The organism is Bartonella sp. TT67HLJMS (assembly GCF_042193375.1).
GTDB lineage: Bacteria > Pseudomonadota > Alphaproteobacteria > Rhizobiales > Rhizobiaceae > Bartonella > Bartonella grahamii.
The window spans coordinates 1-57,671 of record NZ_JBHILP010000010.1; the positions used below are offsets into that span (position 1 = coordinate 1).

Genomic DNA, 57,671 nt, shown 5'->3' on the forward strand with positions numbered 1-57,671 from the left:
GATCAATTTTATTGAAAAGTTGCGTGAACACTGTAAAGTTCATGGAATTCCTCTTTAACGAATTTTCAACTTTTTATATGATTTTTAAGCATTTTTCGTTGAGTTTTTTAGGATAAAATTAAAGTTCGTAGATCTTTTCAGTCTATGAGAGAGAACTGAATATTACGCACTAACCTTTGCTTTTTACGAGCATACAGGAAAAATAATACACGAAATATTGTTATAAAAAGCCTTATTTAATAAATCTTATGGTAGGCATTTTCGTGTTTTTACTATTCAAAATTTTTATGTTATGTTTATCCTTCTGCTGTCTGATAAGTGTATATTCAGCATTGCGTAAATGTGTGACCATTTGTAGTTTTGCTGTTTCATTTTGTAGCATAGCGAGCATTCCAATTATATGTGCTTGTAACTCAGCAATACTTTTTAGATCTTTTGTTGTCTTGATTTCGTTTAATAGTTCTTCAATTTGCTGAAAACGATTGTCTGCTTCTTCAAAAGTCTTTAGACTTATGGCTTTATCAGTGATGGCTGCATATTGGCTACGCTTGTTGATAAAACTGTTAGATTCATGGACAGAGATAGGAATTTCTTCTTCTTTTAAAATATTTTCAAGTGATGTAGCTAGAGCAGAAGATTTATTTCTATTGTAGAGCGTCTCCGGATTTTTGAGAAAAAAACTGCTGTGATCTGTTTGTGCATTTTTAAGTTTTTTAGTGTCGAACTTTTGGTTTCCCGTTATAGACTCGTGTATCTTTTTTACTTCCTCAAGTTGTTTTTTTAGTGTTTCGAGAAGTGGGTCAGGTGGCGCTTCCTTTTGTTGTGGAGGTTTTTTAGGCGTTGCTTTACGTGACTTTCCAAAAAAATTGGGCAATGTCGTTGGAACGGATGATGACAAATCCGCCGCTCCAGCGCCAAAAACCCAGGCCATTGCTGGGTTTGAAATCCCTAAAGTTATTACAACTACTATTGGAATGACCTTTTTTTTCATGTTTCCCTCCTGTCATTTTTTGCGTGCTGTAAGAAAATTGGTAACCATATTGCCGGATCATCACCAACTTCCGCGATAATGCTTTCGGCTAATTCTGCGTTATCAGGTGTACCTGATAACACCAAGAGCTCGTCACTAAAGTCGTGTTCGATGGTTTTTCCACCGCTTGTCAGATGGAATTTACCAAGATTCAGTTCTGCAAGCGCAGATTGATCACCTTGCTTAATGAGGAATTGGCGACTAAACTCACCAAGTCCTTTAACGAGTTCAAATTCGGTATCTGTTAGTTTAAAACCTTTTGTATAATCTTCATAGTTTGCTTTGGGATTGGCTAGAAAAATGTAAGTCGCACATTGTTGAATGAGTGTTTTGGCAATATTACTTTCTAAGGCATCGCTAGGCTCTTGTGTTGCGTAAACAAAAATACCATTTTGTTTACGGATAGTCTTTTGCTTATTTTTCGCCAAATCTTCAAAGTACGGATCTTGCAAAGGCTTCCAAAACTCATCAAAGATATACATAAATCGCTGTCCGCTAATCATGCCCTCTGTGCGGTAAAGCAAATACATCATCACTGGGGTGCGAGTTTCAAAATTATCTAAAAATTCCGTGATATCAAAGCCGTAAATTTGATGTGTTGAGAGATCAAGAACATCATGAGGATTATCAAATAACCATCCATAATCACCACCTTCACACCATTTTAGTAAGCGAGCATGAACAGATGGGTGAGCATTATAATCACTTAAACGTGGATTTGGTAAAAATTGTACCAGAAAGGACAAACGACGGAGTGATTGGTCAATGTTACTGCTCATAACAGACATAACCGCTTTGTTAATTTCCTCCTCGTCGTGATGCGTGACCTCACCACCAGCTTCTGCCAGTTTTTTAACAAATTGTTTCAGAAAAATCAGATTTTCTTGTGTGGGTGGGAGTTGGAAAGGATTGAAACCACTTTTCCTGCCTGGCTTGAATGTTAAATATTTTCCACCCATCGCTCGAATGGCAATTTCCATACCACGATCTTTATCAAAAACAACAGTTGTCGGCTTAAATTTTTGTGCTTGTGCTACCAAAAAGCCGAGTAACACGGTTTTACCGGAACCAGATTGTCCGATAAGTGCGGTATTACCGAGCAAACGTTTATCTGTTGAGTCCTCTTCAAGTTTGGAGGCATGAAAGTTGAAATAAAGCGGTGTTTTACTGGTTGTTTTGAGAATTGTGACGGCTGGACCCCATGGGTTGCCAGTGGGTTTTCCTGACATAAAATTATGAAAAGATGAAAATGATAAAAAGTTCAATGATGTAATCGGAGCAGGACGTGGTCTCCATTTCCAATTGCCAGGAAGTTGTGCCCAATAGCCAGCCTCTATCGCTAAGTCTACAGGTTTGGGGAGTAGCGCAACGTCTAGTAATGCTGCACTTGCTTTGGCCATATGGTCGCGAACTTGTTGAATTGTATCACCATAGATAGTCAATGTGCAGTGATGTTCTCCCATGACAAAATGTCCGCTGATAAGCTGATTTAATGCTTCATCAATTTGTTCAATTTGGCTCGTTGCCACATCTCGTGCATCAATAAGGTTACGCTGATGCCGTTGTAAATAGTCTTTAGCAGCATGTCGGGAGAGCACCGAAAAGCTCTGTGTCAATACGAACTCGAAGTCACTTTCCAACAAAACATTTAATTGTCCTGGTTTGGTTGTTGCATCATATTCTTTAATTTCCAGCATTCCAAATCGACGCATCCCACTGGTTGTTCGCAATTCACCAAGAGCACCCCATTTTGAGAAAAAAGGCCGATTGATAGACATATAGTCAGAAAAACGGTCCTGGCAAATTGGCATGGGGCGATATTCACCATTGACAAGCATTCCAAGGAACTCAAGTGCAGAAGAATAAGCATGCCCATTTTTTTCATAAGCACCAAGAAGTTCTGCACCGTAACGGCTTAAAGATTGGCCTAAAGTACGATTGATGTCATTGAGTTCTTTGATACATGAGTCTTGTCGCAGCTTTTTTTGATCAAGCGTTTCACGTTCATGTTGAGAAAAGAACGACATAATTTTATCCGCTATCGGTTGAAAAATGACAGTCAGATATAAATCATTGACCATCAAATTATAACCAGTAAAGCTTTGCCGATATTTTTCATCAAGTTGATAGCAAAACATTTGATCAAATGTTGAATCAGGATATTCATAAACACGGCGGCGTACAATATGCGTCCAAAATGATAAATTGGCCGATGCAATACCCCGTAGAGTATTGTTAAGCTCTTTTATCCATTGAAAAATATCATCTTCTGAAGCACTTTGATGCGAACGTCCGTCAATCTTCCAAATCGATAAATATTCCGCATTTTTAGTAGAGATAATCGTATCTGTAATGTGATGTGAATAAGGAAGGAACAGGCTTACAGGTGTTTCTGATATAAGACGCTTTCTGCTTTCAACAGCTGTCATGCTTATCTCCTTTTATTATAATTAGAGGGACTATAACTCGATGCGCCCCAAAAACCTTTATTGCGATTACGAAATTTGGTATCGATCCATAACCACCAGATACGAAACGCTTTATCATCGTTTTTGGTAATTTGCGCCATAATAAACCATAATGGTGGCGCCATAATCCACAAAAAGATATTTATTGTCATAGCAATAACAGCGACCATCATAAGCATAACAATAAACGGCATCATGGGTACCCCCCATATAGTTGGAACACGTGTTGCCCCCTTGAATAAGGGAAAAAATTTTTTTTCTTGCGGTTTCATGGGATGTTCTCGTCACTGGAGGTGAAATAATATGTGGCTAATATAGAAAGCTGCACCAGCAATAATGACACTGAATGCCCATCGCATAAATGTAGCTCTTGCGATGATGCGAAATATATAAATAAGCAGAAGTAATAAAAGAATGATAGCAGCAGCGATAGGAATAATTATACTTAATCCATATTGCATCCCTATGAAAACATCTAAACTTTTTGTTTCCGTCTGAGCATATGCAGATTGAGCTATTAGTAACATAACTGAAGTGATAACAATAGCACTAATCTCACACATCTTTGCTTGAAGCGTATTTAATTGTTTCATATCTTTTATCCCCTTTTAATTAAAGTTGCTATAAATAATATTCCTTTTTTCGTAGTATGAGCGACATTATTACTGGCACAAATCTATAATCGACGAGTATTAAAACATTACGTATTATACTAATTCACGCATTACCTGTAAATAACATTGCAGAAAGCTGGGTTGCTGAGCCAGCGATGACAACGCCAATTGCCCATCGTACAAAAGTATCTCTTCCGATGTATCGTCCTGCATAACCAATTGCTAAGCACAAAAGTATAACGGCAGCAGCAAGAGGGATAATATTGGTAGTAAGATCTGTTTGGAGACTTTCTAAAGCTGTTTTAGCATTATTTAACGCTGCATATGCAGGATTTGTTATAAAAAATGCGGTCATAACTGCAGAAAGTGTGGCGATTTTCTTATTATTTTTTGATTTAAGATTAATTAGTTTTTGCATATTTTACTCTTATTATTAGATAAGTTCTTACATTAAAAAACGTTTTGTATTATACTTATTCACGATTAACTTGTAAATAACATTGTAGAAAGTTGGGTTGCTGAGCCAGCGATGACAACGCCAATTGCCCATCGTACAAATGTGTCTTTTCCGATGTAGCGTCCCGCATAACCAATTGCTAAGCACAACAGTATAACGGCAGCAGCGATAGGGATAATCGCTTTCAAGTCTGTTTGGAGTGTCTCTAAAGCAGTTTTTGCATTTGTTAATTTTATTTGTTGAGCATACACAGGATTACTCATAAAAAATACAGTTAAAGCTGCAGAGATTTTTGTAGTTTTATTTCTAATTATTGTTTGAAGGGTATTTGATTGTTTCATATTGTTTATTCCAATTTAGATTACAGTTGGTATAAATAATTTTTTCTTTCTATATAGTTCTTTATTACACTAAATAAAAATACAGAAATCTAAGTTTCTTTAGCTCACTAAAGAAAAATTTCATTATTTTAATAGATTTATCAGTTAGATTTAAACAATAAACCAACAAGTTCAGCTGCTGAACCAGCGATAACGACACCAATTGCCCATCGTACAAAAGTATCTTTTCCGATATAGCGTCCTGCATAACCAATTGCTAAGCACAAAAGTATAACGGCAGCAGCAATAGGGATAATCACTTTCAAGTCTGTTTGGAGTGCTTCTAAAGCCTTTTTTGCAGGATCTAAACCTGCTGCTTGGACACATGCAGGATTGGTCATAAAAAATACAGTTAGAGCTGCAGAAAGTGCAGCAATTTTATTACGAGCTGTTGTGTGAAGAATATTTAATTGTTTCATGTTCTTTATCCTGATTAAGATTAAAACTCCCACAAATGACCCCTCGTTCATGAAGAAACTTAAAGAGATATTTTGGATCAGCCCAAGTTCTTAATTTTCCTCTTTGTGTAAGTAACGTATATTTATTTGGCTTTCCGGTGATTGGATCATCGGAAATAAACGTAAAATACCATTCTCTTTCTGAAAGCATCACGACTGTAATCTCACGTGCCGCTTTTTGACTAAATGCTATATCAACGCTGTTTTGTTCTATCATTTTCATTATCTTTGCCCTCAATTAGAAGAGATTTTGTCCAATCTTACTAATTAGAGCTTTAACATTTTCTTATCTACCTTTCATTATAATATCCTATCAAAATTCTAGAGTTTCGTGAAAATATCAGCTGTCACTCTAGCGAGCCTCTTGATGAAGAAGAATCTTCAACCGAAAAAGCATCGCTGGTACCACTTTCTTTATGTGTAAATGCATCTTCTTCTCCCTTTGAAGAGAGAGGAAGAGAATCTACGTTAGTTGTCTGTTCTGGTTCTTCTTTTTTAAGCTTTACAGGCTCCTGCAAATCTTCATTTTCCTGTACGGCAGCTTTTACTCCAATATATGAAGTAACTTTCTGTATAGAGGTGTGGTTTGAGTTTTCTGTTTTGTAAAAATTTAGCACAGATTGCAAAGTCGCTTTTTCAAAGATGCACTTTGATGTTGTTTGTTCATAGCAGTAAGTCAAAGCGCTTTGCACAGCTGTAAAATTTCCGCAAAAATCAAATGCATCAAAAAGAGAAAACAATTTCACATTTATAACATCAATTTGCCCTAAAATTATGTTAAAATTATGTTTATTCTGGCTAAACTGTTCAGTTATTGGGATTGTTTCCTTAAGCTGAGATGATTGATAGAAGAAGTTATCTTTATCATCTGTTACATAGACATTGTCCCGCGCTTCTTGTTCGGCGATAACTGAAAATGTTATGGGAGGCGTATTGGATATGTATGCAGCAGCAAAAAATGTGAAATCTGGAACAATCATTAGCAATACACCTTATTATGAAGAATTTTATTAATACAAATGCTAATTCTTTGTGGTGCATTTTCTCGTTGTTTTTTGATTTTATAAATTTGCAGAACAAGATTGTTTAGCTTAGAATATTCCCTGTGATTATTGTTTTGTTCTCTTCTAAAAATATTTCTAATACATGCGAATATCCAACCAACAAGATAAAAGTGTGTAATAAAATAGAGCATATTACGCCAACCAATATTATTGGAATCACGAAAAAAGGCGCTGCTTTTAAAAAATAATAATCTTTGATACTGTATTGAAGCTGCTTGTTTTATATAATTTTCTAGTTGCAAAAATCTTTTCAAAAAAAATTTATACGAAGTAAAAAGCCGTTGTGTATGAGGGGAGGTTTTATTGTCATAATGAACTACACTATCATTATACAGAGAGGGCTTGTTCTTTGTTGCGTATTGCCATAACTTATAGAGTGACGATTTATATTTACTTTTGACTACTGATTCATGAGAGTCAGAGAGGTGTGATGGCGTTTGAGTACTGCATTTAGTAGTTCCAGCGATTGAGCTGAAAAAAGATGCAGTGATGGTAGTTGATGTACCAATAAACAGTTCTTTGTGGTCCAAAGCACATCTCCGTCAAAGTGATATATGCATCGTAATTTTAATTTCGATAATAAATAGACAGAAATTGTCTATAATTGTGTTTAAAATATGGCAAGAAAAAATTCTTTTTTGCAAGGGGAGTAATTAAGGTGAATGATCTCAAAAATATGAATTTTGATGAACTACAAGAGATGCGTACACAAATCGATGTGGAATTAAAAAAACGGCAAGCAAAGGAAAAGCAAAATGCGCGACGAAAAATTCTTGAAATTGCTAATGCCCATGGAATTGATATCGCTGATCTTGTGAGCAAAGAGCGCCATTATAGAAATCCTAATAACCAATGGGAATTATGGAATGGGCGTGGACGTAGACCTAAGTGGATTAAAGAGTGGTTGGATAATGGGTATACACTTGATGAACTTGAAGTAACATAATACGTGTGCGATATTTACAAGATAAGGGAATACCAAGGAATGTAAATGCAAGAAGTATGCTCTTTTGGGTAATTTGATTGTATAAACATACTGAACGAATGTATTAAAGTATTGAGTGATCAAATAAAATGATAGGGGGCATGAACAGATGTATTTAAGTGAAAAAGGTTTTGTTGTTATAATCTGGCAAGCATAATGATGATGCCGGATTAAAATATTGTAATTGCTTTTGGCATTTGAGAGAGGGGGATATTTTACTTCTTTTTATAGTTTTATTGACTCTTTACAAAAGTGCTCGAAATGAGAACAATTTATTGCATAGGGATTTTCACTCAACATGTAAAATGATAATTTTATCAATTAATATGTTAATAAATTAGCATACTTATATTTTTGAAATATTGTTCTGTAGAATAAGCCTGATATTATAGATTTTGTTTGGTCTTTTTTCTATAAGATTATATATGAGGCATTTACTTTATTTATCGTTCGTTTTGTTGAGATGATAGAGTGTGTGGGAAATGAAAAATTTCTATGGCTGTTATGGGTTTTATAGAATTTATGACATATTTCTGAGCGCTTGTGATTAAAATTCATTTATGAGCATTTATGAATAATGAATAAAGAGCATATTTGAAAATAAAAGGATTGAGTCATTTCTATTGCGGTTTATCTTCTTTTATGGTGTGAAATAGGGGATGATATTCAAGTTTACAATTGTGTGTGATGGTATAGAGTACGGAACACTTTATTATATATTAGAATATTTTTTCTAAAATCGTGTGGCATTCCACAATAAGTTAAAGGGTTTGTCTGAGGAACAGAATACCTCAAACGGAATACGGTTGTGTTACCAATTTACGCGCTTTTTTTAAAAGAAAAATTTTTCAATGCAACGAAGCTTATTTTATGGTGCTTTTCGTGAATAGTATAACGTGAAAGTCCCTATGATTACATAAAATCCATTTTTGTACGCCAGCATTTTTATTTCAATAAAAAATATAAGCCGGCGCCATTATACACTTTACTCGCCTCCAATGTTACTAAAGCCCTTAGTACTTGAGAGGGTAAGGCTTTTTATTGCTGTTTTTATTTATACAACACTCCCGCTTGTGATGTGCAAGTGAATGATTTTGATTGCTTCACCATGAGAGAGATTTGAATTAAGGGTATTTTATGATCGTTAGATTTCTCACTCAATATGATAACAATGAATTTATTATTATAAATAAAATGTTGTGTGCTAAAAAGTCTTGTTTATTTCGTTATGACGTGAAATGGCTTCTTTTAAGGTGTGGTGATATAAGGCAACCTCTTTGAGACATTATTTTTCAGTGCGTAGTGAATATTCTTAGAATGTATCTCGCTTGTCGAGTCTTATGTTAAGTGAAATATGGGAGGAGGAAGTCAAGAGAAAATTACTCGACAGGAATCTGGTTTGTAAACAGATTGGATGAGATAGGAATTTTTTGTTCTTTGAAGGAGGGAGGCAAAGGTTGTAAAAAAGTGAAATAGGATGAATTTTTGCTTAAAGTGGGAAGCCGTGTAGAAGACGTGGAGCATTGGGAGTGAGACCAGAAGCTTCTTGAATGAAGTATTTTTTTATTTTTGGCGCTTGATTAACGATACCAAGGCCGGTATCGCGGAGCATCCGTAAAAGAAGGCTATCATTAGAAAAGAGTTTATTAAGCCAATCATTGCTTAAAGCCATACGGACAACTTCAAAACGTCTCCAGCTTTGATAGCGCTCTAAAGCAGTGAGGGAGCCAATGTCAAGACCTAGTCGCGCTGTTTCAATAATCACTTCAGCGAGGGCAGCGCTATCGCGTAATCCTAAATTGAGTCCTTGTCCTGCAATGGGGTGGATGGTATGGGCGGCATCGCCAACGAGAGCAAAACGTGGTTTAACGCATTGACGTGTTAAAGAAAGACTCAAAGGAAAAGCTTGACGTTCGCCATTCCAAGAGAGTTTGCCTAATCGATGGCCAATGCGTCTTTCGAGTTCTGTTTCAAAAATAAGGGCATTAGCTTTGAGATAATATTGCGCAGTTTTATGATCTTCATTCCACACAATGGCAGATCGGTTGCCTTTGAGAGGGAGAAGAGCAAAAGGACCGGCAGGTAAAAAATGTTGAATTGCTTGACCATTATGGGGTTTTTCATGTTCAACTGTACAGATGATTGCTGTTTGTTTATAGGGATGAGAAAAGTTTTTAAGACCTGCTTTTTGGCGTAATTTCGAATGGGCTCCGTCGGCTGCAATAAGCAATTTTGTTTGCCAAACCTCTTCATTATCTAAAGTGACGGTTTTATGTTGGTCTTCTTGATGAAAATCAATGACACGCGTGTTTGCAATAACAGGGATATTGAGATCTTTGACACGTTTTTTTAAAGTGTTGATGAGTTCTCTCTGCTCTACCATAGCAGCAAAGGGCTCACCAGGGTTAATGTCGCCTTCAAAGGTTAAAAGAGTGGGCTTGACAGGGTCACTTGTGCTTGTATCTGTGATGATCATTGAATGAATGGGTTGCGCATAGGGTTTTATAGGTTCCCAACATTGTAATTGTTTTAACATACGAATAGAAGCAGCAGCAAGGGCAATGGTTCGTATGTTAGAAGCAGGAGTATCTTCTTGTGGAGCAGCATCAACGATTTTTATTTTCAGATTAGGAGCTGTTTGCTTGAGTGCTATCGCTAAGGTTAAACCGACAGCCGCTCCCCCTGCAATGAGAAGATCACATTGTTTTGTTTTATGAGATTTAATTTTTTTATTGGGTTGTACGTCTTTATTGCGATTAGAACACACAATACTTCTTCCATTGTTTACAGTTTGCTTTCTTTTAAAAAGAATATCTTTTTAAATTGCCTAAAATATCTTAACGTTTACTTTTCTCTCTGCTTTACAAAAACGAGGTTTCTTTTTGGCGCCAATCTGATGACAGATTGGTTTTTCAGAGTTCTTCTGCTTCATCATTTATGTGATTCATTTTACAGATTTATCGGATAAGCTTTTTTGAATGTCCTCTTCAATTCTTTTTACACTTGGTTGATAAAAAAGAAAACTAAAAATAAACAAAGATGATCGTATATTTTTTAAGTTGTATGAATTACTTTAGTATGCCTGTCCTGAAGGGGGATATTTAGTTAGTATGATAGATAAAAAATTGTGTTCATTCGTGATGGTTAAAACAGTATTCATATTTTGCCGTTATCATGATGTAGCGTAAAAAACATTATCTGTTTAGGCAGGCGCCTATAGGACCCATGTCAAACTTTACACATGAGGTGTTTTTTGGTTGATCGTGTGATAAATATCCTAGGAGAGCTTTTTGTGCGCCTTAGGAAGGATAGTCTCTTAGGGTTGTGATATATGAGTGATATGAAGTGGTTAGAAGGTAGAACGCGCTAGATAAGACGTCGGATTGTTTACAGGCTATTTGTTTACAGATCGGTACAGAGTTTAAGCTTCATCCTTTTTTAAGAGAGAGTTATAACTCTTTAAAATATGAAAATTTTGTATTTGGAATTGATAGATGCACCGAAGTTCTTCTCCTTATGATTCATTAGAAGTGCGAAATTCTCAAGGTTCGCGTCTTATTGAGATGTTTTTACGTCAGATAGGGGTATTTATTGGGCTTGGGCTTTTGGGCTTTATTATTTTTTGTGTGTTTGCTTTGGCGACGTGGAATGTTGAGGATCCATCTTTAACCCATGCAAGTACAAATGAGGTTACAAATCTTATGGGGTGGATGGGGGCAATTTTTTCAGATTTTATTATGCAGTTTTTTGGCTTGGCAAGTCTTGCTGTTTTGTTGCCGCCATTATTTTGGTCTTTTCTCTTGTTGGCGCAAAAGAATATCTACAATTTGACTTTGCGCTTTTTTTTATGGGTGCTATCAACGATTTGTTTTTTAATTGCTTTTGCCCTTATGTCACCTGTTGCTTCTTTTACTTATTGGCCATTGCCAATGGGATTGGGAGGGGTTTTAGGAGATAAAGTTTTAAGTGTTGCTTCTTCAGTCTTTCCTCTTTTTCTTTCTCCTCTTTACACGGTGTTTTTCAGTGTTGTTTTTATTTTTTTAGGTTTTTTCACTGCTGCTTTTGCTGGCAATGTGATATGGCGGCGTCGAACAAAGAAAAGAAAAGAAAAAAGCATTCCAAAAGACGCAATCGTTAATCCAGTTTTTGAATTGGAAGAAGATACGGAATATGCTGCAGAGGATGATCGTGAAAATCATGGTTTTTTTGCGACAACTTTTGGCGCTCTTTTACATCTTTTTTATTTTTTACAAGCGCGTTTCTTTCGTTTGTTCTGTTTCAAAAGGCGTTTTCAGAGTAAGGGGCAAGGAAAGTCATTTGATCGGATTGAGCCAACTTTTTTGGGTGAAAAAGTAAAGTGTGAGGAAAATCAAAATAAAGCCTATGTTTCTCCTGTTAAAAATCGAAAGTCTTTAACAGCTTCTTCAAATGGTGGTTTTGTTCTTCCTCTTGTAGATTATCTTTCGGTTCCACCACCGTCTGTTAGGGATGCAAAACTTTCTCCTGCTGTTTTAAGAGCAAATTCTCAGGAACTTGAAGGGGTTTTGTTAGATTTTGGAGTCAAGGGGCAAATTATTGATGCTTGTCCTGGACCGGTGGTAACTTTGTATGAATTTGAACCGGCTGCCGGCATTAAGTCTTCCCGTATCATTGGTTTGGCAGATGATATTGCACGCTCGATGCGTGCGATTTCGGCGCGTGTTGCGGTGGTTCCAGGACGTAATGTGATTGGAATAGAATTGCCCAATGCAAAGCGTGAGATGGTTTATTTACGAGAAATGTTGCAGGCGCAGGAATTTATTGAAAGCAAAGCAAAATTAGGGCTTGCTTTGGGTAAGACAATCGGGGGGGAAGCTGTTATTGCAGATTTAGCAAAAATGCCCCATCTTTTGGTTGCTGGTACAACAGGGTCGGGAAAGTCTGTTGCTATCAATACAATGATTTTATCGCTTCTTTATCGGATGACACCTGAACAATGTCGTCTCATTATGGTGGACCCGAAAATGCTTGAGCTTTCGGTTTATGATGGCATTCCTCATTTATTAACGCCCGTGGTGACAGATCCTAAAAAAGCCGTGATTGCTTTAAAGTGGGCTGTTCGTGAAATGGAAGAGCGCTATAGTAAAATGTCAAAACTGGGCGTTCGTAATATTGATGGGTTTAATGCACGTCTCAAGGAGTCAGAAGGTCAAGGAGAGACAATGGTGCGTACAATTCAAGTGGGCTTTGATCATGAAACTGGTGAGCCTCTTTATGAAACGGAAACACTTGATTTTAGTCCTATGCCCTATATTGTTGTCATTATTGATGAAATGGCTGATTTGATGATGGTTGCTGGTAAAGATATTGAAGGCGCGGTTCAACGTTTGGCACAAATGGCACGTGCTGCCGGTATCCACGTGATTATGGCGACCCAGCGTCCTTCCGTCGATGTTATTACTGGGACGATCAAAGCCAATTTTCCTACACGTATTTCTTTTTCTGTGAGTTCAAAAATCGATAGCCGAACAATTTTGGGCGAACAGGGGGCTGAGCAATTATTGGGACAAGGAGATATGCTCTTTATGATGGGAGGAGGACGTGTTCAACGTGTGCATGGTCCTTTTGTTGCGGATGATGAAGTGGAGCAGGTTGTTGCGCATCTCAAAGCGCAAGCACGACCTGATTATTTGGAAACAATTACGCAAGAAGTTGAAGAGGATGGTGCTGATGTTTCTTTGGCTTCTCCCTCAGAAGATGATCCCTATAGTCAAGCTGTTGCTATTGTGCTTCGTGATCGTAAGGCTTCAACCTCTTATATTCAACGCCGTTTAGGCATTGGTTATAACCGTGCTGCGACATTGATTGAGAGGATGGAAGAAGAAGGTATCATTAGTCCAGCAAATCACGCAGGGAAACGAGAAATTTTAGTGCCTGCCGAAGAAGAACGCTTTTAAAAAATCTTTATAGTTGTTTTTTATAATATCTTATAAAACAAGTGTTTATCCTACGGTATCGTAGAAAGTCTGCATTTTCATAAACCAGCTCTCGACTTGCGATAGCTCCTTGGAACTTGGGACTCTTTATAAAGGATTCTTTATCTTATATAACTTTTATCCACACACCAACCTTGCTTGTAACGTGCAAGCAAATAATTTGAATTGATTCAATATGAGAGAGTATGTGATGAGAGAATCTTCCTGTCTTTGGCGTTATGATTTAAGTTAAAAAGATAATTTATTATAAATCAATATCTTGGTATAAAATAATGTCATTGCGAATGTAGGGATATAAAAGCATGTAAGGCTTGATATTTAAGTGTTTTTTTAAGTGCGCTCTAAATATTTAGGGCAAGGCTTATCTGTCGAGCCTTATATAAATGAATCATATGGGATGGGAAGCCAAGTGAAATCTGCTAAACTCCAAATTGTTTACAGGCTGGTTCGGGTGAAAATTTTTATTCTTTTGGATTGGAAGGAAGTCAAAAAAGCATTTTTGCCACTTAATAAAGAGTTTTCAGGTTCGCGAGCAATATATGTTTAGTACTTAATCCGTTATGTATTAATTATAATCTATGTTGCTTCACAGATTAGGGGTGGGAAAGAATATATTATGCGTTTAGAAAATCAACAGAAAAGCAGGAAATTTGGATGCTTTCGGAAACTTAAACGCAGACTGATTATTTGGAAACGATATCGCAAGAGATCGCAAGAAATAAAGAAGGATGTTTCTTTAGCTTTTTCTTTAGCAGATGATTCCTATTGTCAACCTATTGCTATTGTGCTTCGTGATCAGTAAGGCTTCGACCTCTTATATTCAACGCCGTTTAGGTATTGGTTATAATCGTGCCGCAACATTGATTGAAAGGATGGAAGGAGAAGGCATTATTAGTCCAGCAAATGATGTGGGTAAGCGGAAAGTTTTGGGGATGGTCGAAGAAGAATGCTTTTAAAAATCTTTTGATAGTTTTTTCAAACAATATCGTTATCTTATAAAGAAGGGTATTTATTCATCGTTGATTACTTAAGTTATAAATTATAAAGTCAATTAAGTATTGCTTGGGAGCATTTTTTTATGAAAACGTCTTTTTTGTCGCAAAGAAGAGTCTTTGGGTTGGTGGGAATTATTATCTTTTGGTGTTTAACTTTTCCTGTTTTTTCGCAAGCGTCTAATAAAGTGATAAAGGCGCAAAATGTTGTAAATCACTTTGCGGCAATCAAAACAATGACGGGTGATTTTATTCAGTTTAGTCCAAAGGGGAAAATGTCTCAGGGGACATTTTATTTAGAGCGCCCAGGGAAAATTCGTTTTATTTATAAGAAAATGCCTTTACAGATTATTGCAGATGGTCAATTTGTAGGTATTAACAATCGGGCTTTGAATACTTGGAACTTTTCACAACTTTCGCAAACGCCAATGAAGTTTCTGTTGGCTGATAAAATTGATGTATCTTCTGGGCGGTTATTGGCATTTCGCGAAGATCCAGGGGCTGTGACGATTGTTCTGCGTGATAAAACGATTGGGGCAGGGCAAATAAGGATGGTTTTTGATTCTAAAGGCTCTGCTTTGCGGCAGTGGACAATTGTTGACCAACAAAATTTGGAAACTACTGTGCAGATTATGAATGTGCGGACAGACGTCCGTTTCGCTAATGGAATGTTTGCACTTCCTTCGAAGAAATAGTGCGGTGTTGTTTCATTGGGATTGAAATGGATGTTATTTCGTATTGCAACTTGGAATATTAATTCTATTCGTTTGCGTCTTGCACAGGTTTTTCAGTATTTGGAACTCTTTTCCGCAGATGTTTTGTGTCTACAGGAAACAAAATGTCCAGATGCTTTATTTCCAGTGGGGGCTTTTGAAGCAGCGGGTTATAAGCATATCGCATTGAGTGGACAAAAATCTTATAACGGGGTGGCTATTGTTTCTCGTTTGCCTTTTAAAAAGGTAGAAAAGCGTTTCTTTTGCCAAAACCAAGATTGTCGCTATATCTCAGTTATTGTGGAAGCCCATGGGAGAAACTTGCGGATTCATAATTTTTATGTTCCTGCTGGGGGAGATATTCCAGATGCTGATGTGAATGAAAAATTTCGTCATAAGCTTGATTTTTTAGAAGAAATGTCTTCCATACGTGCGGATCAAGGAGATGGTCTTTCTTCTCTTTTGGTGGGCGATTTAAATATTGCTCCTTTGGCAGAGGATGTTTGGTCTCATCAGCAATTGTTGAAGGTTGTAAGCCATACTCCCATTGAAACCGAGCGTTTACAGGACTTGTGTTGTCAAGGTGGATGGGTTGATCTAATGCGGTTTCATATTCCTGCTCCTACCAAGCTTTATACATGGTGGAGTTATCGTGCACGCGATTGGGCATTTACCGATTATGGGCGGCGGCTTGATCATGTTTGGTCTTCTCCTGATTTAGCACCTTTTGTTGTAGATCTTTCGATTTTTCGTGATGCGCGCGGATGGGAACGCCCTTCAGATCATATTCCTGTGCAAACTGTATTTGATTTTTCACGTCAAGTTTGAAATAAGAGGTAAATAAAGTATTAATATTAAATAATGATTCTGAAAGAATGCGGGAGACTAGATGTATATCAGAAATCTCAAAAGGGGCGCTTCTCGTGGATTACTTTCTAGTGTCTTGTTGTGGTTGCTTTTGTCAGGATGTATGGTTGGTCCTAATTACCAGAAAACATCTTTTCGTGTTCCAGCAGTTTGGGGAGAAAAATCTGCACAGACTGCAGGACAGCCAGTTGCGCTTGCCGGATGGTGGCGGCGTTTGAATGACCCTGTTCTAGATGCATTAATGGATTATGCGATTTCTGGAAATAATAATGTTGCTGTTGCCAAAGCTCGGGTACGTGAGGCGCGTGCGAGTTTAGGACAGGTTGTGGGAACTCTTTTGCCAAATGTGTCCAATTCAATTTCAGGAACCCGTAGTCATTCTGCACAGTCTGATGCATTGTTAAATCAATACCGTAGTGGTTTTGATGCAAGCTGGGAGCTTGATTTTTTTGGTGGGCATAAACGAGCGGTTGAAGCAGCGCGTTATGGTCTTGATGCGGCTGTGGAAGATATGCGTGCTACCATGGTGACATTGTTAGGAGATGTGGCAACAAATTATGTACAAATGCGTGGTTGGCAACAGAAATTGTTGATTGTGCGTCAAATTGCTGTATCACAACGTAAAACCTATGAATTGATGCGTGCTAGATTAACAGCTGGGGATGTTTCTGAGCTCGATGTTTCAAATGCGCAAGCACAAATGGCAAATACAGAAGCAGATATATCACAGATGGAAGCGAATTTAGCAATGAGCGTTCATCGCCTTTCTGTCTTAACTGGTCGTGTGCCTACGGCATTGAAGGCTCTTTTACAAAAAAATACTAAGCATGCAAAGATTCCACAACCGCGCTGGCCGATACCAGCAGGAATTCCAGCCGATATTTTGCTAACACGTCCGGATTTACGACGGGCAGAACGTCAATATGCGCAAGCGACAGCGCGGATTGGTCAACGTGAAGCAGATCGCTATCCATCACTTACTTTAACAGGTAATATTTCGACAGCAGCAACGGCGATAGATCAGTTATGGAAAAATTCAACGATTGGCTGGTCTTTTGGACCTGGTCTGCGTTTTCCTTTTTTTAATGGAGGTCAGGTTGAGGCTTCTATTGCTGTTGCGCGTGCACAGCGTGATCAAGCTTTTATTACTTATCGGGCTGCTGTTTTGGGAGCTTTAGAAGATGTAGAAAATGCGTTGGTAAGATTAACTAAAGAACATCAACGCTTAGAAAAGCTAATCATTGCGAATAAAGCTTCTCTTCATTCCTTAAAACTTTCACGGAGTCTTTTTGAGAATGGAAATACCAGTTTTCTTGAATTGTTAAACGCTGATCGCTCTTATTATTCTGCACAAATGGCACTTAAAGATAGCCGTGTTTCTTTGGTTACGCAATATATCACGTTGATGAAAGCATTGGGGGGGGGCTGGGATGGCGTTGTTGATGTATCACGTCCGGAAGTCGTTGATGGTGCACCTCGTTCGCGTGCAAAGGTAGGAAAATGAAAAAAAGTCTACTCAAAAATTTCATTACAAAACACAAAAAACTTTCTTTCTTTTTAGCTGCTATATTCCTTCTTCTCTTGTTTTTATGGTTGCGTTCTGTTGTTTTTGGAACATCTAGCCCAACTTATATAACCGCGGTGGTGAAGCGTGGGGATATTGAGGAAAGTGTTTTAGCTTCTGGTCTTGTACGTCCTTATCGGTTGGTGGCTGTTGGTGCGCGTGCAACAGGGCGTGTGGTGTCAATGCGCGTTTCTCCTGGGAGTGTTGTGAAAGAAGGCGATCTCTTGGCAGAAATTGATCCTACAGATCAAGAAAATGATTTAAAAAGAAAAAAAGCAGCATTATCTCACTATTATGCGAGTTTGGTAGAACAAGAAGCCCATCTTTCTCTTGCGCAGAAAAATTTAGCACGTCAGAAAAAAATGATCGAGTCACGTGCGGTTTCACGGGCTAATCTGGATGATGCTGCGACACAAGTAAAAATACGTGAGGCGCAAATTGCTCAACTTCAACAGCAGATTGTGCAAGCACAAATTGATGTGGATAGTGCAGAGGTCAATTTAGGTTATACACGCATAACTGCCCCTTCAGCGGGAACGGTTTTGGCAACAGTTGTGGAAGAAGGGCAGAATGTGAATGCGGTTCAGTCGGCGCCAACAATTGTTATTTTGGGCGATTTGTCAAAGATGACGATCAAGGCGCAAATCTCAGAAGCTGATGTTCTTAAAGTTCAGGCTGGACAACCACTTTATTTTACAGTTTTAGGGAATGCGCAGCGTCGTTATGAGGGCGTTTTAGAAAAGATAGAGCCGGCTCCTGAAGCAATTCGTTCTGATGTGAGTATTAACCCTGGTATGGTAGGGGGGTCTAGTGCTTTAATCTCATCAGCTATTTATTATAACGGAATTTTACATGTTGATAATGCGGACAATTTTTTGCGAACCTATATGACTGCTCAAGTTCATATTATCTTAGGGCGTGCCCAAAATGTTTTGTTGGTTCCAAGCGATGCTTTACGCGATGAGACAAAAGAGCATAAGGCATGGGTTTCTGTTTTGGAGGGGGGGAACAAGGTGGTTACTAAACAGGTGAGCGTTGGGTTGAATAACAAGGTGATGGCAGAGATTGTTTCAGGACTTAATGAGGGTGATGTTGTTATCACCGGCTCGCCTGATGGGGTGATGCCAGAACCTTCTGACGTGCATAGTGAAGACGAGATTTAAATCATGAACACAAACCAAGCAGATGCTGTCCTTGTGTTGGAAAATATTGTACGTAAATTTCCAGCGGGCGAAACATTTGTTACTGTTTTGAAGGATATCAATCTTACCATTAAGCGTGGTGAAATGGTAGCGATTGTGGGAGCTTCTGGTTCAGGAAAATCTACATTGATGAATATCTTAGGCTGTCTTGATCGGGCAACTTCTGGTCGTTATTGGATTGCAGGGAAAGAAACAGCCTCTCTTTCAGCTGATGAATTGTCGGCTTTGCGGCGCAATCATTTTGGTTTTATTTTCCAGCGCTATCATTTGTTGAATGAATTGACAGCTCTTGGGAATGTTGAAATTCCGGCTATTTATGCAGGATGTGCTGTGGAAGCAAGGAAAAAGCGTGCACAAGATCTTTTAACGCGCTTGGGCATGGGTGATCGGGTGAATCATCGTCCAAATCAACTCTCAGGTGGTCAGCAACAACGGGTGTCTATTGCTCGAGCGTTGATGAATAATGCGGAGGTTATTCTTGCCGATGAGCCAACTGGTGCACTGGATAAGCAGAGTGGACAGGAAGTGTTGCGTATTTTGGATGAGCTTCATCAAGAAGGTCGTACTATTATCATTGTAACCCACGATATGCAGGTGGCCAAAAGAGCAGAGCGTATTATCGAAATCAGTGATGGAGAAATTATTGCTGACAGTATGACAAAGGTTGCAAAGAAAAGAGCAGCAGGGGCAAAAATAAAAACGGATAGTCAATCTTTTTATGAAAAACAGAAACTAAAAGTTAAACAACAGCTTGGCTCTTTTCGGTCTTTTGTTGAGCGGTTTCGTGAGGCATTTATTATGGCTTTGTTGGCAATGAATGCACATCGAATGCGAACTTTTTTAACAATGCTTGGGGTGATTATCGGTATTGGGGCGATTATTGCTATGGTGGCTTTGGGAAATGGTACACGAGAGAAAATTTTGGAAAATTTTAAAAGCTTGGGTGCTAATACATTAACAATTTTACCTGGCAAAAGTTTTTCTGATCCACAAGCAGAGAAAATAACAACTCTTGTTGAAGCTGATGCAGAAGCCTTGTCTGGGTTACCTTATGTTTCTGGTGTAACACCTCAGATTTCAACAAGCTCGAAAGTGCGTTTTGGTGCAGTTGAAGTCAATGCCGTCATTGTTGGGGTGGGAGAACAATTTTTTCAGACACAGGGGCTTAAAGTTTTCAAAGGACAGTTTTTTGATCAAAAAAGTGTGCATGATCGGGCGGTTGATCTCGTGATTGAAAAAGAAGCCTTGTCTGTTCTTTTTCCCCATAGCCATGAAAGTCCCCTTGGCAAAGTGGTGCACGTGGGTAATGTTCCAGCGCGTATTATTGGTGTTGTTGATTCGCAAAATCACGCAAATGGAAACACATCAAATACATTACAGCTTTATTTGCCCTATACAACAGTGCAAACGCGTTTTCTTGGCACAACAGAAGTTCGTGCAATTACTGTTAGGATCTCTGATGATGTCGATTCACATTTAGCGGAAAACATGGTGAAACGGTTTCTCATTATGCGGCATGGTGGAGAAGATTTTTTCATTAGAAATTCAGAATTCTTTCGTGAACGTATCATGGAGAGTACACATATCTTAACACTTTTAATTTCTTCAATTGCAGCGATTTCCCTGATTGTAGGTGGTATTGGGGTGATGAATATTATGCTGGTCACCGTTTCTGAGCGGATCAATGAAATTGGTGTGCGTATGGCAGTTGGTGCACGCCAAAGTGATATTTTGCAGCAGTTTCTCATTGAAGCGGTGTTGGTTTGTGTCATTGGTGGTGGTTTGGGGATTCTGTTTGGGCTTTCTATCGGTGGTTTATTTCTTCTGTTTAAGGCGCCTATCCACTTGGTTTATACGATTGATTCGATCATCCTATCCCTTACTTTTTCGACCCTCATTGGAATCTGTTTTGGCTTTTCTCCAGCGCGGCAAGCTTCACGGCTTGACCCTGTTGTCGCTCTTTCACGCGATTAAGCTTTATCAATTGGGGCATGTTTGTTGTGAGGCTTTCTACTTAGATGAAGTGTTTATGAAGCGAAACATGGATGGGAAAAGTTTAGCGTTATTCGCTGTTCTATTTTAGAAAACGCTTTGTTCGTTAAGTGGAGCATGCTTTATATAACGTTAAAGGATGAAGTTTTATGACACAACGTATCATGAATAAAGTTCCCTTGTATTTTTATAGCGATACAAAATACAAAGCGCGATAACTTTAGGATTTTAACCTAAAAATAGGCGTGGAAGTGGAGTGTATATCTGTTAACAAACAAGATAAAAAAGAAGAAAATTTAAACGAAAAACAGCTTATATCTAAAAAAACGAACGGGTATACGAGGCGGGTTGGTCTTCTATAGTTTTTCTTTTCCTTTTGTTTATTTGTGGCCCTGTTTTTTACTCACAAATTGTATGGCAAAGGGAGGGGCGTTGGTATTGGTAACGTTTGGTTTTAAGATTCTTTATGGCTTTATGCGGCGGAGATATAGGTTTTTACGAAGCTCCAGTTTTGTAGGGAGAACGAGATGAATACACTTATGGGCTCATGTTGCTGGGAATGTTAATTGCTGTATTCATTACTATGTGTATTGGTGTAGCTGGTTATTGGTTTTATGATATACTTTAATTGCGTTTAGCACCTCCTGAATATGCGCTTAAACTATTTTCAATAGATAAATATCAAAAAAAGCTCACCAAAATAATGAAGCAAATCTCTACATTCTTGTAAGTGATTACATGATATTTATCAGGGATGTGGGAAGAGCAGATTCTACACTTTTGTTGATAAGTAAAACTTTATTCATTTGTTTTGCTTAGTACATATTCCATTATAAATATCGGTTCATTCAGTAAATCGAGAAAGCTAAAGTCTTTTGGGTGGAACAATAGGCATTGACCAATTTGGCTAGACTCGATAATTGAAAGTATTTTGAGTTGGGTGGAAGCATGACGCTGCAATCGCTTTTACAGACATATCGTGACGAAGCGCGTACCGAACGAGACAAAGGTACATATTTTGAGCGTTTTGCTCTTGCTTATCTGACACATGATCCTCTTCAGTCTGGATGTTATGAAAAGGTTCAAACCTTTAAAGATTGGGCTCGTGAAAATGGTTGGGATGGTCATGATACTGGTATCGATCTTGTGGCAAAGATTCGTAATGAAGAGGGTTTTGCAGCAATCCAATGTAAATTTTATGATGCAGCATATCGGATTAGAAAAGCAGATATTGATAGTTTTATTTCGGCATCAGGGAAAGCTCCATTCAAGCGGCGTGTTATTATAGATAGTACTGAAAGTGCTTGGAGTGATAACGCTGAAACAATGATACGGGGGCAGGATATTCCTGTTATACGGATTAATCTTTCCGATATACAACAAAGTCCGATCCGTTGGGAAACTTTTGCAGCCCAGGGCAAAATTGTGTTGGAGGATAAAAAGAAAATCCGTCCACATCAGCAGGATGCGTTGCGTGATGTGCGTGCTGGGCTTGCTCAAGCAGATCGGGGTAAGCTTATTATGGCTTGTGGTACTGGTAAGACATTTACCAGTCTTAAAATTGCTGAGGATTTAGCGGGTGAAGGCAAGTTTGTTCTGTTTCTTGTTCCTTCCTTGGCACTGATGTCACAGACGGTCCGTGAATGGACAACGGATGCAGAAATCGGATTGAGATCCTTTGCTGTCTGTTCAGATACACAAGTGGGAAAGCGTCGTAAAAATAGTGATGATGTTGCTGAAATTGATGTGTTTGATCTTGCTTTTCCGGCGACAACAGATGCTGCTAAACTTGCAGAACAGGCGGGTAAGAGTGTTGCAGATAGGATGACCGTTGTGTTTGCAACCTATCAATCCATTCAGGTAGTTGCGGATGCTCAGAAAAAGTATGGTTTGCCAACATTTGATCTTATCATTTGTGATGAAGCGCACCGTACAACAGGGGCAACGCTGGTTGGAGAGGATGAATCCAATTTTGTTAAGGTGCATTCTAATGATGTTATTCGTGCCAAGAAGCGCCTTTATATGACAGCGACACCACGTATTTTTGGTGATAACGCAAAAAGTCGCGCGAATGAAGTTAATGCCGTTCTTGCTTCGATGGATGATGAAAAGCTTTTTGGTAAAACACTTTTTTATCGGGGGTTTTCTTGGGCAGTACAAAATGATCTTTTAACGGATTATAAGGTTATTGTCTTAGCAATGGATGAAAAATTGGTCAGTTCCGCTGTTCAGAAGCGTCTTAGTGATAACAAGTCTTCACTTGTTCTTGATGATGCAACGAAGATTATTGGTTGTTATAAGGCGCTGACAAAACAAGATCTGAAGGCTGATGTTGGTGCTGATCCACACCCCATGCGTCGTGCTTTGGCGTTTTGCAAGACTATTGAAAGTTCTGAACTGGTGCGTGATGAATTTTCTGCGGTTGTTAGAGAATATCTTGATTATACGAAAGAGGATACGGAAAAAGAGCATTTTCTGAAGTGTGAAATTGAGCATGTTGATGGCACTTTCAATGCGAAGGATCGTGGTGCATTACTTGATTGGCTGAAAGCTGATAGTGGTGAGGATGTTTGTCGTATTTTGACCAATGCACGGTGTTTGTCTGAGGGGGTGGATGTTCCGGCTCTGGATGCGATCATGTTTTTAAATCCACGTAAGAGCCAGATTGATGTTGTGCAAGCGGTTGGGCGGGTGATGCGTCGGTCTGAGGGCAAAAAGATGGGGTATGTCATTTTGCCAATTGGTATTCCCTCTGGGATTCCAGTGGAACAGGCTTTGAACAACAATGATAAATATCGGGTTGTTTGGCAAATTTTAAATGCTTTGCGTGCGCATGATGATCGTTTTGATGCGACGATTAATAAGGCATCGCTGAGCCAAGATATTAGCAATGTGATTGAGATTATTGGTGTCACACAGAGCACTGAGTTACAGGCTGTTACAGCTGTTGTAGACAATCTTCCACTACGCTCACAGCCTGCACGACCGGGAATTGGAGCACCGGAATATGATTTAACTCGTACAGATCAGCTAAACAAGGAGTTTTCTTTCCCGGTGGATGAAATTTCTCGTGCGATTTTGGCAAAGATCGTCAAGAAATGTGGGACACGTGATTATTGGGAAGATTGGGCGAGCAACATTGCTGAAATTGCTAAGAATCATATTACGCGTTTAACAGGTATTCTAGCAGAGCCAAATACTGAGGCGCGTCAAGCCTTTGACAGGTTTGTGGCAGAACTGCGTGATGATTTAAATGATGCTGTTACAGAAGCTGATGCGATTGAGATGTTGGCACAGCATATTATCACGCGTCCTGTCTTTCAGGTGTTGTTTGAAGGGTATCAGTTCACACGTGAGAATCCTGTCTCGCGTGCTATGCAGCGTATGCTTGATGTGCTTGATGAGGCAAACCTTGATAAGGAATCTAAAGATCTTGAAAAATTTTATGCAAGTGTAAAATTACGCGCCAGTGGCATTACGGATCCAAAAGCAAAACAGAGGTTGATTGTAGAGCTTTATGATAAGTTTTTTCGTTATGCTTTTCCACGTACTGTAGAAAAACTAGGCATTGTTTATACCCCCGTTGAGGTTGTGGATTTTATTTTGCACTCTGTCAATGATGTCTTAGAGCAAGAATTTGGGCAAATGCTTGGCTCATCGGGTGTGCACATCATGGATCCCTTTACTGGAACGGGAACTTTTATCACGCGGCTTTTACAATCGGGTCTGATAAAACCAGAGGAGATGAAGCATAAATTTTGTCATGAAATTCATGCCAATGAAATTGTGCTTTTAGCCTATTATATTGCAGCCATTAATATTGAAACGACCTATCATGGTCTTATGGGGGGAGATTATGTTCCCTTTGAGGGAATTTGTTTAACTGATACATTCCAGCTTTATGAGCAAGAAAAGGACCTGATCAGTGATTTGCTGGTGGATAACAGCACACGTCGATCACGCCAGAAGGAACTGGATATTCGTGTTATTGTTGGCAACCCTCCTTATTCTTCGGGGCAAAAAAGTGAAAACGACAATGCGAAAAATATTGGCTATCCTAAATTGGATCGTCGCATTCGTGAAACTTATGCTGCTCAATCCAAAGCGAGTAATGTTAATGGACTTTATGACAGTTATATTCGTGCTATTCGCTGGGCAAGTGATCGCATAAAAGACTGTGGTGTTATTGGTTTTGTGACAAATTCAGGTTTTATCAATGGATATTCTACGAGTGGATTACGAAAAGAATTGAATGAAGAATTTTCAAGCATTTATGTTCTCAATTTGCGTGGTGATATTCGCAAAAATATGATGAGCAAAGGACGTGCTCAAGAAGGGCAAAATGTTTTCGGCAGTGGAAGCATGACGGGAATTGCTGTGACACTATTTATTAAAAATCCAAATGTCATGGAGCATTGCAAAATTCACTATTACGATATTGGTGATAATTTCACGACAAAAGAGAAATTATCTCAACTTCAGCGGTTGAATAGTGTTGGTGGGATCAAGCGTGCACAAGGCTGGCAGATGATTACACCAGATGAGCATGGTGATTGGTTGGATCAGCGCAACAGTGATTTTGAAAAATTTCTGGCCTTAGGTGATAAGAAGGGCAGTGATAAAAAACTCTTTGAAACGTTTTCTCGTGGCATACAAACTGGTCGTGATGCTTGGGCATATAATTTCAGTTGTGAAACTTTAGCCAATAATATGAGCAAGATGATTGCTTTTTATAACGGTGAAGTAGAGCGTTTTAATAATGCTTATGCACATTCTGATCGTAAAACACGTATAGGTGCTGTAGACGATTTTGTTAACACGGATGCCAAAAAGATCAGTTGGAGTCGTGCACTTAAACAACAGTTAGCTAAAGGAAAGGTTTTTGAACTTAAAGAGACATGTCTTATTCAGAGCTCATACCGTCCTTTTACACGACAGTGGCTCTATTATAATCGTGCTTTTAATGAAATGATTTACCAAATGTCGCGTATATTTCCATTAGAAAAAGCGGTTGAAAATAGGGTAATACAAATTACAGGAGTTGGAGCAAGTAGTGGTTTTTCTGTTCTGATGACTAATTATTTATCCAATCTTCATACAATGGATACTGGTCAGTGTTTTCCACGGTATGTTTATGAGGATGCTGAGTCCTTGAAAAATAAGGAGGGGGATCAGGTTCATTTGTTTGCAAATTTTGCAGAGGAAAGCAAAGAAACTGGTTTGCAGCGGCGTGATGCACTCACGGATGAAGGGTTGGTATATTTTAAGGCTGCCTATCCTAGTGAAATGATTACAAAGGATGATTTGTTTTATTATGTTTATGGGATTTTGCATTCTGAAGATTACCGTGCTCGTTATGCGCATAATTTGTCTAAACAATTGCCACGTATCCCAACAGTTAAAAAGGTAGAGGATTTTTGGGCTTTTGTAACAGCGGGGCGAAAACTTGGTGATTTGCATATGAATTATGAAGAGGTTGAGCCCTATCCTGTTACCTATAAACAGGGTGATCCAAGAACTTGGATGATTTCTGATGAGAAGAGCTTCTATCGTGTTGAAGCGATGAAATTTGCTGGTAAGCGTGGTGCTATTGATAAAAGCACAGTGATTTATAATGCGCATATCACGATGCAGAATATTCCTCTTGAAGCTTATGATTATGTGGTCAATGGCCGGTCTGCTCTTGAATGGGTTATGGAGCGCCAGATTGTCAAAACGGATAAAGCGAGCGGTCTTGTGAATGATGCTAATCGCTATGCTGTTGAAACGGTGGGTAATCCGGCCTATCCTCTGGAATTGTTTCAGCGGGTTATTACAGTAAGCTTGGAAACAATGAAAATTGTTCGCAGTCTTCCAAAATTGGAAGTGAGAGAAACTGAAAAGGTTAAGTTATCCATTGTGCGGTAAAACAGCGCTGTGTTGTAACAAACTGGCACTATCACACACCTTGCCAGCTCGTGGGTATTGCGACAGCTCTTGGCACTTGAGACAAGTCCATAAGAGGCATGTCTTTTTTGTACAGTTTTACGCCACGCAAGCTCTCTTCCCTTGTGATGTACAAGTCCTTTGTGATGTGCAAGCAAATGGTTTTGATTGATTCAACAGAGAATATATTTAAAATGAGAGAATCTGATGATATTGAGAGCTCTCATTCAAGTTGTAGCGTATAAACTTTCCTTATAAATCAATGTGTTGCATGTGATAAAACATCTTAGGTAGTAGACGGATAAAATGATGACGCATGCGCTTTAGCGACCGTGATGAATAGCTTTAAGCAGAGCTTGTTCGTTGAGTCTTATGTGAGTAAACCATATAAATGGGGAAGCTGAGAGGAACCTGCCCAGAGAAGTAGGATTGTTTACAAACCGTTGCTGATGGGAATCATCGTCCTTTGAGATGTTGGAAGAAAATCACAACTCTCATGAAATCTGTCCTTTGAGCAGGGGTGATTGGAAGTGAGCAGGGAGAACGCGTTAGACAAGAAGCTGGATTGTTATTGTTTACAGATCGCTAGAGTTTAAAAATTTTCGTTCTTTTTTGGGGAGGCAGCCAAACAAAAAGTGTTTTTAGTGGGAAATGATTTCAAAAAAGATTGCGATAAAGAACGTGGGATGTTCGTGGTGGTGTGCGTTTTGAGCTTATTCCTATCTGTGATCTAAAATGCTCTTATGAAGATGCTTTGTTGAATGAAGAGATTGTTACTAATATATTGGTTTATAATGATAGTTTAACCTTCACTCTGTTGAATGAGAAATCTAAGTATCATAAATTTTCTTATTTTAAATCTATTAAAATTACTTCTTTGTATACCATACGAGGTTGGTATGCTCGTGTTTAAAAAAGGCGTAAAGCATGTCTCTTACCAATCATCCCAAGTGGCGTAAGAGCTATCGTAATATTGGGGGCGGTAAAATATAGGATGGGGTGGTTTGCATTTTTTATGAAGCGTAAAGAGGGTGGTATAAATAGATCTCTATAACAAGTCGGGAGATCTTATAGTTGTCTGGGCGCTCTATTTACAAGAGCTTATATATTGAGATGGCATGTACAGATCCCGTGCTGTGAGATATGTTTGGGATGTGAGAAATGTCTTTGGGTGAATGTGCAATACAGTGATACGTGTATGGGGTATTCTGTGTTATATGAGGGTAGCTCTGTCGAGCTTTTATAGAGGCAACCTCGTGTGGAAGGCTATGGAAAGAACGGTATGAAGCGGTTCGTGGGTGGCAAGGTTTTTAAAAAAGTCAGAAGGATAAAGATTAGAATGCGGTTCTGATATAGACTTGGAGCGTTTTAATATATTGGAATATGAGAATGCGGATTTGATTGATCTGTTGTATTGCGCTTTCAGCATTGCTCTTTTTAACAGGATAAGCAATGAAATGGATATCAGGCATTAAATACTTAAGTTCTCGCATTGAGCGCCACATATGGTAATCATGGGTGACGATATAAAGGGTTTTATAGTGGTGTTTTTTGATCCAAGCAGCACTTTCTTTGGCGTTCCCTCTGGTGTTAATCGCTTGATGCCCAATGTCAATACAACAGGAGACAAGCCGTGGGGTAATATGCCTGTTATGCATGAAACCTTTCAGATTGGTTGTGGTGTTTACGCCACTGATAAGGAGTCGTGAACCAAGCCCCTTTTGTAAGAGATGAAGTCCTGTCTCTATTCGGTTTTCTCCGCCTGTCAGTACAATGATGGCATCAGCTTTGGGGAGAGGCTTTGGGGGAGAAAGTCGTTCAGTTTTTTCAGAAAAAACAATAAAACCGCCCCAGAAAATGAAAACAATGATTGCAAGAGTAAGTGTTGTCGGTGGAAAATAGCGAAATAAAAAGCACACAGACCAACGATAGTGGGGTCGTTTTGGAAGAGGACGCTCTAAATTGTTTTGCCTCAACGAGTTGGAACGGTAGGAGTGGTAAGTCATAAAATTAAAATAAACCATTTTCACATTGATCGATTTTTTTCAGTTGCGCTAAAATAGTCATGCGGTTTGTAAGAGTGGTAAGAAAAGAAACGAAAATAATAAGAAAAATGATTTTTCCGTAAGGAACGGAACTTATGGAAATATGTCCAAACAAAGCTGTTACTTGGCTAGCTTCCACTCTTCCCAAGTTATAATTCGTCCAGAGACAAAAGGCTAAAAACAGAAATATGCTTGTGAGACCACCATATAAAGCACCACGCAGTGCAGTTTTAAAAAAATGCCAGTCAAATTGGCGGGCAATGAAAATAGTTTCAGTACCAAGGAAATATAAGACATTGATAATATGCGCATTTTCTGCCAATGCATTGCGGGTGGTAAAAATGATGGTAAGAATAAGAGAGCCTAGAACCAATGCTAAAATTGAAAAACCAATGAAAACAGTGGTGTGTGCCATGGTTGCAAAACGATGGACCCAAACACGGTGATCATCAAATTGACCTCCTGGAATTTGGGTTTTAATGGCGTGATTAATGGCTGCAAAATTGATTTTTTCATCCTCTTTCAGGGTCACAATGATAAGGCGGGGAAGGGGTAGTTCATTGACATTAAAGCCTGTTCCAAGCCATGGTTCCAGTAACTTTTCGGTAGCTTTTTGGTCAACAATTTTTGCATCTTGTACACCAGAAAATGTTTTAACCAATTGTACGGCATCACGGAGTGCTTTGTTGATATCAACATTGTCTATGGGGCGTATTTGTATTGTTGCTTCATAGCTAATCTGATTACTCCAATTTTGGGCGGCACGTTGGACTAAATCAACACCGATTAAGGTGAGGCTTGAAAGAAACGTCATAATAGCAATCACGGCAACCAATGCTTTTCCAGAAATATTGCCACTGGGAATAATCGCTGTTGTATTTTTTTTATTGCTTGTAAAAATGGGGAAAGACTTATTCATGAATCGTCATCCGTCCGTTATGGAGAAGCATACGTCGTGCTGCAACTTGTTCCATTAAGGCAATATCATGGGTAGCAATGATAACAGCTGTTCCAAAACGATTTAATTCAATAAACAAACGCAGTAGGCGTTTTGCTAAGGGCGGATCGACATTTCCAGTAGGTTCATCGGCAAGTAGAATTTCAGGTTGATCAATGAGCGCGCGTGCAATGGCTACCCTTTGTTTTTCTCCGCCGGAAAGAACTGGTGGTAAAACATGAATATGATCTCCAAGGCCTACCCAACAGAGAAGATCTTCCACTTCACTGCGATAGGTTGCTTCTTCTTGTCCTTTAATGCGTAAAGGTAAGGAGACATTTTCATAAGTGGTCATGTGGTCGAGTAAACGAAAATCTTGAAAAACAACACCGATACGTTGTCGCAGCGCAGGGAGCTCTTGGCGTTTGAGTAACGCTGTGTCTGTTCCAAATAAATCAATATGACCGCGGGTGGGTTTGAGTGCCAAAAACATAAGACGCATCAACGACGTTTTCCCTGCTCCAGAGGCGCCAGTGAGAAATTGAAATGATCCAGGAGGAATATGAAAGCTAATATCACGAAGGACCTCAGGTCCCATTCCATAGCGTAGACCGACATTTTCAAAATGAATCACTTTTTATTATTACTCCTGATTTTATATTGCATCATTTATTCTAAGAACTCTTACTTTCATTGCTTTAGATTTTTGTTGTAAGCTTGGTTATTTTAGATTTCATGGTTTTCAATATTTTTTATACACCCTCGTTATAGATAAATATTTTTGCTCAAAAATATTATCACTTATACTTTCTCTTTTTAGCTTTATTTATGATTTTAGCAGGAATTTCAAAGTGATTCTAGCATAAACATCAGAACTATTTTTCCTTCTTTCTCAGAGGCTTTTTTGCATTGAGGGGGTACTGGGCAATTTTAAAAAGCTATGTTGCTCTTTTTATCTCACTTTCTTATTCTTATCTGTATTCATATTCCAATCTTGACATCTTCCAACCTTGAAGTTTTTTCTTCAATTGTTTCTGATTTGTTATGAAGAAAGGCGTTTGTTGTTAGAGTTGTTGAGCTTCCCATGAATTGTTTTGTTTTTTATTCTCATCGGTGGTTTTCGTAACAATGCTAGGATAATTTTAGCAGAAAAACAAAAACCACCGTATGTTATATTTCTTCGTGGGTTCTTTAATTTTGTCGGTTAGCAATCAGATCTTCAACAACTTGTGGTTCGGCAAGAGTTGAGATATCTCCGAGAGTATCAAAATCGTTTTCGGCGATTTTTCGTAAAATACGTCTCATAATTTTTCCTGATCGCGTTTTGGGAAGCTGTGGGGCAAATTGAATTTTATCCAATATGGCAATGGAGCCTATTTCTTGTCTTACATGTTTAATAAGCTCTTTTTGCAACTCTTCATTTGGAGCTGTCCCTTCCATTAAGGTGATAAAACTATAAATTCCTTGTCCTTTAATGGGATGCGGGTAACCCACAATGGCTGCTTCTGATACAGCGGGATGAGAAACAAGGGCTGATTCAATTTCAGCAGTTCCTAACCTGTGCCCCGAGACATTGAGAATGTCATCAACCCGCCCTGTAATCCAGTAATAGCCGTCACTATCGCGCCTACAACCATCGCCTGTAAAATATCTTCCTTTATAAGAGGAAAAATAAGTTTGAATAAAGCGCTCATGATCTTTATAAAGCGTGCGCATTTGTCCTGGCCATGAATCACTGATACAAAGATTGCCTTCTGCTTCACCTTCTAAAATATTGCCTTGGGCATCAACAATTTGGGGTTGAACACCAAAAAAAGGACGTGTGGCTGATCCTGCTTTGAGGGGGGTTGCACCAGGCAAGGGTGTGATCATATGCCCTCCTGTTTCCGTTTGCCACCATGTATCGAGAATCGGACAACGGTCATTTCCAACAGTATGATAAAACCATTCCCATGCTTCTGGGTTAATCGGTTCTCCTACCGTGCCTAAAAGACGCAACGATGTCCTGTTTGAGTGTTCAACAAACGAATTTCCTGCTCCCATTAAGGCGCGGATAGCTGTTGGTGCGGTATAGAGTGTATTGACTTGATGCTTGTCGACAATTTGCCAAAATCTTCCTTTGTCAGGAAAGGTTGGTGTGCCTTCAAACATTAAAGTAGTCGCACCATTGCATAAAGGTCCATAAACCAAGTAAGAATGACCGGTAATCCAACCAATATCAGCTGTACACCAGTAAACTTCATCGGGGTGGTAATCAAAAACGTATTGATGTGTCATCGCGGCATAAACAAGATAGCCCGCTGTGGTATGCAAAACGCCTTTGGGGGTGCCGGTGGAGCCTGAAGTATAAAGAATAAAAAGTGGATCTTCAGCGTTCATTGGTTCTGGTGGGCAATCTGTTTTGGCATGAGTTATCTCTTCGTGGTACCAAAAATCACGCCCCTCTATCCATTGAATGGGTCCACAAGTCCGCCGTATAACCATGACTTGGTCTACATGCACGTTTTGGCGTGCTGCTATCTCAATAGCATGATCAACATTGTCTTTTAAGTTGATCCGTTTGCCGCCACGCAAGCCGTGATCAGCGGTAATGATGAAGGTTGATTCGCAGTCAACAAGGCGTCCTGCTATTGCCTCTGCAGAAAAGCCAGCAAAGATAACCGAATGAACAGCACCAATGCGGGCACACGCGAGCATAGCATAGGCTGCTTCGGGTATCATGGGAAGATAAATGGTTACTTTATCGCCTTTCTTAATGCCACGACTTTTCAAAAGATTGGCAAAACGACAAACATGTTCATAAAGCTCGTTATAGGTTATTTTTTTATCATGATAAGGATTATCCCCCTCCCAAATCAGCGCAATGTGATTTCCATGGGTTTTCAGGTGGCGATCAATGCAATTATAGGCAACATTTGTTATCCCATCTTCGTACCATTTTATGGAGACATCTCCGTTAAAAGAAGTGTTTTTTACTTTTGTAAAAGGTTTAAACCATTCAATGCATTGGCCATGTTTGGCCCAGAAGCTTTCTGGATCATTGATGCTTTCTCGATACCATTGTTGATAAGTTTTCTCATCGAGTAAAGTATTTTTTTTGATCTCTTCTGATACTGGATAGATTTTTTCAGTCATACTTCCCTCTTTTTATTTTTTAGAAAAATCAGCCATTGTATTTTTATATTTGTGGCAGAGTCGTCCCTAAAGCTTTTCATTGTGAGGTTAGACTAAATGACAAAGATTGGAATAGTCAATTTTTAAAATCTGATGTGATGATATTAAAGAGGGTATTCTATGCTTTTAGGATACTCAAATGTGGCAAAACCTATTGCGGTATAGAGCCTTTTATAAACACACTAAGACATTTTAAAAATGTCTATTATAAAATATTTTTTATAAGTTGATATAAACCAACATCGTTAAATAAAAGACTCATAAGAAAGAATGTACAGTTTATTAATAATGACTTTTTTAGAAAATCTTCCCAATTGTAATAAATAAACTTATAATAAACCAGAAAAAAACGTTGCTATAAGCGATTCAATAATTTTATGAGTAAAATCTGTGATTATAAATGATAATTTCTCATTAATAGTATCGTTGCTACTTTATTCAGCGTGCTTAGGACTCATCCAATAAATATTAATATAAACCAAAATATCTACGCAAAAAATTAGAAATAAAGAACATAATAAATGACGATAATGCCATTATAATAGACAATCTCCAACCTACGCCATTGAATATTTTAAAAGAAATGGCAATTATAGGAGTAATTATAATTAACATGCAAAACATTCTTACAACTTCATAATGAATATCCATTATAACAAAATCCTGATTATAAGATGTGATTCACAATAGATATCCATGAAAAATATTTTATCCATAGATGTAGATATTTAACTTTGGTATATTCTTTCAAATATACTTACAAAACTATTAATTTCAGATATATCTTTAAGCTATTCTCTATAAATTAGAACCAACACTCACGACCTTTTTCTATAAGTCCCCAAGTAGCGCCTCCTATGTATCCCAATGACAAAGCTCCCATTCCACCTGTAAATGCACTCACTGGTCCCCCAGTTATACCACCTTGAATTGCACCAATTACTCCTGCCGGAACTCCTACTTCCCTGCCACGTGCATTCATGTGAGACATAAAAGCACCAGGACTACATGCATTTCCATGAGTAGGTCTTGAATTGTGCGAATGACCAAAAGAAGGCTTTGTCACCATATGACCGAATGTGTTGAATGAACCAAACATATTAATTCTTCTTAATTAGCTATATTAAAATAGTATTATAATGATACATTTCAAATTGGTGTCATGCACTTTAGAGAACTGTAAAATATAAATTTTAAAAATGGCAATAAAATACTGTATAAATAATAACTATATTATGTATATATGAAATATTATTCTTTATAATATGACAATATTATTTGCAATATTTTAAAATGCAAGAAATAGCACCATATTTTTTCTTAATTAAAGTTTAAATTTAGAAAAATGTGCATCTGAAAAAAATTGGTGTTTTTCTCTTTGTTTATGAGAACGATAAAGAAATATCGTTATTGGGATCGATCTCATTGCCATTGTTTTGCCTGCATGTATTATGTGCATATGAACGGGATTCGTTCTTTTATTTTTCAGGCGAATATTGACCGTATGTTACGCTTTGTAGAGCATAGAAAGCCTCTATGCTATCGTTGACCTTATAGGATTGCTATTCATATGTTGTTTAGCGCGGCTCTTGATGCTCTATTGTGCATTTGAGATGTTTACTCTGCTCAAGTGACTTACATGAAAGAGTTTTGTTACTGTATTATGCAGCCATAAGCCTCTTTTTGCCTGCTTTACGCCATTGGCATGTGGGGAAATTGTTTACGCGTGTTGGAGAAGTTTAAGAGAATTCATGATTTTTAATGGAAATCATTGCGATAATCGTATTGAATATTCTTTTGCAATTATTTATTTCGCGATAGTTTTTCATTCATGCGCAACGCCTCTCTTATCATTTTGCCTTTATATTAAGGATTTATTTTTTTACGTTGCTTTTGCTGGAGAGGCGGTCAGAGGGGAGGTGAAGTAGAGCCAATGTGCGAGAATATGAGAGCCAAATTGCAATGCTATCTTGAAGCTATTGTATGTGTTGTGGATGTGCCGGTGAGAAATTTGAGAAGACCAGCTTTTTTGCTTATTTTGCTAACAGGATGAAAGAGGGACTGGAATCTTTTTTGCTAGAATTGCTCTTTTATTGATATTGAAGAAAATATTTTTTCTCATTTCTGCTGTTTTTGGCTTGTTCGTAGAATTTTCAATGGGAATTTATATGAGGGGAAATTGCTTTACACAGGGCGTTTTCCAAATAAAGCAGAGCCAATGCGAAGGACGTTAGAGCCAAACTGTAGAGCGGTTTTGAAGTCACTGGACATACCCATGGAAAGCTTTGGAAGATCTGCTTGTTTTGCTAATTTTGCTAAGAGCGCGAAATAGGGTCCGGGGTTTTCATCGACAGGGGGGATACCCATAAGACCGATGATATCAAGTCCATAGTTGTTTTTGCATTGGTTGACAAAAGGGATTACTTCTTGCGGTGCAACACCACTTTTTTGCGGTTCTAAGCCAATGTTAACTTGAACATAGCAAGGAAGATGCCTTTTTTGTTTTTGCATTTCTTCGGATAAAATTTTGGCTATTTTTTCACGATCAACCGTTTGAATGACATCAAAAATTTTGATAGCTTCGGCGGCTTTATTTGATTGTAGGGGACCGATGAGATGAAGTTTAATATTTTCAAATTGTTGACGTAAAGCAGGCCATTTTTGTGCTGCTTCTTGTACGCGGTTTTCTGCAAACAAAGATTGGCCTGCTTGTAAAAGGGGACGTATATCAGTGGCAGAAACAGTTTTTGAAACAGCGATAAGTTCAATTTCTTCTACAGGGCGTTGTAACTCTTGGCATGTTTCAGCAATGTCTTTTTGAAGGTTTTGCCATGCTTCAATGGAAGAGGCATCGAGGGGTGTTTGTGTATTCATATTTTTGTGCTTTACCTTTTTTGTTCAAGAGTTGGTCGTTTTTTTAAAAGTTTTATAAAATACTTAGGAAAAAATTTCACGAAAATGTTGACGATGAGGTTAATCCATGATCAAGCATAATAAAACAAGTTTTTGGTTCTGTTTTATTAAAAGAGTATAATGGGAATGACGATTGGACATTATAATATAGGCGAACGCTATAATCCACGTGCGAGAGAAAAAAAATGGCAAGAAATTTGGGATGAAAAGAAAATTTTTCAGACTGTTCAAGAAGATGCTCGTGAAAAATATTATGTTTTAGAAATGTTTCCTTATCCGTCAGGCCGCATTCACATGGGGCATGTGCGCAATTATGCCATGGGGGATGTGGTGGCACGCTATAAAAGGGCAAAGGGTTTTAATGTGCTTCATCCTATGGGCTGGGATGCTTTTGGTATGCCGGCTGAAAATGCTGCTCTGCAAAGTAAAGTGCATCCTAAAACTTGGACCTATCAGAATATTGCTGTGATGCGCGGGCAATTAAAGCAATTAGGGCTCTCACTAGATTGGACACGTGAATTTGCGACTTGTGATGTGGAATATTACCATCGTCAACAAATGTTGTTCCTTGATTTCTATCAAAAGGGTTTGGTTGCGCGTAAAGTGGCTAAGGTGAATTGGGATCCTGTTGACCACACCGTTTTGGCAAATGAGCAGGTTGTTGATGGGCGGGGATGGCGTTCTGGTGCGTTGGTGGAACAGCGTGAATTGACGCAGTGGTTTTTCAAAATTAGCGACTTTAGTGAAGAGCTCTTGGCTGGGCTTGAAGAGCTGGAGCAGTGGCCTGAAAAAGTTCGCACTATGCAAAAAAATTGGATTGGAAAATCGCAAGGTTTACTGATTCGTTGGGCTTTAAAGTCGAGTGCGGATGCTGATGATGCAAGTGGTGTTGATGATGTTTGTGAGACATTTAATGAGGTTGTTTGTTATTCAACACGTCCTGATACACTTTTTGGCGCCTCTTTTTTAGCTCTGTCTGTTGATCATCCCATTGCACAAGCTTTGGCAAAGAAAGATAAAGCGTTGAGTGCTTTTATCGAAAACTGTTGGTGTGGTGGAACGACAACGGCAGCACTTGAAACAGCTGAAAAACAAGGATTTCTTACGCCTCTTTTGGCAGTTCATCCTTTTGATTCAACAGTACATATTCCTGTTTATATCGCGAATTTTGTGCTCATGGATTATGGAACAGGGGTTGTTTTTGGTTGTCCGGCTCATGATCAGAGAGATTTCGATTTTGCGCGTAAATATGATCTTCCAATAAAACCGGTGGTTTTACCAAAAGGAGAGCAAGCAGAAGATTTTGTCATTGCTGACACACCTTATACGGGTGATGGTGTGATGATTAACTCCAGCTTTTTGGATGGTTTGACACCTCAACAAGCTTTTGAAGAAGCAGCCAAAAGGCTTGAGAAACAAATGCTCAATGGGCAACCGCAAGGGAAAAAAACAGTGCAATTTCGTTTGCGTGATTGGGGGATTTCGCGGCAACGTTATTGGGGGTGCCCCATTCCGATGATCCATTGTACATCTTGCGGAGTGATTCCTGTGCCGCGTACTGATTTACCGGTTGTGTTGCCTGATGATGTTACTTTTGATCAGCCTGGAAATCCTCTTGCACGGCATGAAACATGGCAGAATGTTACTTGTCCTTCCTGTGGTCAACCTGCCAAACGTGAAACCGATACCATGGATACATTTGTTGACTCTTCTTGGTATTATGCACGCTTTACGGCTCCTTTTGCGCAGGAACCTGTCGACAAACAAGCAATCTCTGAATGGTTGCCTGTGCAACAATATATTGGTGGAATTGAGCATGCCATTCTTCATCTTCTCTATGCACGCTTTTTTATGCGTGCCATGAAATTGATTGGTCATGTGACTGTTGATGAGCCTTTTAAGGGGCTTTTTACCCAGGGTATGGTGGTTCATGAAACCTATCGGGATGATCAAGGGTGGGTTTCTCCAGTAGAAATTTCCATTGTTGAAAAGGATGGAAAACGACAGGCTTATAAATTGACTGATCAAAGTGAAGTGATGATTGGTTCGATTGAAAAAATGTCGAAATCCAAAAAGAATGTCGTTGATCCTGATGATATTATCGCATCCTATGGCGCTGATACTGTGCGTTGGTTTGTGTTGTCAGATTCTCCCCCTGATCGGGATGTCATCTGGACAGAATCTGGTGTTGAAGGAGCTCATCGCTTTGTACAGCGTGTTTGGCGTTGTGTGGCTTTGAGCGCTTCTGTTTTAAAGGATGTGGCGCCTTGTGCAGGGCATCAGGGGGCAGCTTTGGAACTCTCAAAGGTTGCACATCGTACGCTTTGCGCTGTAGAAGATGATTTGGAAAAATTTGCTTTTAATCGGGCTATTGCACGCCTTTATGAATTCTTGAATATTATGGCACCGTTGTTCAACAAGATAGCAAGTGTTGACGATGAAATGAAAGCTTCTTTACGTCAAGCCATGGATTTTTTTCTTGCCATGATTGCACCGATGATGCCTCATTTAGCAGAAGAATGTCATGCTGCTTTAGGGGGAAAAACTTTAATGTCTGCGCTTGCTTGGCCTGTTTATGACAGCGCGTTAACCGTTGCGGAATGCTATACTTTGCCAGTACAAATTAATGGTAAAAAACGCGGTGAGGTGAGCGTTGCAGCAACAGCAAATGAAACGATGATTAAAGAAGCGGTTTTGGCTTTAGATTTTGTAAAGGCACAGCTGGTTGAAAAGCCTGTGAAAAAAATCATTATTGTTCCACAAAGGATTGTGAATGTCGTTTTTTAAAAGTTTTATTCTTGTCGTTTTAGCTGGCGTATTCACACTGTTGTGTGGATGCAAAGTTGAACCGCTTTATCGTCAAGAGTTGCAGAGTGCAATGACAATGAATTCTGCTTCTTATGGGGATTCTGCTTCTTATGGGAAGCCTGTTTCTGGGCAAGCTTCTTTGGGGCTTGCGCAAAAGCTTGCTTCTATTGTTGTGGAAGAGCCTTCGGATCGTTTTGGTCAAATGGTGCGCAATCATCTGCTGTTTCTTTTGTATGGAAATGGTGGTAAACCTTCTCTACCTGCTTATCGATTGGCATTGCAGATATCTGTATCTACAAGAGAATCTATGCAGATAGAGGTTGATTTCGAGAAAAAACGAAAAGGACGACCTTCTGTTGGAACTGTTATGAGCAGAGCTTCTTATACTTTGCAGGATATGAAAAATACTCTTGTTGCAAAAGGAACAGCAATGATGAATGCATCTTTTGACCGACTTCGTCAAGAATATGCAACGATGCAAGCAGAAGAAGATGCAAAAAAACGGGTTGCTGAAGAGTTGGCTGAACAGATTTTTTTGTTACTTTCAAAAGATCTTTCCAATAAAAATTCTAGATATTAAGCAATATTTTGTCCTGTTTTTTTCCAGTCGTTGAGAAATATTTGCAACCCTTTATCAGTGAGAGGGTGTTTGACCAGTGCTTTTAAGATTGCTGGTGGAACTGTTGCAACGTCAGCACCACTGAGTGCTGCTTCTTTGACATGATTAACGGTGCGGATTGAAGCGGCCAAGATTTGTGTTTCAAAGTTATAGTTATCATAAATTGTGCGAATTTCATGAAGCAGTTCACTTCCATCATTTCCGCAATCATCTAGTCTACCAATAAAAGGCGAAACAAATGTTGCGCCTGCTTTGGCTGCAAGTAAGGCTTGATTGGCAGAAAAGCAAAGTGTAAGATTGGTTTTTAGTCCTTCTTTTGTGAGGGCTTTACAGGCTTTTAATCCATCGAGTGTTAAAGGAAGTTTGATACAAATATTGTCGGCAATCTTTGCTAAAACAGCCGCTTCTTTCATGATGCTTTCAAATTCCGTTGCTGCAACTTCAGCAGAAACAGGTCCGCTAATGAGAGCACAAATTTCTTTTGTGACATCAAGAATATTGCGTCCTGATTTTAGGATAAGAGAGGGATTGGTGGTGACACCATCTACAAGGCTTAAATTCTGTAACTCTTGGATTTCTTCGATATTGGCGCTATCCACAAAAAACTTCATATCTAACCTCTTCTTTTTAGCTTTTATCCTATTTTTTGTTATGCGCTATTGTTGACTGCAAAAGCAAGAGAAAGAATTACTCTTTGTGTAAAGAACAAGAATGCTATGATGTTAACCATGTACCCGTTTTCGGTAAAGAAATATTACTTATTGTTTCCGTACCCATTTTATATCGTTGCTTGTAATAAGGCATAGGGTTTATTGTGTACCAACATTTTTGCGTATTGGAATCTTTGCGTAGCGATATTTTTATATTTATGAAAATAAGCTAGCATTATCACACACTTTGCTCATTTCCTATTTGCGATTGCTCTTGATATTTGAGAGTGCATCATAAGATACCTCCTTTTTTCAGGGGGGTACGTTTAACCTCATTTTTGATAGAAGTGAATGGATTTATTTTATCGTAAAACACCATTGAAGAAGGCATGTAAATTTTACACATGAAGTGTTTTTTTATGGTCAATACATTGATTTATTCTGTGTTACCCATTCTTCAACAATACGCTTTTGTGCTATTTGTATTGTTGCTTGATTCTCAATCAAGCTGAAAGATGTACGCACGTGTTTCCACGTTTTGGCACAAAGCCAAGGTGAATATTGTAACGGTTCCATTTGCGATATTATTCTCCCTGTAATTAAAACCATGGGAGACTCTCTCATTAATAAGGATTTACAAATGTTCCTCGATGGGGTTGAAATGAGAAAAATTCATCGTATTGAGGGTTTTATTACAATAGGTAAAATGATGATTATATCTTTATAAATCAGTTTGTTGAAGATAAATTGAGATATGAGGCGGTAAAAAAATAAACGTGTGTGTTGGGAAAAAGTTACACTATGGGATCGCTTTGTTGAAGAGCGCACTTACAATATCATGTTGAATGCTTATAGTGATGAGCTTTATTTGCACAGAAGAATGGCGCTGGTTTTTTTGCTATAGAGTTTTTTATTATAGACGATGAGATTTGTTCTTTTATTGGCACTTTGGTGATGAAATGAATATTAAAAAGAATTTTTGTGAGAAAAGTGTTGTGATAGGGGGGAGAGATTGAATCCTGCAATGAATTTTATAAGAGTGTTTAAAGATAAGGTGTAGACCTGTTGGTGCTCAAGAGGTCGTAGATTGGTTTAAAAGATGCATTCAAACGTGATAGAGGAAGAGATTGTATCTGTATTGGTTCCTCTTCCTGTTGCTCACGCTTATAGTTATAAAGTTCCCTCTTCTATGGAGGTGAATGTTGGTTCCTTTGTTCGGGTTCCGGTGATGGGGCGTGAGCTTTGCGGTTTTGTTGTGGATGTTGGAGAGAAGGCAGCCGATGGGCAAAGGTCTGGTTCGGTGGCGCGTGAAAAATTACGCTCTCTGCTTCATGTTTTTGATTGTCCCCCATTAAAGGCAGAAATGATCACATTTTTGCGTTTTGTTAGTCGCTATACAATGGCGCCTTTTGGTCTTGTGGCGCGATTGGTTTTGTCTGTACCGGCTGCTTTAGAGCCGGAAGCGCAGATGCTGGGTTTGCGATATTGTGGTGGAAATGTAGAACGTCTCACACCAGCGCGATCACGGGTTTTGGAATTGGTGCGTAATGAGAAGATATGGACACGTTCTGGTCTTGCGCATGCGGCTGGAACTTCGGTTTCTGTTGTTGAAGGTTTAAAAGCGCTAGGGGTTTTTGAAGATATTATAGTTCCTGCTCCTGATCTTGTGGCAATGCCTGATCCTGACTTTTGTCCTCCTCAGTTGCAGGGAGCGCAAAATGAAGCAGCAACAATGTTGCGGGAAGGTGTTTTATCTTCTCAGTTTCAAGTTTTTTTGCTTGATGGTGTTACGGGATCAGGAAAGACGGAGGTTTATTTTGAAGCGGTCGCTCAAGCCTTCAAAGGGGGCAAGCAGGTTTTAATTTTATTGCCGGAAATTGCTTTAACACAGCAGTTTTTAGATCGTTTTTATGCACGCTTTGGAGCTGCGGCAGCAGAATGGCATTCTGATTTGACGCCACGTCGTAGAGAACGTGTTTGGCGGCAAGTTGCAGAAGGGCGGGTGCGTGTCGTTGCGGGGGCTCGTTCAGCGCTTTTTCTTCCCTTTCATGAGCTTGGCTTGATTGTTGTTGATGAAGAACATGATAGCGCTTATAAACAAGAAGAGCGCATTTTTTACCATGCGCGTGATATGGCTGTTGCACGGGGCTCTTTTGAGCATTTTCCTGTTATTTTATCTTCAGCTACACCGTCGATTGAAAGCCAAGCCAATGTTTTAAAAGGGCGTTATCAAAAGGTGCATTTACCTTCCCGTTTTAAAGAAGTAGCACTTCCACAGTTGCGGGTGGTTGATATGCGCCAAGGAGGGGTGCAAAAGGGGCGCTTTATTTCCTTTGCTCTTGAAAGGGCTTTAAAGCAAACGCTTGATAAGGGCGAACAAGCTCTTCTTTTTCTTAATCGTCGTGGTTATGCACCTTTAACTTTATGCCGAATTTGCGGACATCGTTTTCATTGTACTGATTGTTCAAGTTGGTTGGTCGAACATCGTGCGCAAGGGCAATTGAAATGTCATCATTGTGGATATCATGAACCACTTCCTCAAGCCTGTCCTGAATGTGGGACATTAGATCATCTCGTGGCTTGTGGACCGGGTGTGGAAAGAATTGCAGAAGAAACACAAATGCTTTTTCCTCAAGCGCGATCATTGATTCTTTCAACAGATCTCAAAGGAGGGATTGGGCAATTGCGAAGCGAATTACAAGCTATTGCAAATGGCGATGTGGACATTATTATTGGAACACAGTTGGTCGCTAAAGGACATCATTTTCCCAAGCTCTCTCTGGTTGGCGTTATTGATGCTGATCTTGGTCTTGCCAATGGCGATTTACGCGCAAGTGAACGTACCTACCAGCTGCTTTCCCAAGTTACCGGAAGAGCAGGGCGTGAGGGATTGGAAAGTTTAGGATTATTGCAAACTTATCAACCAGATCATCCGGTTATCAAAGCCTTACTTTCATGCCAGCCAGAAGATTTTTACACACGTGAGATTGCAGCGCGTCAGCATTATCATTTGCCTCCCTATGGGCGACTTGCCTCTTTGATTGTATCTGCACAACAGCGCCAAGCAGCAGAACATTATGCGCGCGCATTGCGTCAAGCAGCGCCACGGGAGAAAAATATCTCGGTTATGGGACCAGCAGAAGCGCCTTTGGCTCTAGTTCGGGGGCGTTATCGTTTTCGGCTTTTGCTGCAAGGACAGCGCTCTTTTGATATACAAGGGTTTATACGCGCAATGCTTAGCGGTACACCCAAAATGCCCAGTTCCGTTCGGGTTCAAATTGATATTGATCCGCAAAGTTTTTTCTAAAACCAGTCTCGCATAAAGTGAAGGTCTCTTTAGCTTAGGGTGCTTTACTTTAATATTATCTATTCAGAATAAGCGTCCAAGCAGCAGAATATGATGCATGTGCATTGCATTAAGTAGAGACACGGGAAAAAATATCTTTGTTATGGGACCAGCAGAAGTGCCTCTCTTATTCGAGGGCGCTATCATTTCGGCTTTTACTCCTTTTTTGTTTTAGGGACAGTACCCTTTTGATAGGCGGATTCTTTTTATAATGGCTGATTATAGGGGCTGAAAATGCTTAGCTGTACACCCCAAAATATCCAATTCTATTCGGGTTCAAATTGATATTGATTTATGCTTTTTCTAAAATCAGTGCAATATAGTGCCATATAAAGTGAAGCTATGTGGGCTTAATGAAGGTCGTGTTTTTGATGTTGTTTTACCTTAAAACCTTATGAAGCAGCGTTCATAAGATGTATTAGTGCTGTACGAGTCGTACCTGCTTTTGTATGCTAGATTAGGGCGAGAGTATTGCATATATCTATTTTATTTATCTTTGACGAGCACACAGACTCATTTGGGAGCGTAAAGGTTAAAATGAGCATTTATCGTTGTCGTCCTTATTTATGGCTCTAGAATTTTCAAAAGCGCCCATAATTATAATTTTATAAATAATAACATATTGATTTATAGTGATAATATGCCGTTATTCACTTTAGAATCTCAACTATTGTAGGATTCTCTTATTTCAAATCTGTTTATATTGATCAATCAAAACCATTCGTTTGCATGTTACAGATGGGGGAGACTGTGTCGAGTGAAACTATATAAGAAAGGACTAAAATACCTCATCATCTCAAGTGTTAAGGGCTGTCGTAAAATTGGGAGATGGCAAAGTATGTGATGGTGCCGGCTTGTTCTTTCATAAGTGTAAAGATGAGGCTGCTCAATGGAGCTACCATTATAGCATTTATGGGCGCTGTCGTGAAATGGAGATTATCCATTGCTTCATGCTTTTGTTACTTTCGTTCTCTAATGGGGGCACATTTTTCATGTAAAGCAGAACGCCCAAAACGGAATATTACAGAACATCTATTGTATTACTGTATTCATATGCTTTTTAAACAAATGTTTCTCAGCATGCTCGAATTCATTTTACGATGTTTCTCGAATGTAGAATGTAAAAGCTTTCATGAATGAAAAAACCGCGTTAAGGCTCCCCACCTTTATTTCATAAAGGTATAAAATGGCGCCATTTATTATTTAGCTTTTAGGATTACGAAAGCTCTTGGTACTTGAGAGCGTTTATACGAGGTGTTTTTTCTTTAATCATTTCCTTTTTTGTTTGTGATGGAGCAAGGGAGTGATTTTGATAGAAAGATTTGAAATAAGAGAATCTTTCGATGTTTGGGGCTCATCTGGTATGAAAAATGATACATTATCATTATAAATCAATGCATTGTATGCTTAAAGAGTGTGTTTACAAGAAAATATACTTGGTGAAATTTTTTAAAAGGAGTGGGTATTTGAAGAAATAAGATCAATTTTTTCTTTAATTTTTAGGAGGATATTCATTATTTTTTCTTTCTTAGCAGTTTGCAATAATAGACTTTTTCAGTCGCATTCGCATTTCGTTAAAGGTCTTGAGGTGATAAAGGAAGTGTTTTTTAGAGAAGAAGTGTTTTGTTATGGTGGCAAGAGCATTTGAAGCAAAATCAAAGAGAGTGAAAAAATCGCTCAGAGAATGTCAAAAAGAGGCATAAAAAAACTGTGATGCCATCCTGTATATCTAAAAAAAATTCTTTTCAAAAATATTTTGAATATTTTATTAAAATTTTTAAAAAGCAGCGATTTGTGGTGTTGCGAGTCGGCTATGTCTATGCTAGAAACCAAGAAGTTTTTGTTCTAGGTTTTAAGAAGAAGATTCTTAAGATTGAGAATGTCTGTTTCATTTCATCTGATAACTATCAGAGAGTCGCTCAAGGGAAAGAGGCGGTATTTCGTGTCGGATTCATTTTCTCTCATACCGCTGCCGTTGGTAGATCAACGCTATGCGCAAGCGCTTTTTGATTGCGTTCAAGAAGCTGGAAACGTTGAAAAGGTTGAAAAGGCAGTGGAAGATCTTTTGCTTGTTTTGGAGCAAAATAAAGATTTAAAACGCTTTGTGCTTAGTCCATTCTTTTCAGTTAAAGAGCAAATTAAGGTGATGCAATCTGTTTGTGCAAACATCAAATTTGCTGATAAAAACGCAGGTCAGGTTATTGGTAATTTTTTACGCGTTATTGCAACAAACCGTAGGCTTAGTGCCGTATTTGGTATTTTACATGCTTTCCAGCGTTGTGTTGCGCGCGCTCGTAGGCAGGTTACTGCGCAAATTGTTTCTGCGCGCCCCTTAAGTTCTCAACAAAGACAAGAGTTGTGTGAGGCTTTGGAAGGTGTCGTTGGAGGAAAAGTTTTGCTACACAGCATTGTGAATCCAACAATTCTTGGTGGATTAATCGTTCGTGTGGGGTCGTCTCAAATTGATACGTCTCTTCTCACAAAATTGTCTTCGCTTAAGCTTGCATTGAAAAAAGAGGTCAGCTGATGGATATTAGACCATCTGAAATTTCAAAAATTCTAAAAGAGCAAATCAAAAACTTTGACCAAAAGGCTGAGGTTTCAGAAATTGGTTGGGTTCTCTCTGTAGGGGATGGTATTGCTCGTGTTTATGGTTTGGATAATGTCCAAGCAGGGGAAATGGTTGCTTTTCCAAACGGTGTGCGCGGTATGGCTCTCAATTTGGAAGTTGATAATGTTGGTGTGGTCATTTTTGGCTCAGATCGCGATATTCGTGAAGGTGATTGCGTTAAGCGGTTAGGCGCTATCGTCGATGTTCCTGTGGGGCCCGCTTTGCTGGGGCGTGTGGTTGATGCGTTGGGAAACCCTATAGATGGGAAGGGTCCCATTAAAGCAACGGAGCGTCGTCGTGTTGATGTTAAGGCGCCAGGGATTATTCCGCGTCAGTCAGTGCATGAACCGATGTCGACCGGATTGAAAGCGATTGACGCACTTATTCCTATTGGACGGGGGCAGCGTGAATTGGTGATTGGTGATCGCCAAACAGGAAAAACAGCAATTTTGCTCGATACATTTTTAAATCAAAAACCTTTTCATGAAAAAGGGGCTGGACGAGAGCAAGACAAAGTTTATTGTATTTATGTGGCTATCGGTCAAAAACGTTCAACGGTGGCACAATTCGTTAAAGTTTTAGAAGAACGTGGAGCGTTGGAATATTCTATTATTGTTGCAGCGACCGCTTCTGATCCAGCACCACTGCAATTTATTGCACCTCTTGCTGGATGTGCTATGGGTGAGTATTTCCGTGATAATGGGCAACATGCTTTGATCGGTTATGATGACTTGTCAAAACAGGCGGTGGCGTATCGTCAAATGTCTCTTTTATTGCGTCGTCCTCCAGGTCGTGAGGCTTATCCGGGAGATGTTTTCTATCTTCATTCGCGTCTTTTAGAGCGGGCTGCGAAGTTGAATGCGGAAAATGGATCTGGGTCATTGACAGCTTTGCCGGTTATTGAAACGCAAGCAAATGATGTTTCTGCCTATATTCCTACAAATGTGATTTCGATTACTGATGGGCAAATTTTTCTAGAGACTAATTTATTTTATCAAGGAATTCGTCCTGCTGTAAATGTTGGTCTTTCTGTGTCGCGTGTTGGCTCTGCCGCACAAATTAAGGCGATGAAGCAAGTTGCTGGCTCGATTAAAGGTGAATTGGCGCAATATCGTGAAATGGCAGCTTTTGCGCAGTTTGGCTCTGATTTGGATGCGTCAACCCAGCGTCTGTTAAATCGGGGTGCGCGCTTGACAGAGTTGTTGAAGCAGCCACAATTTTCTCCACTCAAAACAGAAGAACAAGTGGTGGTTATTTTCGCGGGTGTGAATGGCTATCTTGATGCTTTGGCGGTTTCTGATGTTGCGCGGTTTGAGCAGGGACTTTTGGTGCTTTTGCGTAGTGATTATCAAGATCTCTTAAAGGCAATTGCTGAGCAAAAGCAAATAACAGACGAGCTGAAAGACAAGTTGATAACTGTTCTTAATACTTATGCAAAAAATTTCTCGTGATGAATTGATGGAATGCTTGAATGGCCTCACTAAAAGATCTTAGAGACCGTATCGCTTCGGTTAAAGCAACACAAAAGATCACCAAAGCTATGCAGATGGTTGCAGCGGCGAGGTTGCATCGTGCTCAAGAGGCAGCGCAGTCTGCACGTCCTTATGCGAAGAAGATGGCTGATATTTTGACCAGTGTTGCTGCTGATGTAGATGGTGTTGATGCGCCTGCTCTTATGCGTGGTACGGGGCGAGATGATGTGCATCTCTTGGTGGTGTGTACTGCTGAGCGCGGTTTGTGTGGTGCTTTTAATGTGCAAATCGCTCGTCGTGCACGTGAACAGATTAAGGCATTGTTGGCATCTGGTAAAATAGTGAAAATTATCACTGTGGGTAAAAAAGGTGCGGATATTTTATCGCGTGATTACAAAGGCTTGATAATTGATCATATCGATTTGCATGCTGTAAAGCGCATTGGTTTTGCAGAGGCGGTGATGATTAGTCAACGGATTGTTGATTTATTCAATGAAGGCGCTTTCGATGTTTGTACGCTGTTTTATTCTGAATTTATTTCTGTGATTAATCAGCGTCCAACAGCTTTTGGCTTGATTCCGATGATTGCTCCAAAAGCAGCTGTTGAGGCAATAGATGTTGAGGAGCAAACAGATCATAGCAAAGGTTCACAATCAATTGTCTATGAGTATGAACCTGATGCGGCTTCTCTTTTAGAGGCGCTTGTGCCACGCAATCTTTCGGTGCAAATCTTTCGGGCTTTGCTAGAAAATATTGCTGGTGAGATGGGTGCCAAGATGACAGCTATGGACAATGCATCGCGCAATGCAGGTGAAATGATTAATAAATTGACGGTAGCTTATAATCGTCAACGTCAGGCACAGATTACGACAGAATTGATCGAAATTATTGCGGGCGCTGAAGCGCTTTAAATGGAAAAGGTAAGGATTGATGGTAAAAGCAGTAACCTCAAGCAAAGGAACAGAAAAAGGTGAAAAAAAGAAACCAGCTGCTCGTTCCGGCGTGAAAAAAGCCGCTTCGAAGTCTCAAGTGGATGTAACGGCTTCAGTGGATGTAAAGGCTTCCTCTGCGCCTGCGCGTAGTGCAGCTAAAGATACACCTGTAAAAAAAGATACATCCGCAAAAAAAGAAGAGCGTGCACAAGGCGCTGTTGGTGAGATCAAGCAGGTTATTGGTGCTGTCGTTGATGTGCAATTTGAAGGTGAATTGCCAAATATTCTTAACGCTTTGGAAACAGAGAATTTAGGCAATCGCTTGGTATTAGAAGTTGCGCAGCATTTGGGTGAAAATACCGTGCGTACGATTGCTATGGATACCACTGATGGTTTGATGCGGGGCCAAAAGGTTGTGGATACAGGCACGCAAATTAGCGTTCCTGTAGGAGAAGCAACATTGGGACGTATTATGAATGTGATTGGAGAGCCGGTGGATAATGTGGGACCAATTCCTGCGACCAAAACGCGTTCTATTCACCAAGAGGCACCTCCATATGTTGAGCAATCAACCATTTCAGAAATTCTCGTCACTGGTATTAAAGTCGTGGATTTGTTAGCTCCTTATTCTAAAGGAGGTAAAATTGGCTTGTTTGGTGGTGCTGGTGTTGGAAAAACCGTTCTTATTATGGAGCTTATAAACAATATTGCAAAGGCACATGGTGGCTATTCTGTATTTGCTGGTGTGGGAGAACGTACACGGGAAGGAAATGATCTTTATTATGAAATGATCGAAAGCCGCGTGAATGTGAATCCAAAAGAGAATAATGGTTCAACGGAAGGATCAAAGTGTGCCCTTGTTTACGGGCAAATGAATGAACCACCAGGAGCGCGTGCGCGTGTGGCTCTCTCAGGATTGACAATTGCAGAAAGTTTCCGTGATGAAGGACAAGATGTTCTCTTCTTTGTGGATAATATTTTCCGTTTCACGCAAGCTGGTGCTGAAGTGTCAGCGCTTTTAGGGCGTATCCCTTCTGCTGTGGGGTATCAGCCTACCTTGGCAACGGATATGGGGGCTTTGCAAGAGCGTATTACCAGTACAAAAACAGGCTCTATTACTTCCGTTCAGGCAATTTATGTTCCTGCCGATGACTTGACGGATCCAGCGCCGGCAACGTCTTTTGCTCATTTGGATGCAACAACAGTTCTTTCGCGCTCTATTGCGGAAAAGGGAATTTATCCGGCGGTTGATCCACTTGACTCTTTCTCGCGTATGTTGGATCCATTGATTGTAGGGGAAGAGCATTACACTGTTGCTTGTCAAGTGCAAACCATTTTACAACGTTATAGAGCGCTTCAGGATATTATTGCTATTCTTGGAATGGATGAACTTTCTGAAGATGACAAATTGCTGGTGGGACGGGCGCGTAAAATTGAACGTTTCCTTTCGCAACCTTTCCATGTTGCGGAAGCCTTTACTGGTTCGCCAGGGAAACTCGTTCCTTTAGAAGAGACAATTAAAGGCTTTAAAGGTCTTTGTGCTGGCGATTATGATGATTTGCCAGAAGCTGCTTTTTATATGGTTGGTTCGATTGATGAAGCACTTGAAAAAGGAAAGCGTCTCATGGCAGAGGCGTCTTAATAAGAAGCTTCTTGTTCAAGAGAAAACTGTCATGAATATTTTTCGTTAAAAAGGACAAGTCGTTGAAGAAAACAGAGAGTCCTTATATCGGGTATTGTGGAGACTTTTGTGGAAAACAATAGAGAAGAGCATTTTTTATTTGAGCTTGTATCGCCTGAAAAAATTGTGTTTTCAGAGCAGGTAGTGTCTGTTGTTCTTCCTTCAGCCTCAGGTTCTTTGACAGTTATGGCGCATCATGCGCCATTAGTGGCAAGCATTGTGTTGGGGAGTGTGCGTGTTCGCACCTCTTTGGGTGAAAAATTATTTGCTGTATGCGGGGGCGTTGCAAATATTACCTTTTCAGGCTGCTCTTTATTGGTAGAGCACGTTGTGGCTGTAGAGCATCTTTCTTTTGATGTATTGGAACAGCGGATTTTGCAGGTTCAAGCGACATTAGAAGGGGGGACAAGAGATGAGGATAATCATAAAATAGAGGCTTTTTTCCAGCAATTGTCAGCTGATGGTGCTGTGTTGATAGAAGCGTAGCAGCGTATACAGGAAACAAGGTGACATGAGCGGAAAAAAGAGTACGGTTGTGTTTGCTAAAAGGGGTGGAAAACCTTTTCCTCGTCCTGGTCGTATTTTTGCAGGACCTTTGCCAAAATGTTTTGTTTATATTTTTGCTTCTCTTATTTTGCAATGGGCTTATGGTTTAGGGGCTAATATTGTTCAGTCTAACATTGTCCATCTTACGGGTGATTTTCACGCAACTTTGACCGAGACAACATGGTTGGTAGCAGCTTATATGGCGCCAAATGTGAGTGTAGCGATTATGTTGATCAAAATCCGCTATCAATTTGGGTTGCGTGCTTTTGCTGAATTATCAATCCTTGGCTTCGTTTTGGTTTGCGTGTTGCAACTCTTTGTTACGGATTTGCGTTCTGCATTGATTATTCGCTTTTTTGCTGGGATTGCTGCTGCTCCTTTGGCTTCGCTTGCGCTGCTTTATATGATGGAGGCTTTTGCTCCAGCAAAGAAGTTTACTGTTGGTCTTAGTTTGAATTATATGAATGCGGCTTTAGCGGCGCCTTTATCACGTTTGATTTCTCCTGATTTGCTGGAAAATGGTGGCTTTTCCAGTCTTTCCGCTTTGGAAATGGGGTTGGTTCTCATCAGCTTGGTCTGTATCTATACTTTGCCCCTAACGCCTGTTGTCCGCAGTAAGGTTATTCAAAAGTTAGATTGGATAAGTTATGGTTTGATTGCTCTTGGTCTTGGATTAAATGCCGTGATTATGTCTGTTGGCATATTGTATTGGTGGTATGAAGCACCATGGATTGGTTGGGGGCTTGCACTTGCTATTTTCTCGTTGGCTATTGCTATTATTATTGAGCTTAATAGAGAAAAACCGTTGATTGATTTACGTTGGATTTTCAGTAAAGAAATGGTTCAATCGGTTTTTATTTTATTGATCTTTCATGTTTTTTTGTTGGAGCGGTCAAATTTGCCCGTGGGTTTTTTTAATCTTTTTGGTTTGCTTAATCGTGAAATGGCGCCCATGTATCTTGCGGTGACATTGGGTATTCTGTTAGGGGGGGCTGTTTGTGTCTTTTTTTTACGGGCGGGGCGTGAAGATTATTTTTATTTGTTATCTTTAGGTTGTTTGGCGCTGGGAGCTTATTTAGACAGTCGTGTAAACTATTTAACACGTCCGAAAGATATGATGTTGAGCCAAGGGTTGGTGAGTTTTAGTTATGCACTTTTTTTGCCTCCCGCTCTTTTCAAAGGGTTTGTGATCGCTGGTGAGCGAGGACCGCGTTATGTTTTGAGTTTTATTGCGGTTTTTTTGCTAACGCAAGTGACAGGGGGATTGATGGGATCGGCTTTTTTTGGCAGCCTACAGTTTTATTTTGCCCATAAAAACTTTGAGTCCTTAACACAAAATATTGTTGTGACTGATCCGCTTATTTCTGGTGAGATGAATACTTTGTTTTCGCCTTCTTATGCTACTTCTGTCCCTCATGGCTTAGGGAGTGAACAGGGAACTTCTCTGTTGATAGAAAAATTTAAGTTAACAGCAAATATTTTTGCTTATGATGACGTTTTTCGGCTTTATTTTTATATTTCAATGGTTGTATTCATTATCTTTCTTGTCACAATAGTTGTTAAGTCATGCTCTTTGCGGACGTTAGAAAAGTAGAGTGATGGTATAGAAGAGGGGTGCAAAAAATGATAAAAGCATTACGGTCAAAAGCTACGATTGTTGCATTCCTGTCAGGTATTACGGGTGTTTTGCTAATTTTGTGGGCTTGGAGACTTCCTCCTTTTGTAAATAACATTCAAATAACGGATAATGCTTCCATTAAGGGCAATGTTACTTTGGTTAGTTCACAGATCTCTGGGGTGATTGCACGGATTTATGTGCAAGATTATCAACGTGTTGAAAAAGGAATGCTGCTCTTTGAGCTTGATGATTCTCTTTTTCGTCAGCAGCTTGCACGGGCACAGGCTGTTCTCGATTCAAAAAATGCAAAACTGGCAAGTATTGAGTTGCAAGCTCAGATTTTACAGGGAGAAGTTAATGCTGCAGAAGCGGAATTAGCGCGTTCACGAGCATTCTCTAATGTTGTTTCTGATAGTAAAAAGTTAGGCTTTGGTGATGCGGCAGTTTCTGTTTCTCGCCCTCTTTCACAACTCTTGGCAGCCCTAGAAACAAAACGACAATTGCAAAAACAATTAAATCTTGAAAAACAAAGTTTACAGTCAGAAGTTGCGGGAGCAAAGGTGAGTGTTGAGTTGGCAAAACTTAATCTCGATCATACAAAGATTTTATCTCCTAGAACAGGCTATATTGGATTGGTTGGTGCTAGGGTAGGGCAATATGTTATGCCGGGTACGCAATTGGTCTCTGTTATTTCTGATGACATTTGGATTATTGCTAATTATAAGGAAACGCAACTTTCTCAGATGCGTGTAGGACAACCGGTTGTTTTTTCTGTTGATGCATTGAACAACAAAAAGTTAACGGGGCGTGTGGTTCGTTTTGCTCCAGCGACAGGTTCAGAGTTTTCATTGTTAAAAACAGATACGACAATTGGTAATTTTATCAAAATTGCGCAACGTATTTCAGTACGTATTTCTTTAGATCCTGGGCAGGAGGGAATTGAAAAGCTCATTCCTGGGATGTCTGTGGTTACGTATGTGGATACTTCGCAGCGGGTCGATTCTGGAGGATAAATTTTGGGTTTTTTCAGTTTAATTCTCGTGCCATTTACTTATAGTAAATGGCTCTTCACATTGGAAGATTTCGTTTGGTTTGTTATGATACATTTTGTAAAGTTCTTAGGCTCCTTATACTTCGATATCATGATGTAAAATAATGTTCCTTAGAATATTAAAGCGCATGCATCTTTACTCACTTCCATTTCTTTTGAAATAATTCAGTAGGGGGGATAGATGCACTGTTGAAAATTTTTCTTATAGTTTCTCACAACACTGTCCTTTGGGATGTGGTGCCACCGCGTGTTTTGAGGACAGGGGTGGGAGACTGCCAGGATAAAAAATTGGATAATAGACTGGTGGGATGGATGAAAAACTTATCTTTTGGAGGAAAGCGTAAAGTTAGGGGAAAGACGTAAAGTTTATATTTTGTAAACTATAAAAAATGCCCGCTTTGAGTCGGGCATTAAAAGGGAAGGTTGTTGGTTGTGTTGTTAATTTTTACGGATCAGCAAGAAGCTTACTAAAACGACTCCTGCTGCTAGTGCGAGGGTTTTTTTAGGATTTTCTTTCGCTTTTTTCTTTAATTCTGTAGCATGTTCGTTGAGGTGATAAAGCGTGTGACGGACTTTTTGTTTCCATGTGTCAAACAGCTCAGAAATGTTTTCAAAGTTATCATTTTGAGAACTCCAATGATTTACGGGGACCAGTTCTCTTTTTAATTGTGCTATACGTTTTTTAATTTTAGCATTTTTGGCGTTGGGTGAAAATAGACACATTTATTGACTCCTTCGTGTGTTAAATTATTGCGTGACAGTTGGAATTGTGTTTGGGGTTTTGCTATAACGGCTTGAAAATTGAAAGGTTGCATTGATAATGCCGCGCGTGGGTGAGAAGAGAATTAAGAGTTTGGGTTTAATGAGGAATTTCTGAATGTGCTTGAGTTCATTTCATGTAAGGATGTAAGGTAAAAATTTTTACAAAAGGGTGTAAGATTCATTCTATCATCTTTATTTCATAAAGATGTAAGTTGGTGTCTTCATTTTTTTGTTTGTTTAAAGTGTTGGGATAGCTTTTGGCACGTGAAATAGTTTATAAGAAGTTTTTATCTACATGTTCTCTTGTGGCTTTAGGGAGTGGTATTGGTTGATTCAATTAAGAAGATTTAAAATGAGAAAATCTTACGATATTTGGGTTTTCTATTCAAATTTGTAAAAAATAGATTATTATAAATCAATGTGTTGGATTAATTAGGCGGTGTTTTTCATGCATTTTTAAAAATTGCGTTTTGATAGGCGTTATCTGTTGTGTTGTAAAACACTGTTTTGCGATGACGTGGATGTACGGTATAGGCATGCAACTTAAAAATACAGTATTGTCTCTGTTTGGTTTCGGTTTCTTTTTGAATCAACCAAGTGTAGAAGTATAAACTTGAACAGAAGTAGTAGAACTTATCCGGTGCGTCTATAGGATGAATCGCACCTATGAGTTGAATTGCATCAGTGGTTAGTAGGTGGAACCTTTTGAGAGTAATCTGTTAAGATTGGGGGGCGGTGTAATTTTCGTCCTTTGAAGCGCGGAGGAAGTCAATGTAAATGATGATTGATAGCGCAGGTTTTAAAAATTTGAGGACTTGATGAGTACGACCTATTTTTTATCTAAACCACTTGAGCGTCGTCGGTCTATTGGTGTTGCTGTTGGTGATGTGATCGTTGGGGGGCAGAGCCCGATAGTTGTACAGTCAATGACCAATACGGATACGGCTGATGTTGATGCAACTGTTGCTCAAGTGGCTGCTCTTTGGCAAGCTGGTTCACAATTGGTTCGGATTACTGTTGATCGTGATGAAGCGGCGGCAGCTGTACCAAAAATACGGGAGCGATTGGAGAGGTTAGGATTTTTTGTACCATTGGTTGGGGATTTTCATTATATTGGACACAAGCTTTTATCTGATCATCCTGCGTGTGCTGAGGCGCTTGCAAAATATCGCATCAATCCTGGAAATGTTGGTTTTGGCGCAAAAAAAGATCGTCAATTTGCAGAAATTATTGAGATTGCTTGTCGGTATCATAAACCTATTCGCATTGGCGTGAATTGGGGCTCTCTTGATAATGCGTTGTTAACACGGCTTATGAATGAAAATGCACAGCAAGAAAATCCTTTATCGGTTGCTGAAGTGATGCGGGAAACTGTTGTGCAGTCTGCTCTGCAATCGGCTATTTGGGCTGAAGAGATGGGATTGGGACGTGATAAAATTATTCTTTCTGCTAAAGTAAGTGATGTCCAAGATCTTATTGCTGTTTATACCACCTTGGCGGCGCGTTGTGATTATGCTCTTCATTTGGGATTAACGGAAGCTGGGATGGGAACAAAGGGGGTTGTTGCTTCTTCGGTGGCTTTGGGCATTTTATTACAGCAAGGTATTGGCGATACGATACGAATTTCCTTAACACCAAAACCTGGTGGTGATCGGACACGAGAAGTAAAGGTGGGGCAAGAACTTTTGCAAGTGATGGGTTTTCGGCAATTTTTGCCCGTGGTTGCGGCTTGTCCTGGTTGTGGGCGCACAACCTCAACGGTCTTTCAACAATTGGCGCAAAAAATTGAAGCAGATTTATACAAAAATATGCCTATTTGGCGTGAAAAATACCCTGGCGTTGAAAGTTTGAAGGTTGCCGTGATGGGATGTATCGTCAATGGACCGGGGGAGTCAAAACATGCGGATATTGGAATCTCTTTGCCTGGAGTGGGGGAAAGTCCTGCGGCACCTGTTTTTATTGAGGGACAAAAGGTAAAAACTTTGCGGGGTGATCACATTGCTGAAGAATTTGAAGCGCTTTTGAGTGATTATATTCATACACGCTTTGGACAGGGTTGAAATAAATTCTTGGAGTGCATTTTTTCTTCATTAAAGGCTGTGTTTTTGCTTGTAAATCAATATTCAGTCCTCATTGTGGTTGCATGTTGAGAACAAGATGATTGTTCATAAATTGATGCGCTTCTTCATTGTTTTCAAGCATTTTTCCTTGATAATACTGTCTTCAAACAGATCCAATAGCAAACTAAATGTGACATTATTTCCAGCAATTTTCAGGATATCAAATTGATAGGATTGGAGATCCGCATAGCGGCTATTGCCATATTTGTCATAAAATTTAAGCTTTTATCTTTATATAAAAGGATGTATTGACACCTTTCGTGGCGTTATTGGGGAATAGATGACAAATATATTAGCGTTTGGCTTTTTATTTAACGGTATAAGAATTTTAACAGGTGCCTTTATTGTATTTTATATGCTTGAAAAAGGGCTAACTCTTATTGATATCGGGATCATTAAGTCGTTTCAGGCTTTTATTATGATGGTTACAGACATTCCTCTGGGATATTTTGCCGATAGAAAAAGTTATAAAATATCGATCGTTTTGGCAGCGGCTTTTGCTGCTACATGGCTATGTCTCATGGGATTTTCTACAAGCTTTTATGGATTTCTTTTGGCAGAATCTTTTAATGCCTTATCGCTGACATTGATTGCTGGCGCCTATAATGCTTTACTTGTTCAATATGCAAAAGCAAAATTGACATCGACTAAAAAAGTGCTGGGAGCGAGCTCTCAATATAATTACATCGGCATGTTTATATTCAGTTTGATCGGTGCTTATTTTGCTGATTATTCTAGCCAATATATATGGTATATCGCGGCGTTTTTAATGTTGATGACAACACTATTTGGTTTGTTTTTTCTTGATGACCTGAAGGGAGAGAAAAAACCAAATAAAGCGAATTCTCTCATTTATGATGCTAAAGAGATGTTGTCTATTTTTATTAGAGTTCCTTATATCTCTTTATGCTTTTATTTTTCACTGATCTTTTTCAATATATTCTCGCAGTATTGGCAGTGGATATTTAAAGATCATCATATTAATGTCACTTATTTTGATCTTGGTGTGACATTTTCACTGATATTGCTCTCTCAGCTCTTGGCTAGTTTTCTCTTTACAAAACTAAGTGAAAGAGTGAATTTTATTTTATTGCTGTTTCTTTTGGTTTCACTGATTTTTACAGTGGTTTTCTTTGAGCCGAAAAAAGAAATTGCTGTTATTTTAGTCTGTATGATTTTTTACTTAATTAAGTATACATATCTTCGTGTAGAAGTTGTTTTGCACGATAGTATTAGTGATCATTTCAGGGCTACATATGAATCTTTCTTGTCAACTGTTGGGAGATTTAGCTTATTGGTATTTTTTTACATGAGTGCGTATATGGTCGATATATTTGGCTTTTTCTCACTCGTTTATATTTTGGGTATCTATTTATTGGTTTATCTGTTGGCAATGTTTTTTTTAGAAGGAGCCCTAAAGAAATCTCAGTGAAAATAGTAACGTATTTCACGTGTGTTTCATGGGGTTTATAGTGGATCAAGGCTTTTATTTATTAAGGCGCATCATTGTTTTTGCATGTTGAATGGGAAAGCAGAATGTTATCCGTTATTCTTATTTCAAATCTATGTATGTTGAAGCAATCAAAGTCATCTGCTTGTACGTTATCAGTGGGCGTGGCATCACAATCATTAAAAAAGAAATAAAAATGCTTCTCATGAATATTGCACCAAGAGTTGCTGATAAGATTGGACGCTGATAA

The 57,671-nt window shown here is 39.2% G+C and carries 40 protein-coding genes and 1 pseudogene; 21 read left to right on the forward strand and 20 right to left on the reverse strand.

Going from position 1 to position 57,671, the window contains the following annotated elements:
• Window positions 1-232: 232 nt before the first annotated feature.
• The 10 genes from ACFIJQ_RS06605 to ACFIJQ_RS06650 all read right to left on the reverse strand — a co-directional run bounded on the left by ACFIJQ_RS06605 (window position 233) and on the right by ACFIJQ_RS06650 (window position 7,001).
• Window positions 233-991, reverse strand: a complete 759-nt coding sequence (locus ACFIJQ_RS06605) for a type IV secretion system protein (RefSeq protein ID WP_375629262.1) — start codon at window positions 989-991, stop codon at window positions 233-235.
• Window positions 988-3,459 carry a VirB4 family type IV secretion/conjugal transfer ATPase gene (locus ACFIJQ_RS06610; RefSeq protein WP_375629264.1) on the reverse strand — a complete coding sequence of 824 codons (2,472 nt, stop codon included), beginning with the start codon at window positions 3,457-3,459 and terminating at the stop codon, window positions 988-990. Before ACFIJQ_RS06610 ends, ACFIJQ_RS06605 begins: the two co-directional genes overlap by 4 nt.
• A 2-nt stretch (window positions 3,460-3,461) precedes the next feature.
• Window positions 3,462-3,770 (reverse strand): type IV secretion system protein VirB3, encoded by a 309-nt coding sequence (locus ACFIJQ_RS06615; RefSeq protein ID WP_375629267.1) that lies wholly within the window; start codon window positions 3,768-3,770, stop codon window positions 3,462-3,464.
• Window positions 3,771-3,782: 12 nt separating this feature from the next.
• Window positions 3,783-4,091 carry a conjugal transfer protein gene (locus ACFIJQ_RS06620; RefSeq protein WP_375629270.1) on the reverse strand — a complete coding sequence of 103 codons (309 nt, stop codon included), beginning with the start codon at window positions 4,089-4,091 and terminating at the stop codon, window positions 3,783-3,785.
• A gap of 124 nt (window positions 4,092-4,215) precedes the next feature.
• Entirely contained in the window at window positions 4,216-4,530 is a 315-nt protein-coding gene (gene trwL, locus ACFIJQ_RS06625) for a VirB2 family type IV secretion system major pilin TrwL (RefSeq protein ID WP_375629273.1), read from the reverse strand.
• Window positions 4,531-4,595: 65 nt separating this feature from the next.
• Window positions 4,596-4,910, reverse strand: coding sequence for a VirB2 family type IV secretion system major pilin TrwL (gene trwL / locus ACFIJQ_RS06630; RefSeq protein ID WP_375629276.1), 315 nt, complete (start codon window positions 4,908-4,910; stop codon window positions 4,596-4,598).
• Between the two features lie 140 nt (window positions 4,911-5,050).
• Window positions 5,051-5,368, reverse strand: coding sequence for a VirB2 family type IV secretion system major pilin TrwL (trwL, locus tag ACFIJQ_RS06635; RefSeq protein WP_375629279.1), 318 nt, complete (start codon window positions 5,366-5,368; stop codon window positions 5,051-5,053).
• Window positions 5,331-5,630, reverse strand: a complete 300-nt coding sequence (gene korA, locus ACFIJQ_RS06640; protein WP_015857010.1) for a KorA family transcriptional regulator — start codon at window positions 5,628-5,630, stop codon at window positions 5,331-5,333. Before korA ends, trwL (ACFIJQ_RS06635) begins: the two co-directional genes overlap by 38 nt.
• 124 nt (window positions 5,631-5,754) lie before the next feature.
• Window positions 5,755-6,387 carry a TrwN protein gene (locus ACFIJQ_RS06645; RefSeq protein WP_375629282.1) on the reverse strand — a complete coding sequence of 211 codons (633 nt, stop codon included), beginning with the start codon at window positions 6,385-6,387 and terminating at the stop codon, window positions 5,755-5,757.
• Window positions 6,387-7,001, reverse strand: coding sequence for a hypothetical protein (locus ACFIJQ_RS06650; protein ID WP_375629285.1), 615 nt, complete (start codon window positions 6,999-7,001; stop codon window positions 6,387-6,389). Before ACFIJQ_RS06650 ends, ACFIJQ_RS06645 begins: the two co-directional genes overlap by 1 nt.
• Before the next feature lie 128 nt (window positions 7,002-7,129).
• Here ACFIJQ_RS06650 and ACFIJQ_RS06655 point away from each other — a divergent pair, with 128 nt between their 5' ends.
• Entirely contained in the window at window positions 7,130-7,417 is a 288-nt protein-coding gene (locus tag ACFIJQ_RS06655) for an H-NS family nucleoid-associated regulatory protein (RefSeq protein WP_375629288.1), read from the forward strand.
• 1,528 nt (window positions 7,418-8,945) lie between these two features.
• Here the strand turns inward: ACFIJQ_RS06655 and ACFIJQ_RS06660 are convergent.
• The gene (locus tag ACFIJQ_RS06660) at window positions 8,946-10,223 is read right to left on the reverse strand and encodes a ubiquinone biosynthesis hydroxylase (protein ID WP_375629291.1); all 1,278 of its coding nucleotides are present in this window, start codon (window positions 10,221-10,223) and stop codon (window positions 8,946-8,948) included.
• Between the two features lie 727 nt (window positions 10,224-10,950).
• Here ACFIJQ_RS06660 and ACFIJQ_RS06665 point away from each other — a divergent pair.
• The 8 genes and pseudogenes from ACFIJQ_RS06665 (at window position 10,951) to ACFIJQ_RS06700 (ending at window position 26,668) form a co-directional block, all read left to right on the forward strand.
• Entirely contained in the window at window positions 10,951-13,392 is a 2,442-nt protein-coding gene (locus ACFIJQ_RS06665; protein ID WP_375629294.1) for a DNA translocase FtsK 4TM domain-containing protein, read from the forward strand.
• A gap of 720 nt (window positions 13,393-14,112) precedes the next feature.
• Window positions 14,113-14,387 (forward strand): annotated as a pseudogene (locus ACFIJQ_RS06670) (DNA translocase FtsK); the annotation flags it as partial.
• Between the two features lie 122 nt (window positions 14,388-14,509).
• Entirely contained in the window at window positions 14,510-15,118 is a 609-nt protein-coding gene (locus ACFIJQ_RS06675) for an outer-membrane lipoprotein carrier protein LolA (protein WP_273787638.1), read from the forward strand.
• 30 nt (window positions 15,119-15,148) lie between these two features.
• A complete protein-coding gene (locus ACFIJQ_RS06680; protein WP_375629297.1) occupies window positions 15,149-15,964 on the forward strand; it encodes an exodeoxyribonuclease III in 816 nt (271 codons plus the stop codon).
• Window positions 15,965-16,025: 61 nt separating this feature from the next.
• Window positions 16,026-17,507, forward strand: coding sequence for an efflux transporter outer membrane subunit (locus ACFIJQ_RS06685; RefSeq protein WP_375629300.1), 1,482 nt, complete (start codon window positions 16,026-16,028; stop codon window positions 17,505-17,507).
• On the forward strand, window positions 17,504-18,730 hold the full coding sequence (locus ACFIJQ_RS06690) for an efflux RND transporter periplasmic adaptor subunit (RefSeq protein WP_375629303.1): 1,227 nt from the start codon (window positions 17,504-17,506) through the stop codon (window positions 18,728-18,730). Before ACFIJQ_RS06685 ends, ACFIJQ_RS06690 begins: the two co-directional genes overlap by 4 nt.
• A gap of 3 nt (window positions 18,731-18,733) precedes the next feature.
• Window positions 18,734-20,743, forward strand: coding sequence for a MacB family efflux pump subunit (locus tag ACFIJQ_RS06695; protein WP_375629306.1), 2,010 nt, complete (start codon window positions 18,734-18,736; stop codon window positions 20,741-20,743).
• Between the two features lie 966 nt (window positions 20,744-21,709).
• A complete protein-coding gene (locus ACFIJQ_RS06700) occupies window positions 21,710-26,668 on the forward strand; it encodes a DEAD/DEAH box helicase (RefSeq protein WP_375629309.1) in 4,959 nt (1,652 codons plus the stop codon).
• A 1,352-nt stretch (window positions 26,669-28,020) separates the two neighbouring features.
• Here ACFIJQ_RS06700 and ACFIJQ_RS06705 read toward each other — a convergent pair.
• From ACFIJQ_RS06705 to ACFIJQ_RS06730, 6 genes are all read right to left on the reverse strand, one after another.
• Window positions 28,021-28,710, reverse strand: a complete 690-nt coding sequence (locus tag ACFIJQ_RS06705; RefSeq protein ID WP_375629312.1) for a YdcF family protein — start codon at window positions 28,708-28,710, stop codon at window positions 28,021-28,023.
• The gene (locus ACFIJQ_RS06710; protein WP_273787645.1) at window positions 28,697-29,650 is read right to left on the reverse strand and encodes an ABC transporter permease; all 954 of its coding nucleotides are present in this window, start codon (window positions 29,648-29,650) and stop codon (window positions 28,697-28,699) included. The genes ACFIJQ_RS06705 and ACFIJQ_RS06710 overlap by 14 nt, the downstream gene beginning before the upstream one ends.
• Window positions 29,643-30,302 carry a cell division ATP-binding protein FtsE gene (gene ftsE, locus ACFIJQ_RS06715; RefSeq protein WP_273723097.1) on the reverse strand — a complete coding sequence of 220 codons (660 nt, stop codon included), beginning with the start codon at window positions 30,300-30,302 and terminating at the stop codon, window positions 29,643-29,645. The genes ACFIJQ_RS06710 and ftsE overlap by 8 nt, the downstream gene beginning before the upstream one ends.
• A 557-nt stretch (window positions 30,303-30,859) precedes the next feature.
• Window positions 30,860-32,803, reverse strand: a complete 1,944-nt coding sequence (acs, locus tag ACFIJQ_RS06720) for an acetate--CoA ligase (RefSeq protein ID WP_273787646.1) — start codon at window positions 32,801-32,803, stop codon at window positions 30,860-30,862.
• Window positions 32,804-33,647: 844 nt separating this feature from the next.
• Entirely contained in the window at window positions 33,648-33,941 is a 294-nt protein-coding gene (locus ACFIJQ_RS06725; RefSeq protein WP_375629315.1) for a hypothetical protein, read from the reverse strand.
• A gap of 1,085 nt (window positions 33,942-35,026) precedes the next feature.
• Window positions 35,027-35,716 carry a YggS family pyridoxal phosphate-dependent enzyme gene (locus ACFIJQ_RS06730; RefSeq protein ID WP_375629318.1) on the reverse strand — a complete coding sequence of 230 codons (690 nt, stop codon included), beginning with the start codon at window positions 35,714-35,716 and terminating at the stop codon, window positions 35,027-35,029.
• Between the two features lie 165 nt (window positions 35,717-35,881).
• Between ACFIJQ_RS06730 and leuS the strand changes: the two genes are divergently transcribed.
• Both leuS and lptE read left to right on the forward strand, forming a co-directional pair.
• Window positions 35,882-38,542 carry a leucine--tRNA ligase gene (gene leuS / locus ACFIJQ_RS06735; RefSeq protein WP_375629321.1) on the forward strand — a complete coding sequence of 887 codons (2,661 nt, stop codon included), beginning with the start codon at window positions 35,882-35,884 and terminating at the stop codon, window positions 38,540-38,542.
• On the forward strand, window positions 38,529-39,143 hold the full coding sequence (gene lptE, locus ACFIJQ_RS06740; RefSeq protein ID WP_375629324.1) for an LPS assembly lipoprotein LptE: 615 nt from the start codon (window positions 38,529-38,531) through the stop codon (window positions 39,141-39,143). The genes leuS and lptE overlap by 14 nt, the downstream gene beginning before the upstream one ends.
• Here lptE and fsa read toward each other — a convergent pair.
• Complete coding sequence (gene fsa, locus ACFIJQ_RS06745; protein WP_273787650.1) at window positions 39,140-39,793, reverse strand: fructose-6-phosphate aldolase; 654 nt, start codon at window positions 39,791-39,793, stop codon at window positions 39,140-39,142. The genes lptE and fsa overlap by 4 nt on opposite strands.
• Window positions 39,794-40,255: 462 nt before the next feature.
• Entirely contained in the window at window positions 40,256-40,441 is a 186-nt protein-coding gene (locus ACFIJQ_RS06750) for a hypothetical protein (RefSeq protein ID WP_375629328.1), read from the reverse strand.
• A gap of 490 nt (window positions 40,442-40,931) precedes the next feature.
• Here ACFIJQ_RS06750 and ACFIJQ_RS06755 point away from each other — a divergent pair, with 490 nt between their 5' ends.
• The 8 genes from ACFIJQ_RS06755 (at window position 40,932) to ACFIJQ_RS06790 (ending at window position 53,051) form a co-directional block, all read left to right on the forward strand.
• Complete coding sequence (locus tag ACFIJQ_RS06755; RefSeq protein ID WP_273787652.1) at window positions 40,932-43,139, forward strand: primosomal protein N'; 2,208 nt, start codon at window positions 40,932-40,934, stop codon at window positions 43,137-43,139.
• 1,981 nt (window positions 43,140-45,120) lie between these two features.
• On the forward strand, window positions 45,121-45,705 hold the full coding sequence (gene atpH, locus ACFIJQ_RS06760; protein WP_273787653.1) for an ATP synthase F1 subunit delta: 585 nt from the start codon (window positions 45,121-45,123) through the stop codon (window positions 45,703-45,705).
• On the forward strand, window positions 45,705-47,240 hold the full coding sequence (gene atpA / locus ACFIJQ_RS06765; RefSeq protein WP_026500438.1) for a F0F1 ATP synthase subunit alpha: 1,536 nt from the start codon (window positions 45,705-45,707) through the stop codon (window positions 47,238-47,240). The genes atpH and atpA overlap by 1 nt, the downstream gene beginning before the upstream one ends.
• Before the next feature lie 20 nt (window positions 47,241-47,260).
• Window positions 47,261-48,172 carry a F0F1 ATP synthase subunit gamma gene (locus ACFIJQ_RS06770; RefSeq protein ID WP_375629331.1) on the forward strand — a complete coding sequence of 304 codons (912 nt, stop codon included), beginning with the start codon at window positions 47,261-47,263 and terminating at the stop codon, window positions 48,170-48,172.
• Between the two features lie 19 nt (window positions 48,173-48,191).
• A complete protein-coding gene (gene atpD, locus ACFIJQ_RS06775) occupies window positions 48,192-49,835 on the forward strand; it encodes a F0F1 ATP synthase subunit beta (protein ID WP_273787655.1) in 1,644 nt (547 codons plus the stop codon).
• A gap of 108 nt (window positions 49,836-49,943) precedes the next feature.
• A complete protein-coding gene (gene atpC, locus ACFIJQ_RS06780) occupies window positions 49,944-50,360 on the forward strand; it encodes an ATP synthase F1 subunit epsilon (RefSeq protein ID WP_015856985.1) in 417 nt (138 codons plus the stop codon).
• A gap of 25 nt (window positions 50,361-50,385) precedes the next feature.
• A complete protein-coding gene (locus ACFIJQ_RS06785) occupies window positions 50,386-52,014 on the forward strand; it encodes an MFS transporter (RefSeq protein ID WP_273787656.1) in 1,629 nt (542 codons plus the stop codon).
• A 29-nt stretch (window positions 52,015-52,043) separates the two neighbouring features.
• Window positions 52,044-53,051 (forward strand): HlyD family secretion protein, encoded by a 1,008-nt coding sequence (locus ACFIJQ_RS06790; RefSeq protein WP_273787657.1) that lies wholly within the window; start codon window positions 52,044-52,046, stop codon window positions 53,049-53,051.
• Between the two features lie 476 nt (window positions 53,052-53,527).
• Here ACFIJQ_RS06790 and ACFIJQ_RS06795 read toward each other — a convergent pair whose 3' ends face one another.
• A complete protein-coding gene (locus ACFIJQ_RS06795) occupies window positions 53,528-53,812 on the reverse strand; it encodes a hypothetical protein (protein ID WP_375629335.1) in 285 nt (94 codons plus the stop codon).
• Window positions 53,813-54,669: 857 nt separating this feature from the next.
• On the opposite strand from ACFIJQ_RS06795, the gene ispG reads away from it, so the two are divergent.
• Both ispG and ACFIJQ_RS06805 read left to right on the forward strand, forming a co-directional pair.
• The gene (ispG, locus tag ACFIJQ_RS06800; RefSeq protein WP_375629337.1) at window positions 54,670-55,911 is read left to right on the forward strand and encodes a flavodoxin-dependent (E)-4-hydroxy-3-methylbut-2-enyl-diphosphate synthase; all 1,242 of its coding nucleotides are present in this window, start codon (window positions 54,670-54,672) and stop codon (window positions 55,909-55,911) included.
• A 340-nt stretch (window positions 55,912-56,251) separates the two neighbouring features.
• Window positions 56,252-57,403, forward strand: a complete 1,152-nt coding sequence (locus ACFIJQ_RS06805; protein WP_375629340.1) for an MFS transporter — start codon at window positions 56,252-56,254, stop codon at window positions 57,401-57,403.
• Window positions 57,404-57,671: the final 268 nt, after the last annotated feature.

Bases quoted from the DNA above. Each gene is read 5' to 3' on its own strand.
- ACFIJQ_RS06675 (WP_273787638.1), top strand. From the start codon at position 14,510: ATGAAAACGTCTTTTTTGTCGCAAAGAAGAGTCTTTGGGTTGGTGGGA.
- ACFIJQ_RS06750 (WP_375629328.1), bottom strand. From the start codon at position 40,441: ATGGTTTTAATTACAGGGAGAATAATATCGCAAATGGAACCGTTACAA.
- ACFIJQ_RS06665 (WP_375629294.1), top strand. From the start codon at position 10,951: ATGCACCGAAGTTCTTCTCCTTATGATTCATTAGAAGTGCGAAATTCT.
- acs (WP_273787646.1), bottom strand. From the start codon at position 32,803: ATGACTGAAAAAATCTATCCAGTATCAGAAGAGATCAAAAAAAATACT.
- ACFIJQ_RS06645 (WP_375629282.1), bottom strand. From the start codon at position 6,387: ATGATTGTTCCAGATTTCACATTTTTTGCTGCTGCATACATATCCAAT.
- ACFIJQ_RS06610 (WP_375629264.1), bottom strand. From the start codon at position 3,459: ATGACAGCTGTTGAAAGCAGAAAGCGTCTTATATCAGAAACACCTGTA.
- trwL (WP_375629276.1), bottom strand. From the start codon at position 4,910: ATGAAACAATCAAATACCCTTCAAACAATAATTAGAAATAAAACTACA.
- ACFIJQ_RS06795 (WP_375629335.1), bottom strand. From the start codon at position 53,812: ATGTGTCTATTTTCACCCAACGCCAAAAATGCTAAAATTAAAAAACGT.
- trwL (WP_375629279.1), bottom strand. From the start codon at position 5,368: ATGAAACAATTAAATATTCTTCACACAACAGCTCGTAATAAAATTGCT.
- lptE (WP_375629324.1), top strand. From the start codon at position 38,529: ATGTCGTTTTTTAAAAGTTTTATTCTTGTCGTTTTAGCTGGCGTATTC.
- ACFIJQ_RS06755 (WP_273787652.1), top strand. From the start codon at position 40,932: ATGCATTCAAACGTGATAGAGGAAGAGATTGTATCTGTATTGGTTCCT.
- ACFIJQ_RS06685 (WP_375629300.1), top strand. From the start codon at position 16,026: ATGTATATCAGAAATCTCAAAAGGGGCGCTTCTCGTGGATTACTTTCT.
- ACFIJQ_RS06620 (WP_375629270.1), bottom strand. From the start codon at position 4,091: ATGAAACAATTAAATACGCTTCAAGCAAAGATGTGTGAGATTAGTGCT.
- leuS (WP_375629321.1), top strand. From the start codon at position 35,882: ATGACGATTGGACATTATAATATAGGCGAACGCTATAATCCACGTGCG.
- atpD (WP_273787655.1), top strand. From the start codon at position 48,192: ATGGTAAAAGCAGTAACCTCAAGCAAAGGAACAGAAAAAGGTGAAAAA.
- ACFIJQ_RS06770 (WP_375629331.1), top strand. From the start codon at position 47,261: ATGGCCTCACTAAAAGATCTTAGAGACCGTATCGCTTCGGTTAAAGCA.
- ACFIJQ_RS06785 (WP_273787656.1), top strand. From the start codon at position 50,386: ATGAGCGGAAAAAAGAGTACGGTTGTGTTTGCTAAAAGGGGTGGAAAA.
- ACFIJQ_RS06790 (WP_273787657.1), top strand. From the start codon at position 52,044: ATGATAAAAGCATTACGGTCAAAAGCTACGATTGTTGCATTCCTGTCA.
- korA (WP_015857010.1), bottom strand. From the start codon at position 5,630: ATGAAAATGATAGAACAAAACAGCGTTGATATAGCATTTAGTCAAAAA.
- ACFIJQ_RS06680 (WP_375629297.1), top strand. From the start codon at position 15,149: ATGTTATTTCGTATTGCAACTTGGAATATTAATTCTATTCGTTTGCGT.
- ACFIJQ_RS06695 (WP_375629306.1), top strand. From the start codon at position 18,734: ATGAACACAAACCAAGCAGATGCTGTCCTTGTGTTGGAAAATATTGTA.
- ACFIJQ_RS06705 (WP_375629312.1), bottom strand. From the start codon at position 28,710: ATGGTTTATTTTAATTTTATGACTTACCACTCCTACCGTTCCAACTCG.
- ACFIJQ_RS06605 (WP_375629262.1), bottom strand. From the start codon at position 991: ATGAAAAAAAAGGTCATTCCAATAGTAGTTGTAATAACTTTAGGGATT.
- ispG (WP_375629337.1), top strand. From the start codon at position 54,670: ATGAGTACGACCTATTTTTTATCTAAACCACTTGAGCGTCGTCGGTCT.
- ACFIJQ_RS06615 (WP_375629267.1), bottom strand. From the start codon at position 3,770: ATGAAACCGCAAGAAAAAAAATTTTTTCCCTTATTCAAGGGGGCAACA.
- ACFIJQ_RS06805 (WP_375629340.1), top strand. From the start codon at position 56,252: ATGACAAATATATTAGCGTTTGGCTTTTTATTTAACGGTATAAGAATT.
- trwL (WP_375629273.1), bottom strand. From the start codon at position 4,530: ATGCAAAAACTAATTAATCTTAAATCAAAAAATAATAAGAAAATCGCC.
- ACFIJQ_RS06725 (WP_375629315.1), bottom strand. From the start codon at position 33,941: ATGTTTGGTTCATTCAACACATTCGGTCATATGGTGACAAAGCCTTCT.
- ACFIJQ_RS06690 (WP_375629303.1), top strand. From the start codon at position 17,504: ATGAAAAAAAGTCTACTCAAAAATTTCATTACAAAACACAAAAAACTT.
- atpA (WP_026500438.1), top strand. From the start codon at position 45,705: ATGGATATTAGACCATCTGAAATTTCAAAAATTCTAAAAGAGCAAATC.
- ACFIJQ_RS06730 (WP_375629318.1), bottom strand. From the start codon at position 35,716: ATGAATACACAAACACCCCTCGATGCCTCTTCCATTGAAGCATGGCAA.
- ACFIJQ_RS06700 (WP_375629309.1), top strand. From the start codon at position 21,710: ATGACGCTGCAATCGCTTTTACAGACATATCGTGACGAAGCGCGTACC.
- ACFIJQ_RS06710 (WP_273787645.1), bottom strand. From the start codon at position 29,650: ATGAATAAGTCTTTCCCCATTTTTACAAGCAATAAAAAAAATACAACA.
- fsa (WP_273787650.1), bottom strand. From the start codon at position 39,793: ATGAAGTTTTTTGTGGATAGCGCCAATATCGAAGAAATCCAAGAGTTA.